This window comes from Arachnia propionica, assembly GCF_003932785.1.
In the GTDB taxonomy this organism is placed as follows: domain Bacteria; phylum Actinomycetota; class Actinomycetes; order Propionibacteriales; family Propionibacteriaceae; genus Arachnia; species Arachnia propionica_B.
Genome location: NZ_RQYT01000002.1, coordinates 113069 through 169793 on the forward strand (window position 1 = coordinate 113069; position 56725 = coordinate 169793).

Consider the following 56725-nt stretch of genomic DNA (forward strand, 5'->3'; position numbering starts at 1 on the left):
CTTCGCGGCTCCATCGACCGATGCCCAGGGCGTCGACAGCTCCGAGTACTCCGTCAGATCCGTCAACCCGGGCACCACCGTCTCCGCCAGTTGCAGCAGACCCTGCCCGATCCGGTCCTTCAAGGCCTCGTGGCCGATCCCGGCGTCGAAACGTTCCCACCGGTGAAACGCCTCCGGTGGGGCGAACGCGATGATGTGTGCGGTGTGGCTGAGGCTCTGCCCGGACTTGAGACCGGGGAAGGAGATCTGGCACCGGGTGGGCACCCCGGCGAAGAGCCGCCTCGTGTGGGTCTCGCTGTCGGCGTCGTCGAGATCGGCGTGTACCCAGATGTCCTGGTTCGTGACGCCGAGTGAACTGGGTGACTCCCGCAGGCGCAGCAGGAGCACCACCGCGGCATGCCCCGGACCGGTGTCGCCCACCCGATTCCGGAGCTCAGCGGTCGCGGCCGCGACCTCCCCGGAACGCGGGAGCAACTGACCGTAGGTGGTTGCGGCACCGGCCGCCGAGATGATGATCGGCGCCCGGTACTCCACCACCCTCGGCCGGGGGCCGCGACCGTCGATGACCTCGACCCCGACGGCCCTGCCGTCCTCGAGCAGGATGCGGGCCACCTCGCAGCCCACCCGCACGGCTCCACCGCTGGCCTCGATGACGGCCTCGATGGTGCGGGCCACCCGGGCGCTGCCACCTTCCGGGAACCACGCACCCTGGAAGAAGTGATCCACGACGAGCGAATGAACCCTGAAGGCGCTGCTGGCGGGAGGAAAACCGTAGTCCCCCCATTGATTGGCGAGGATTTCCTTCAACTGGAGGGATTGGAAGTTGCGATCCAGGTATTCCCTGACCGTCATGGCCGCCAAGCGATGACGAGGGCGCCTGAGAAGACGGATGAAGGGCTTCGCCCGCTCGGGGACGAGGAACTCGGCAAAGCTCAACCGGGCCCATCGAGCAACACGGTCGGCGTCCTTGAAATAACGGCGAATCGCCGGCTCCTCGTCGGGAAAAGCCGTGATGAGCCGGTGGAGATACTCGTCGCGATCGGTGCTGACCTCGATCTGGAAACCGGGATAGACGAGCCGCTGGAAATCCTTGGGGAGCTGCCGCCACTCGAGCTGTCCGGCCGTGACGACGTCGCTGACACCCCGCATGGAGGTGCCGGGGCCCATCTCCCCCACGTGGTTGACGCCGACGTCCCACGAGGCGCCCTCGCGACGGATCGGGCGAGTGAGGCCTCCGGGTTCCAGGCTGCGTTCCAGGACGAGGATTCTGCTCCCGTTGAACCGGGCGAGAAGAGCCGCAGTGGTCAATCCACCGATCCCGGAACCGATGACGATTCCATCAAACACGTACACTCTCCCCACGAACGGGCATGGCGAAGAATATATCGGGACCGGACATGTGGTTGTCAATTCAACTTGTCGTTGTCCTCGATCTCAGGAATGAGGGTGACGGGCTCGGATTCCTCGACCACTTCCCCTTGGATGACATCGGATTCAGGTCGTGTGCGGGCGACGGCCCGCCCGAACAGCCGTCCGAGCACCATGCGGATGAAAGGACGGGTGAAGGGCAGGAGAAGCAGCAGGCCCGCCACATCCGAGAGGAACCCCGGCGCGATGAGCAGGACGCCGCCCAGCAGCACCAGGACGGCATCGGCGGTCTGCCCCGCGGGCAGGGACCCGGTGACGAGGGAACGGGACAGGGCCTGCCAGGTCCGGCGCCCCTCCCGCTGGGAGAGCCAGACCCCGAGCATCGTGGTCGCGGCGATGAGGAGCAGGGTCCACCACCCCAACTGGGTGGCGACCATGATGAGCACCGTGATCTCGGCGAAGAGGAAGAGCAACACCGGGACGATGAGGAACAACACGGCGGTGGAGGCGCGAATCCCCTCCTGACGCTCACCCACGGCGTCGTCCCAACAGGGAGGCCAGCTGCCGCCAGCGATGCCTCAGCCCCATCCGGGTCGTGGTGAGGATCGCCTCGACCACGACGTTCCTACCCATCTTGGAATCGCCGAACTCGCGCTCGACGAAGTCGATGGGGACCTCGACGATGCGGTGTCCCGCCCGGTGGGAGTGCCAGGTCAGATCTCGCTGAATGCCGTAGCCGCGCTTGTCGATGGGGAGATGCAGGATGGAGCGCAGGGCCTCGGCCCGGAACGCGTTGAAGCCCCCCGTGATGTCCCGGTACGGCATGCCCAACATGATCCTGATGTAGAGGGAACCCCCTCGGGACAGCACCAGTCGGTGCCACGGCCAGTTGACCACCGAGCCGCCGGGGACGTAGCGCGATCCCTTCACCATGTCAGCGTGCTCGAGTGCGTCGAGCAACCGCGGCAGCTGTTCGGGCTGATGGGAACCGTCGGCGTCGTGCTCCACGAGGACGTCGTAGTCGCGCTCCAGTCCCCACCGGAAACCGGCGAGATACGCGGCGCCGAGTCCCTCCTTGCCTGCGCGGTGGAGGACGTGGACGTGGTCGTCCTGCTCCGCCAGCGCGTCGGCCAGCTTCCCGGTTCCGTCGGGTGACTGATCGTCCACCACCAGGATGTCGGCTGCGGGAACACTGTTGCGCAGCCTCGCGACGATGGCCTCGATGTTCTGGGCCTCATTGAACGTGGGAATGATGACGAGCACCCGCTCGAGGGACGCACCATCGATCATCGGTGATCCTTCCTGGTTGACGGTTTATCAAGGTTACTGGACCGGCGCGCCCCGAGGAGGGCACCCCCGATTGAGGCCAGCGCGCAGAAGGCCTGGATGGGGATGCCGATGACCGCCGCGGGAGTGATGTCGTCTCGGACCGGGAGCGTGAGGATCCGGTGGGCCGCCGTCCCCTCCACCGTCGGCTCGTGGACCCTGCCACGGGAATCGATCAGGCCCGAGTGGCCGTTGAGGGTCGTGGCCACGAACTCCCTGCCCAACTCCGCCGCCCGGACCCGGTTGATCGCCATCTGCTGGTGGGGCTCGGCGGTTCCCGTGAAGTTGTGCGTGGTGCTCTGGGACACCAACACCTCAGCGCCGTGCCAGACCAGCTCCGACATCGTCTGGTCGTAGGCCAGTTCGTAGCAGATCGCGGTCCCCACCCTCAGCTCGCCGTGACGGGGGGTGGAGACCTTCATGACCCCCGGCTCCTCGCCGGGGATGGACTGTGCGCCTGCTCGTTTGACGTCAGGGAACAGCGGTTCGATCAGGTCCCGGTAGGGAACCCATTCCCCGAACGGGGCGAGGTTGCGTTTCGCGTAGCGGTCGGTGATGCCCTCCGCAGGGGTCCACCACAGGCTCACCGTCTGCCGGGTCCGTGGCTCGGGCCCCACCATGACGGCGCCGACGAGAACCGGCACCTCGGCGAGCCGGACGCTCCACTCGACCTGCCTCCTCGTCGTCTCGTCGAGCAGCGGATCGCGGTCCGTGGAGTTCTCCGCCCACACCACGAAGTCCAGTTCCGCTCCCCTGGTACGGGCCTCAGCGAGCAGGAACACCGTCTCGCTCAGATGGTTGGGAGTGGCGCCGGTGGCGGCGATGAAGCCGGTGTCCAGATCGAGGGCCACATTGCCCTGGACCATCCCGACCGTCACCTGCTGGTCCGCAGGTGGGATCGGCCGCAGCGTGAGGAGCCCGCCGACAAGGACCACCGCCGCACCCACCAGGGCGGGACGGAGCCTGCGTGGCGAGGTGATGAGGCGCAGCAGCAGGCATCCGAGGAAGGCGACGAGCCAGGTGGTGCCGGGCGTGGCGATGATGGGGAGCCAACCGGCCAGCGGCTGGTCGATGACGGTGTGTCCCAGCCGCAGCCACGGGAACCCTTTGAAAGGAAAGGTGCCGGCCCCGAACTCAACGAGCACCCACGCCGTCGGCACCCAGAGATCGGGAGCTCGCAGCCGGAGCAGGACGTTGGTCAACGTGGCCGCCAGCCCCACCCAGCAGGCCATGACGACGACCAGGGCGTGAATGGCTGGCCCGGCCTGGGCGCTGACCCACCAGATGGCGAGGTAGTTGAGGACCAACCCCGCCAGGAACCCGTGGCCGAAGCTGGCCGCGGGGGAAAGATCCGTGACGACCCAGGTCAGGAGGGCCACCCCCGGGATGGCGAGGAACCACAGGTTCCACGGCTGGAAGCTCAGGGCGAGGCAGGCCCCGGCGAGGAGGGCGAGGGGGATCCGGCGCATCAGCGTCTCGCATGCAGCAGGTAGATGACGGAGCTGGCACGCCAGTTCGCGCCGAGACGCCGAGCGGGCAACGGGGCTCCGCCCTCCCCGAGGGGAATCCACTGCGCGACGGTGAGCCCCAGGGAGTCGAACAGCGGGGAGAGATCCTTCAGCGACGTGTAGTGGATGTTCGGTGTGTCGTACCACTCGTAGGGAAGGTTCCGGCTCACGGGCATGCGTCCCCTCAAAAGCCGGAGCCGGTTTCGCCAGTGGACGAAGTTCGGCATGGACACCACGCATCGACGGGCGATCCGGGAGATGTCCCGGAGCACCTTGGCGGGGCTGCGGAGGTTCTGCAGGGTTCCTGACAGCACGACCACGTCGTAGGAGTCGTCGTCGAACTCGTCGAGCTGGGTGTTGATGTCGAGGTCGATGACGTCGACTCCGCTGCGCAACGCCGCGAGGAACGGCCCGCCCTCGATCTCGACCCCGGTTCCGCTGCCGCCCCGCGCGGCCAGGATCCTCAGCAACTCCCCGTCGCCGCAGCCGAGGTCCAGGACCTTGGCGCCGGTGGGGATCAGGTCAGCGATGAGTCTCAGGTCGGGTCTCATCCCGGGACCTCCTCGTGGGCACGATCCAGGAAGGCGCGGACGGTGGCGTGGTAGGCCGGGATCTCCAGCAGGAACGAGTCGTGGCCCCACGGTGAGTGGATCTCGCGGAAGGAGACCGGCGTCCCTGCCCGCTGCAGGTGCCGCACGATGCGGCGGGACTGCCGGGTGCTGAAACGCCAGTCGCTGTCGAAACTCATGACCAGGACCTTGACGGGATCCGCGGCGAGAGCCGCCAGGGCGTCGGGGGTGGCGAAGGGGTCGAAGTAGTCCATCACTCGGGTCAGGTACAGGTAGCTCAACGCGTCGAATCGGGTGAGGAAGGCCTCTCCCTGGTGTTCGAGGTAACTCTCCACGGCGAAGTCGACCCCGAAGCCGGGGGCCAGCTCGCCGGCCTGCGCGGCGCGGCCGAACTTCTCGCTGAAGGCCTCCTCCGACAGGTAGGTGATGTGGGCCATCATCCTCGCCACCGACAGCCCCCGGTCGGGGGAGCTTCCCGCGGCGGTGAACCGACCGTCGTGGAACTCGGGATCCCGCATGATCGCCTGACGCCCGACGGCGGAGAAGGCGATGTTCTCAGCCGTCAGTCGCGACGAGGAGGCGATGATGATCGCGTTGCGGACCTCCTGCGGATGTGACAGGCACCACTGGAGCACCTGCATCCCGCCCAACGATCCGCCGAGGAGCACCGCCCACTGGTCGATGCCGAGGTGTCGCCCGAGGGCCCGGTGCACGGCGACGAAGTCCGCCATGGCGAGCAGGGGGAAGGTGAGCCCGTACGCTTCGCCGGTGCGGGGATCCGGGGAGGACGGTCCAGTGGTGCCGCGACACCCGCCGAGGATGTTCGCGCACACGACGTACCAGCGATCGGTGTCCACCGGCTTGCCGGGACCGATGAGGGTGTCCCACCATCCGGGGCGCCTGTCCCCCGGTCGGAGACCGGCGGCGTGCGCGTCCCCGGTCAGGGCGTGGCAGACGAAGACCGCATTGGAACGGTCACCGTTGAGACGCCCGTAGGTCTCGAAGGACACGTCGACCTCGGGCAGGATCTCACCGTTGGACAGGACCAACGGATCGTCGGGGGTGTGCAGCCGCACCGTCCCCGGGGTCGTGTTCAGGGGGTCGGAGACGCTCACAGGAGGGCCAGGGCCTGGTCCAGGTCGGCGATGAGGTCCTGCACGTGCTCGATCCCCACGGACAACCGCACCATCTCCGGGGGCACGCCAGCGGCAAGCAACTCCTCCTCGGACAGCTGGGAGTGCGTGGTGGAGGCGTTGTGGATGACGAGCGATTTCGCGTCGCCGATGTTGGCGAGATGGCTGAACAGGGACAGGGCATCGACGAGGCGGGATCCCGCGTCCCGTCCCGCCTTCAGCCCGAAGGACACGAGTCCCCCGTGGCCTCCGGTGAGGACGCGTCGGGCCACCTCGTGGGACGGGCTGGACTCGAGTCCCGGATAGTTGACCCACGCCACCTTCGGGTGGTTCTGCAGGTACCTGGCGATCTCGAGGGCGTTGGCACAGTGGCGTTCGATCCTCAGATGGAGGGTCTCCAGCCCCTGCAGCATGAGCCACGCATTGAGTGGGGCGATCGCGGCTCCCGTGTTGCGCAGCATGACGGTCCTGGCGCGCACGATGAACGCCGCCTCACCCGCCGCCTCGGTCCACACCACGTCGTGGTAGGCCGCATCCGGCCCCGTGAGTCCGGGGAAGCGTTCCGGGTGGGCGGCCCAGTCGAAGCGACCGGAGTCGACGATGACACCACCGAGTGCGGTGCCGTGACCGCCGATGTACTTCGTCGCGGAGTGCACGACGATGTCCGCACCGAGGTCGAAGGCGCGGGTCAGCATCGGGGTGGCGACGGTGTTGTCCAGGATGAAGGGAAGCCCCTGTTCGTGCGCCGCATCGGCCCAGGCGGGCACGTCGATGACGTTGAGGGCCGGGTTGCCGATGATCTCGCCGAAGACCAGCCTGGTCCGGTCATCCACCAGTGCCGCGAGGTCCTCCGGACGATCGGGGTCGACGAACCGGGCCTCAATGTCGAACTGCGCGAGCGTGTGCGAGAACAACGCGAACGTCCCCCCGTACAGGGTGGACAGCGCGACGATGTTGTCGCCCGAGCGTGCCAGCGTCAGCACGGCGTAGGTGATCGCCGACGCCCCGGACGCGGTGGCCAGTGCTCCGATCCCGCCCTCGAGCGCGGTCATGCGCTCCTCGAAGACGTTCTGGGTCGGGTTCATGATCCGGGTGTAGATGTTGCCGGGACGACGCAGGGCGAACAGGTCGGCTGCGTGTTCCGCGTCGTCGAAGACGTAGCTCGTGGTCTGGTAGATGGGAACCGCCCGGGAGTTCGTGGTCGGGTCCGCGGTCTCCTGACCGGCGTGAACGGCAAGTGTGTCCAGATGACGCTTCACGGGGTGCTCCTGAGGTCGTTCGGTTCGGTCCCGGGGTCCAGTGTCGCATCCGAGCGGCAGGCCGCCCGGGCCAGGACGTTCGAGGCGACGGAGCTGACGATCACCAGCGCCGCGACGGTGATGGCCGTCTTGATCCACAGCAGCGGATCCAACCCCTGCTCCAGCGTCCAGCCGATGGCGACCGCCAGCATGATCATCGGCGCGCCGAGCGCCGTCGCAGGACCGATGGCGTTGATCCGTGAGAGAGCATCCCTGGCGCGGAACTGGGCGACCCCCACCACCAGGAACAGGACGGAGCCGGTGACGGCGAGGATGGAGGCGAGCCACTCGAACGGGTTCATCGTTGCCCCCTCGTGATGATCCGTGCCAGGGCGATCGTGGCGAGGATGCCGAGGATCGCGGCGATGAGCGCCAGGTCGACGCTGACGGTCGAGGTCCGGGCCATGCCGAACAGGGCAAGGATCCCCACGCAGGAGAAGAAGATGAGGTCCCCCATCACGGCACGGGTGGCGGAGTCCTTGGCCGTGAGGACCCGGACGATGCCGAGGAGGACCGTCACGGCGAGGAAACCGCCCGCGATCCAGAAAGCGACGATCATGAGCGGGCCTCCACGATTCCGTTGCGACGCAGGGCACGAAGCAGGTACCACTCCAACTCGGCGAGGCCCTCCTCGATGGCGTCCCGGTCGTTGTCGAACAGGCTGTGCACGAAGATGATGACCTCCTCCTCGCCCGGTACCCCGGCCACGCCGAGGACGAGGGTGCCTGGGGTGATGGTGATGGCCGAGGTGAACAACGCCAGTTCGAGCTCCGTCGCCACCCGGCTGCGGTACTCCACGATCGCGGGACGGCTGTACCCGGTGAGGGCCAATCGCGCCACCCGCGCCGACCCGATGACGATCTGGACGGTGAGGTACCACAGCCAGCGAAGCATGCGCAGCACGATCATCGACCCAGCACCGCCTTCACGTATCCGGCGGTGTCGACGAGGTTCGATGCGGCGGTCTCGAAGACGGGCCACACCACGCCGATCCCGGCGAACAGGAGCAGCGAGACTCCCATCAGTGCCATCGCCGGCCACTGGAACCGCCGCTCCACGTGGGCGTCGTCGGCGATGGGGATGGGGGTGCCCCGCGAGGTGGTGGGATCGTCCGGCAGGTAGTCCTTCATGGGCGCCCCCCAGAACGCCTCACGCCACACCCGCTGCAACGCCATGGCGGAGACCACGGAGGCGAGGGCGATGGCGCCGAGGAGCCACCACCTCAGGGCCGGCTGAGCCGTCGCCGAACCGAGCACGAGCCCGAGTTTGCCCCACAGACCGGAGGTGGGCGGCAGACCCACGAGGGCGAGGAACCCGACGGCGACCGCGGCGGACAGCCACGGGTCCCGCCTCATGAGGCCGCTCAATCGGTCGAAGCGACCCGAGCCGTACGTGTGCTCGAAGGCCCCGCTGGCCAGTACGAGGGCTCCCATCGTCACCATGTGGTGCACCATGTAGAACAGGCCCGCGGCCAAGGAGGCCTGGGTGAGCACGACCAGACCGATGAGGATCTGGCCGACGCCGGCGACCATCTGGAAGGCGAGCGCCCCCCGGATCCGGCGCTCCCCGAAGGTGGACAGGGAGGCGACGACGATGGTGGCCACCACGACCGCCGCCAGGATGGGAAGCCACGGGGCCGGACCGTCGAAGACGGTCACGTAGACCCGGTAGGCGGCATACAGGGCCACCTTGGTGTGGATGGCCGCGAACAGTGACATCACCCCGGCCGACGTCGCGGGATAGGCCCTGGGCAGCCAGCCGTGGACCGGGACGACGCCGGCCTTGACCAGCAGTGCGAAGAGGATGATGCCCGTGGCCAGGGAGATCTGCGGGTCCGCTCCCCTGTCGGCGAGAGCGGCGAGGTTCACCGTCCCCGCAGCCCCGTAGAGCAGACCGACCCCGGTGAGGAGGATTGTCGAGGTCACGATGTTCACGATGACGAACATCCGGCCGATGCCCAGGCGCCGCCAGTACCCGGTCACGGCGATGAGGGCGTAGGACGGCAGGAGCATGACCTCCACCCACACGAACAGGTTGAACATGTCGCCCGTGAGGATGGCACCGGCCACTCCCCCGGTGAGCATGAGAATGAGCGGCACCACGAAGCGGTACCGGTCCTCACCCGTGAGGATCAGGAAGGCCGACGAGAACACCGTCATGAAGGAGGTCGCGATGAGCATGAGCGAGCTCAGGGTGTCCGAGACGAACACGATGCCCACCCCGGGAAGGTAGGAACCGACCGAGTGCGAGATGACGGGCTCGACGCGGTGGACCAGCAGCAGTGTCACCGCCCCCACCAGTGTCAGCAGGGAGCTGCCCACCAGCGCCGTGCGCTGGATGAGGGGTTGACGCAGCAGCACCGTCGCTCCCGCCAGCAGCAGCGGAAGGGCGGCGAAGAGGGGGAGAAGAACGCTCATGCCTGCCTGCTCTCCCCCGTCTCGGGATGACGGGACAACATGTCATCGCGCCCGATCACGGCCATTGCGAGCATCAGGATGGTGACCGCGAGGGTGATGACGATGGCCGTGAGGACGAAGGCCTGAGGCAGTGGGTCCGCGAAGGACCGGATGTCACTGCCGTCGGTGATCGGTTCTGCCCGCCACCCCGGCACGCCCGTGCTCAACAGGATGAAGTTCGCGGCGTGGCTGAGGAGGCTCAGTCCGAAGACCGCCCGCACCATGGAGCGCTGCAGTAGCAGGTAGACACCCCCGGTGACGAGAACGAAGATCGTGGCGATGAGGATCATGTGTGGCTCCCCTCTCCACGCACGGTCTCCATGGGTCCGGGCAGTTCACCCTCGAGGACCTCGTCCACCCGTTCTCGGGTGCCCTCGCCGCCGGCGCCGGATCCACGGGTGGTGCCCAACAGGTTGATCGAGATCATGATGAGACCGACGACGGCGAGATAGACGCCTGCGTCGAAGATCATCGACGTGGTCAGGTGGACCCCGAGGAAGGTGCCGTGGATGGGCTGCAGGAAGGAGCCGGCCGCGACGAGACCGAGAATGCCGGTGCTCACCGCGATGAGGATGCCTCCGCCGATGAGGACGAGTGGGAGTCGGGGCGGCCCGATCTGGCGGTCGCTGGTCGTCGACAGGTAGATGAGACCCACGACCGAGGACGCCACCAGCGCCGCGTTGAACCCGCCGCCCGGGTTGTTGTGCCCGCGCCAGAACAAGGCGATCGACACGACGATGAGCAACGGCACGATGATCCTGAGCACCACACGGAGCGGAATCGCGTTGGCCGTGGGGTCGAGAATGGCCCGCTGGGCGCGGGAGAGGGGATCCTGGTTGATCCACAGCTGGGAGGTGGCCAGGGCGTCGCGATCCGGTCCGGGCGGGTCGAGGAAGCGATCCCGGACGGTGGAGAGGATCGCGAGCATCGCGACACCCGCCATGCCGAGGACGGTCAGTTCGCCGAGGGTGTCGAAACCACGGAACTCGACGAGGATGACGTTGACGACGTTCTGCCCTGACGACAGGGCCTCGGTGTTGCCGAGGAAGTAGTCGGCGAGCTTGGACCGCTCCCGTCGCGCCACGAGTGCCCACACCAGCGCCGAGACTCCCGCGCCGACCAGGATCGCCGCTCCGAGGGTGATGAAGCTGCGGTGTGTCTGGCGCGGTGGGAACCGTGTGGGCAGTTTCTGCATCACCAACATGATGACGATGATGGTGAGGCTCTCCACGAGCAGCTGGGTCATGGCGACATCAGGTGCGCCGAGGGCGAGGATCTGGACGGTGGCCAGGATGCCGACCGCGGAGAGCGAGACCACCGCTGCAAGCCGCACCCGGGAGATGCAGACCCCCAGGGTGGCGGCAGCGATGAGGAGGAACACCACGAGGTCGATACGTCGGCTCAGGCCTCCCAGCTGGGGAGGCAGTCCCTGCTGGGAGGCCCACCAGGCGCCGGTGAGGCCGAGTACTCCGAGACCACCGAGGATCGGGATGATGTGCCTGGTGACGGTGTCGGTGGCGACGGTTCGGTCCGCGAGGGTGCCGACCCGCTTGACGAGGTTCTCGATGTGCCGGATGACGGTGGGGCCGTCGGGGGCCCTGCGGTTCGCCGTGATCCAGGCGGCGACCTCCTGTCGTCGCCACGTGGCCAGGCTGCCCAACCCGATCACCACGATCGTCGCGATGAGTTCTGCGTTGAATCCGTGCCAGGTGAGCACCCCGGGCACGAACACGGCAGGGATTGACACGGCCACCGGCGCGGCGGCCGCACCGACGAGCAGGAGGTCGTGGCTGTCGACGTCCCGGTCCTCGTCGGTGCCGTCGACGAACATCCCGAGGAGCGCACGGGTGCAGTACAGGAAGGTCAGTACCGAGCCGAGAGTGGCCACGACGAGCAATGGCAGTCCGGGGGTGAAGTGCGCGTGGTGGAGCGCGGCCAGCACGGCCTCCTTGGAGGCGAACCCGAGCATGGGCGGCAGCCCGGCCATGGAGGCAGCGCCCAGCACCGTGAATGCGAACGTCACGGGGAGTCGTCGATACAGCTTGGGTGGGAACCGCCTCAGGTCCCGGGTGCCGGTGGCATGGTCGACCACACCGACGAGCATGAACAGGCTGGACTTGAACAGGGCGTGGGCGATGGTGTGGAGGGTGGCTGCGGCCAACGCCTGGTCGGTTCCGACGCCGATCGTTGCGGTGATCAGGCCCAACTGGGAGACCGTCGAGTAGGCCATGAGCTTCTTGACGTCTGTCTGCTGGAGGGCGCACCAACCACCCAGGACCATGGTGACCAGACCCACGGGCACCAGGAGCCAGTTCCACACCGCCACTCCCTGGAAGGCGGGGCTGAAACGCATCATGAGGAAGATGCCGGCCTTGACGACGGCGGCGGCGTGGAGATAGGCGCTCACCGGTGTGACGGCAGCCATGGCGTCGGGCAGCCAGACGTGGAAGGGGAACTGCGCCGCCTTCGTGCACGCAGCGATACCGACGAGCAGGGCGACGATGCTGGCGAAGGCGTGGTCCTCGCCCCAGATGGGGGACGCGAGGATGGTGGTGAGATTGGTGGTGCCGAGGCGCGCCCACATCAATGCTGCGGCGACGATGAACGCCACCCCGCCGGTGAAGGTGATGAGCAGGGTCCTCATGGCGGGGCCCTCGGCGCCGTGCCCCGACCGCGCGATGAGCAGGAACGAGGCCAGTGAGGTGATCTCCCAGCAGATGAACATCACGGCGAGGTCATCGGCGCACACCAGCCCCACCATGGCGGTGGTGAAGGCCACCATGACGAGGTAGAAACTACGATGCCGTCCCTTGGGGAGGTATCTCGTGGCGTAGACGAGGACCACGGCGCCGATGAGCAGCGCCAGGAGGCTGAAGATGGCTGCTGTTCGGTCGTAGGAGAAGGCGACGCGCACCCCGAGGCCCGGCACCCAGTCGAAGCCCCACACCACGGCATGGCCGGACAGGGCACGTACCGTGTCCGGGGCCATGATCCCCGCGGCCGCGACGTAGACGACTGCGAGGAACCATCCGGTGTGACGGTCGAGGACCTTGGACACGCTGGGTGTCAGGGCAAGGGAAACCCCCAACAGGCACAGGGAGATCAAGACAGTCATAGAGCTTCAGATCCTACCCTGCCCGGCGGGTTCATCAGCTCGCCGCTGACAGCTGTTGCCATTCCTCCCACGAGTAGAGCCACACGCCGATGCCCTCGCTCGGTTCCATCATGCGGTCCGACCCGGTGAACTCGACGACATCCCCGATGTTGGTCCGTGAGTAGAGCCATCCCGCATTGTCGGTGCTGAGCCCCACGCAGCCATGGCTCACGTTCTCCTTGCCCTGGCTGCCGACCGACCAGGGGGCGGCGTGGATGAACTCCCCCGTCCACGTGACCCGCATGGCCCACTTGACGTTGAGGTCGTAGGACTCGCCACTGCCGGAGGGGATGTTGATGGTCTCCGAGCTCATCTGCATCGAGTCGCTCTTCTCCAGGATGATCTTGGTGCCGGAGCGGGTGATGAATCCACTCTTGCCGGTCGTCGAGGGGAAGGAGTTCACCGTCTCCCCGTTCTCGACGACGGTCGTGGTGTGGTTCGCGATGTCGACCTTGATCACCCGTGAGACGTCGCCGACGGAGAAGTCGGCGTCGAGGGTCTTGCGCAGCCAGGTGGAATCGGTTGCCTGGACGCCGTTCCACGAGAAGTGCAGCTTCACCTTCGTGCCGGGCTGCCAGTACTCCTTCGGGCGCCACAGCAGTTCGGTGTCGCTGAGCCAGCCCCACGACCCCTCCTGTGCGGGTTCGGTGGTGACAAAGGCGTGCTTCTCGATCTCGGCCCGGTAGGCTTCGCCGACCGGATGGTCGAACTTGACGTAGGCGGGCATCCCGACCCCAACCCCGTCGAACAGGTAGAGCACCTTGAAGCTGGCTTCCGGGCCGGGATTGACGGTCCGGATGGTGGCCTCCCGGGTCTGACCGTCGTCGAGGGTGACGGTCAGGGTGTACTCGGCGTTGAACTGGAGCGGTTCGTTGGGCGTCCAGCGATTCTCCGTGTACGCGCCGGGGACCTCTCCGGCGGCCCCCTTCAGGGTCGCGGCCACCACGGTGCCGTTCTCGACCGTGAACTCCACGGGGTCGGCCGGGATGGCGGCCTCCTGTGACGTGGAAACCACGAGGGGTCCCGCCGTCGGGGTGGGGCTCGGTTCCGGGGAGGGCGTGGGCGACAAGCTGGCCGAGGCCGTGGCGCTGGGGGTCGCGCTCACACTCTCCGAGGCGATCGGTGGCGCCGACTCCGGCGTGGTCCGGGCACACGAGGAGGCCCCGATGAGAACCAGTGCTGTGAGCATGGCAGCGACGCAGGAACGCAGGGTCATGGCACATACAGTAGGCCGACGAGGGGTCCGCCACGAGTCCCGGACCACGCGATTGGCGTCCGAGCCCCAAGTGACGCTAAGCTGCAACGGTTGCCAACTGAGGTTGGCCTCGGGCTGTGGCGCAGCTTGGTAGCGCACTTGACTGGGGGTCAAGGGGTCGCAGGTTCAAATCCTGTCAGCCCGACCGAGAGAGGTCCTGGAAACCCGTGGGTTTCCGGGACCTTCTGGTTGAGGCGTGGGTCACGTCTCTCTTTCGTTGGTCTCGACACGGAGACTTGTTCAGGCAAGCGGTCAGAGTGGCTCTGAACAGGTGCTTCGATGTTGCCTGAACGGGCCTTCCGGACCAGGGTACGCCGAACGGATGCGAGCGAAACCGAGACAGGGCAGGTGAAATCAACACGGTCACGAATCGCCGCCCTACTTTCATGGCAGCGTTGACATCGCGATCTCACCGAAGCAAAGCGGCGATTCGTGACCACCCCATCCTCCAGCCACCTTCTCCCGGCCCCTCCCATCGGCCTCCTCGCCACGCCGATTCGCCTGCCTTGGATCGGAAACGCCTGCCTTCTTTCACTTCGCCCGCCGAACAAGACAGGCGATCCGCCGTCAAGGCAGGCGAGCCGGGCCCAACACAGGCGAATCCGGGACAAGGCAGGCGAAACCACGACGGTCACGAAGTGCCGCGAACTCGTGGACCACCGCTACCTTTGTCGGGAGAACGGCGTCTACTGGGTGAACGCAGATCACATGCTGGAGAGATGCGCCAACGAGCGCCAGGAGGTCCCCCTCCTGGAGAACCAGCTCCGCATGCCCCGTCGCCCGGATCCCCTGAAGGAATGAGGCTCATTCCGGATGGTTCAGGACTCGGCGTGCTGCGACCTCGTGACCGCGTGATTGTGGGCCAGGGCAGCTTGGATCCAGAAGACCAGCCCCTCGTCGAGAACGCATTCCGGGTCCACGGCGATCCAACCAGGTCCCATGACGCGACCCCTCCCCATTTCCGCGGGGGCGGCCCCCGGCTCCGCGAGATACAGGTCATGGTCTTCTGTCGCCACCCGCACCAGCAGACTGCCATTCCTGCGGACACTGACAATGATCTTGCCCCCCACCATGATGCAGCGGCCCCCGAACATCGGAACCTCCCGCACCTGCGTCTCTTCCTCCAGCAACGCATGGACACGTTCCACGAGTGTCGCCTGGGCCGCTGTCCCCTCCGCCACGGATCAGCCCTGCCCGGCGGGCCTGTAGGACAACCGGTCGAAGATCAGGACGTTCTCGACGATCCTGCCGTCACGCACGGTGAAGCATTCGGCAGCAGGGGCATCCCGGCTCGCCTCGGTGCGGGGGTGGTGGAACAGGGCGACGCGATCCCCTGCGGCGAACTCCGCGATCTCGCCGACCTCGATCACCCTGGGCGCGAATGCCGCGATGTACTCCCGGTAGGCGGTCTTGCCCTCGATGTCGCCTCCCGGGGCGCGGCACGAGATGTCATCGGCGACGTGGGTCATCGCGGCGTCGATGTCCCCCGACGTCCATGCATGGTGGTAACTCTTCACGATGTCAAGGGCGGTCATGGTCGGCTCTCCTCTCTGTTCGGGGTCCGTGGCGGGGCAGCTGGTTTCTCGCCGAGAGGCTGCCAGTCATCTGCCCCGGGGGCGCCCCCTTCAGCAGCGATCTCGAGGCGTGGAAGGAAGTGTCCCCACCCGTGTGCATGTCCGGGCACCTCAGTGTCCGGCAGGTCGAAGTGGTGGAGATCGACTCGGGTTCCCGTCCCGACGGGGGTCAGGACGAACTCGACCCGGGAGGCTCCAGCGGGCAGGTGGTCGTTGCCGGCGAATCCCCATGAGACGACGACGCGTCGGGAAGTCTCGACAACCAGGAACTCGCCCCGGACGGGGTAGCCCGCAACATCGACGGTGAACCCTCCCCCGGGCCTGGGGTCGAGATCGGCGTACTGTCCGAGCCACGCGGTCACGCCCTCGTTCGTGGTGAGGTACTCGAACACCGTTTCGGGGGTGGCCGCGATCTCGATGGAGTCCCGGAACTCAGCCACGTTCGACCTCCTCCCGTTGTTCGATCACGGACTTGAGTGTGGCCAACCGGTCCGGCCAGAAATCAGCCAGATAGGAACGGACGGCAGCCAAACCGTCGGTGTTGAGCGCGTACAGCCGACGCGTGTGGTCCGCGGTGACGCTGGCCAGGCCCGCCCTGTGGAGGGTGCGCAGATGATGGGACGTGGTCTGTTGGGACAGGCCGACGGCCTCCGCGACGGCTCCCACCGGTTGAGGGCCCCCACGGATCACCCTGAGGATGGCCCGGCGGTTGCCGTCCGCCAGAGCACGGAAGGCCAGATCCATCTCCACTGCGGCCATGCGGCACCTCCTGTTCGGGGCCCCACGTTAACACAAACATTCATTTGTACTCAAGGCCGTTTGAAGAGCGAATGGCTCCGGGTGGGGGCCCGAGGCTCAGCCGGCGACGGTCGCGCGGAGGTACTCCTGCCACCCCTCCCGGTCGGCGAGGGGCCGGGTGATACCGAGGGACTTCTGCACCGCCCTCAACGCGGTGCGGGTCTGGTCGTCCCACTGTCCCGTGATCTCGACCTGTGCTCCGTGGACGTGCTGGAGGCTGGCCTGGACCAGTTGGACCTGCACCCGGGAATCGGATGTGAACACAGTCGGTTCGTAGCCGTTCACGGAGTTGTCGACGTGGATGTGGTTGTCGTGGGCGCCGTCGTAGAGATAGGTCAGGGTGTGGGCGAAGCGGGCGTGCAGCGAGGCGGCCAGTCGCCAGTAGTTCCGCAGCTGATCCGCGGAACCGGGGCTCCACACGTCGTGGCGGCACGACACCTCTCCGTTGTCGTGAATGATCCGCCCGATGTCGAAGGCACGTCCGAGCTGATGGTAGGAACGGCACTTGTCGGTGAAGGCGCCGTAACTCCAGACCTCCCTCACCCCGCCGAATCCGCTCGCCTCGGCCCAGCCCTCGGCCCAGGCGTCCAGCCACTCGACGAAACGGGGTTCTGCCTGCATCGACACCAGGACGCCCTCGCTCTCATAGCCGAGGGCGGCGCCGCCCACCGTGGCGAACCTGTCGAGCGGCCCCGGCGTTCGGCACCCCTGGTCATCCGCTGGGGCAGGGGCGGCGGCGCCCGTGTCGGCGTTCCACCGGGAGGTGATGATCCGCTGCGCCAGCGCGACCCCTCCCCCAACGACCGCCACCGCCCCGGCTGCGACCACGAGTCGCCGCCGGACATACACGCCCCTGTCGGCGTTTCGGTTGAAGGACTCCCCCATGGCGAGCGATGCTAGGGCTCGGTTGGGGGTGTGACAAAGTTGACACATGACAGTTGCCCTCATTGCCATCCCAGAGTTGCACGCCCTCCTCGCCACGGGTGGGACCACGGTCCTCGATGTCCGCTACTCCGGTCCCGGAAGCAGCGGAGGGCGCGAGGCGTATCTGGCGGGTCACATCCCCGGGGCCGTCTTCGTGGACATGGACGACGAACTGGCCTCCCCAGCGGTCGGACCGGGCGGACGTCACCCGCTGCCGGATGCCCAGGACTTCCAGGAGGCGATGCGACGGGCCGGAGTGAGCAATGACCGGCCGGTGGTGATCTACGACGACTGGTTCTCCATCGCAGCCGCCCGGGCCTGGTGGCTGCTGCGACTCCACGGACACCGACACGTCCGGGTGCTCGACGGGGGCTGGCGGGCATGGCAGGAGTCCTCGTCCCCGGTCGCCACCGGCGGCGAAGAGGTCTCCCCCGGCGACTTCACGCCCGCTCGCACCGACGTCGAGGCCATCGACGCCGAGGGCGCGGCCCACCTCGCCGCTGGAGGGGTTCTGCTCGACGCCCGACCCGCCAACCGGTTCCGCGGGGAGGACGAGACCATCGATCCCATCGCGGGGCACATCCCCGGGGCCCGCTCGCTGCCCGCGCTGGAACTCGTCGACTCCTCGGGTCGCCTCCTCGCGCCCGACGTTTTGCGGCACCGGTTCGAAGCGGCCGGGGCCGTCGCGAATCGGGTCGGGGTCTACTGCGGTTCGGGCATCCAGGCCGCACACGTCGCCCTGGCAGCCACCGTCGCGGGACTCCCCACCCCGGCGGTCTACGCCGGGTCCTGGAGCGACTGGATCACCGATCCGTCGCGTCCCGTGGCGACGGGTGAGTGACGAGCTCAGGAACGGTTCCTGTGCTTCTCCCGGGCCCGGATCTCGATGTGGACGGGTGAACCGACGAATCCGAAGTCCTCGCGTAGACGTCGTTCAATGAACCGGACGTAGGTCTGGTCGAACTGGCCGCTGGTGAACAGGGCGAAGGTGGGCGGACAGTTCTGCGCCTGGGTCCCGAAGAGGATGCGCGGCTGCTTCCCGCCCCGGACAGGGTGGGGATGCGCGGCGGCCAGACGGCCGAGGAAGGCGTTGAGCCTGCCCGTCGAGATCCGGGTCTCCCATCCAGCGGCCGCCGCCTCGATGGCGCGACTGAGCTTGTCCACGTTGCGCCCGGTGAGGGCCGAGATGTTCACGGTCGGGGCCCAGGAGAACGCGACCAAATCACGTTCGATCTCCCGCTCCAGGTAGCGGCGGCGCTCCTCGTCGGTGAGATCCCACTTGTTGAAGGCGATGACCAGGGCGCGGCCGGTCTCCTCCACGTTGCCGAGAATCCTGAGGTCCTGGTCCGTCAACGGCTCGGAGGCGTCGATGACGACGACACAGACCTCGGCCCGTTCGATGGCGGTCTGGGTGCGCAGGCTCGCGTAGTACTCGTGGCCGGAGGCCTCCTTGACCCGACGCCGGATGCCTGCGGTGTCGATGAGCCGGTAGACCTGTCCCCCGACCTCGACGATCTCGTCCACCGGATCGACGGTGGTGCCGGAGACGTCGGAGACGACGACGCGTTGTTGGTTGGCGAGTTTGTTGAGCAGGGAGGACTTCCCGACGTTGGGTTTCCCGACGATCGCCACCCGACGGGGGCCGCCGATCTCCTCGAACCGCTCCGGCGGGGCATCCGGCAGGGCGTCGAGGATTGCGTCGAGGAGATCCCCGGAGCCGCGGCCGTGCATGGCCGAGACCGGGTGGGGCTCACCGAGACCGAGGTTCCACATCGTGGCCGCCATCGCCTCATGACGCTGATCGTCCACCTTGTTGGCCGCCAGGATGACCGGCTTCCTCGAACGTCTGAGCACCTTGACCACGGCCTCGTCCTCGTCGAGGGTGCCGACGGTGGCGTCGACGACGAAGAGCACGGCGTCGGCCATGGAGATCGCCAACTCGGCCTGCTCCGCGATCTGCTGCGCCATGCCCTTGGCGTCGGAGACCCAGCCGCCGGTGTCGACCAGCACGAACTCACGGCCGTTCCAGTTCGCGTCGTAGGAGACACGATCCCGGGTGACCCCGGGAACGTCCTGGACCACGGCCTCACGGCGTCCGAGGATGCGGTTGACCAGGGTGGACTTGCCGACGTTGGGTCGACCCACCACGGCCACCACCGGCTTGATCGTGGACTCCTCGCCCATGGGCCCTCCTGCCTCGAGAATCAGCGCGTCATCTTACCGGACCCCGCGGCTGGCACCGTGAGCCAGCGCGCCCAATCGATTGATGCTCGAGAGATATCGAGCGATAATCGATGCATGTCTCGCTTCATCATCGTCGCCCTGCGCGTCGTGCTGCTCCTCCTCGTCCTGGCAGTGATCGCAGTCCAGAGCCTGCTGGTCCCGCTGGTGGCCTCGGAGGTCGTGGCCATGTACCCGGAGGTCTCCCACCTCCAGTGGCCCTACATCCTCATCACCGATCTGGTGCTGGCCTGCTTCCTCCCCGCGGCCCTGGCGGTCTGGGTGCTCCTGGGTTTCGTTGCCCGCCGGGACACCTTCACGCCGCAGGCTGTCGGATGGGTGGACCTCATCATCGGGTCCGCCACTGCCGCGATGCTGCTGGCTCTCGGGGGCGCACTGCATCTGGCGTGGTTGGGTATCGGCGGACCACCGGTTCTCCTCGTGACCGCGGGTTCGCTGCTGCTCGGACCCGGATTCATCCTTCTCATGCTGGTGCTGCGTGGGCTGCTGCGTGACGCCACCGCCCTGCGCTCCGAACTCTCGGAGGTGATCTGATGCCGATCCGAGTCGACCTGGACGTATTGCTCGCTCAACGGAAACTCAGCGTCGGGGAGTTCGCGGCCGCGGTCGGCATCTCTCCGGCCAACGTCGCGGTGCTCAAGAACGGTCGCGCCAGGGCCATCCGGTTCTCCACCCTCGAGGCGATCTGTCGCGTCCTCGAGTGCCAGCCGGGCGACATCCTTCGTCACGAACCTTCTGGATCCACCTGATTGGTCAGGACGTGGAAGGCCGGTTCCTCGTACGGGTGGGCACTGCGCAGCGCCTCGATCACCGTCCTGCGCAACCGGCGGGGGAAGGTGAGCTCCACCCGGTTCTCCTGCACGTGGGTGACCTCCCCCACCTCGCCGATGGCCGGGCGCGCGCCGGCGAGGGGACGGAACTGTCCGGTGCCGGTGCTGATGAAGGCACACGAGTCGTACTCCCCGATCGCCCCGGCGCCAACGGCGAACAGTGCCGCCAGGACGCGGTCGGTGTCGGCGACTGGAACGTAGAACACGAGAACGTCGAGCGGCTCAGGCACGGCGGCCCACCAACTTCAGCACCGCCTCGACGACCTCCTCGAGGCTGAGGTTCGTCGAGTCGATGGTGACGACGCCGTCGGCCGCCACCGTGAAGTTGGACACGGTGGCATCGTCCCGGTCCCGGCGCAGGATGGAGTCCGAGACCGTGGTGTGGTCGACCCCGTCGAGTTCCGCCGCACGACGTGCCACCCGCGCCTCGGGGTCGGCCGTCAGCAGGACCCGCACCTCCGCGTCGGGGGCGACGACGGTGGTGATGTCCCGGCCCTCCACCACGATCCGGCGGTGATGGGTCGCGATGATCTCCCGCATCCGTGAGATCAGATTCGCGCGCACCTCGGGCACGGTCGCCACGATGGAGACCACCGCGGACACCCGGGGTTCACGGATCGCGGACGTGACGTCGTGGCCGTTGATCTCCACCCGCGGGGCGTCGGGGTCGGTCGAGATGTGCAGCTTCGCCCGCAGCGTCAGGTCGACGATCCCAACGGTGTCGCTCGCCTCGAGACCCTGCCGCAGGAACTCGCAGGCCACGGCCCGGTACATGGCGCCGGTGTCGAGATGGGCAAGATCGAGACGGCGAGCCAGCAGCTTCGCGGTCGACGACTTCCCGACGCCGCTGGGGCCGTCCAGCGCGATGATGAGTCCCATCACAGTCCTTCCCGATCCAGCCAGGCCCGCCAGCCCCGCTCCTCCAAGTCTGCCCGGAACCGCTCCGCCTGGGGGCGCTCCACCGAGATGGAGAGGTAACCGACCTCGCGCACTGTGTCGTGGGTGAGTTCGAAGTCCTCGACGTTGAACCCGAAATCGCCGACGTCGTTGAACAACCGGGTGAGCGCCCGGGGCTCGTCGGGGATCTCGACGGTGACGACGGCCAGATCGAGGGGCTCCTGCCCGTGCTTGCCGCGCAGCGCCTGTGCCCCGTGCTGCCCGAGCCGGAGGAAGGCCTCCAAGGGCTCCCCCTGGTCCAGCACCCCGATGAGGTAGGCCAGGTCCCCGGCCACCTCCGTCAGCTCCTTGCGAATGGCTTCGGCGTTGGTGGTGATGATCTGCCGCCACAGGGCGGGATCCGACCCGGCGATGCGGGTGACGTCCCGGATCCCCTGCCCGGCCAGCTGCAGGTTCTCCCCCGGCACCCCCCTCAGGTGCGAGGCCGTGAGGATGCTCATGAGGTGGGGAACGTGGCTGACCTGGGCGACCGCCTCGTCGTGGCAGGCCGCGTCGAGTTCGACCAGTCGGGCCCCGACGGAGCGGGCCAGACCGCGGATGGTCTCGACCGCCTCGTCGGTGTTCCCCGCCTGGGCGGTGATGACCCAGGTCCGGCCCTCGAACAGGGCCGCCGTGGCGGTGAGGGGGCCGCTGAACTGGGAACCCGCCATCGGGTGGCTCGGCACGTACCGGCTCGCGTGCTCGGAGCCCTCGGCGACGGCGTCGATGATGGACGCCTTGACCGAACCGACGTCGGTGACCACCGCCTCCGGGAATCGTGCCAGGCAGTGGATGACGACATCCGCGACGCTCGCCGGCGGGGTGGCGACGACCACCACGTCGAGGGCGTCCTCTCCTCGGTAGACCTGCCCGGCGCCGAGCCCCGCCGCGACCCTGGCATGGGACGGATTGAGATCCTCGAGCAGCACCTCGTGACCGGCACGCACCAGCGCCAGCCCCAGGGAGGAGCCGACGAGACCGGCCCCGACCACCAGGATCCGCATCACGTGGTCTCCGGCATGTTGAGCGGACGCGGTCCCTGGTAGTCGGGGCCGTACGCGCCGGGGGCGGGTCGACGCTTGCGCACCGGCGCGGTCACGCCGGGGGCCAGCCGACGGGAGTGCACGAGGAAGCCGGTGTGCGCGGAGGTGCCGTGCCCCGGGCGGATGGCCAACCCCTCCGCGTGCCAGTCCCGCACCAGCGTCTCGGTGGCCTTGGGTTCGGTGAACCCGCCGTGCGCGCGGAAGGTGTCCATGACCCGACCCAGCTGGGTGGCGGTCGCGACGTAGCAGCAGATGATCCCGCCGGGGATGAGTCGCTCCCCCACCGCCTCGATGCACTCCCATGGGGCCAGCATGTCGAGCACGGCCCGGTCGATCGGTTCGTCGTCGATCACCTCGACGAGGTCACCCACCGTGAGTTCCCAGGCCGGGTGGGGTCCGTTGAGGAAGTTCTCGACGTTGGTGCGGGCCACGTCGGCGAACTGCTGTCGACGCTCGTAGCTGTGCAGCCTCCCCTCCGGGCCGATGGCGCGGAGCAGGGCCAGGGAGAGCGCGCCGGAGCCCACCCCGGCCTCGAGGACCCTGGCGCCCGGGAAGATGTCGGTCCACATGACGATCTGGGCCGCGTCCTTCGGGTAGATGACCGCGGCGTCGCGGGGCATGGAGACCATGAACTCGTTCAGCACGGGACGCAGCACGAGGTACTCCACTCCACCGACCGAACGCACCGTCACCCCCTCGGGGCCCCCGATGAGTTCATCGTGACTCACAGCGCCCTTCGTGGTGTGCCACACGGCCCCGGCCCTGAGGACGATGGATTTGCGCCGCCCCTTCGGGTCGGTGAGGGTGACGCGTTCCCCCTCGACCAGGTTGCCGGTACGGACCCCGGACAGGTTCACCATTGGCTCCTCCAGATCTCGGTGAGGTCATCCCAGGTCAGCCCGACGAGCCCACCGTGGCGAATCACACGCCGGGGGGCGGGGTCGACGGGGATGAGGGACGGGACGGCGAGGACGGCCGCCCCTGCTGCGAGTCCCGCAGCGGTGCCGGGGACGGAGTCCTCGAGGATGAGCACCTCCTCGGGCGTCACCCCGAGACGTTGCATCGCGAGGAGGTAGCCCTCCGGGTCGGGCTTGGTCCGGCTCACGTCGTCGCTGTCGATGACGAACTCGAACTGGGGCAGCGCGGTGGCCACCACCTCCATGATGCGTTTGGCGCTGGCGGTGACGAGGGCACAGCGCACACCGTGCTGGTTGAGTTCGGTCAGCAGTTCCCGAGCGCCGGGCAGCCACGGGATCTCCCCCGCCGCGAAGCGGGAACAGATCCGCACATGGAGTTCCTCGTAGATCTCCTCGGCTGACATGGCACCGTCGAGGGCCTCCGCCATGAGCCCTGCGGTTCGGACGACGGGCTGGCCACAGTGGTCGTGGTACCACTCCTCGGGCATGCGGACACCGTAGCGTTCCATGATGTCGCGTTCGTGCTCGGTCCACATGGGCTCCGAGTCGACCAGGGTGCCGTCGAAGTCCCACAGGACGGCCTTGGGGCGATCCAGCTCAGTCATCGGTTCTCAGTTCGCATTGAAGTACTTGGCCTGCGGATGGTGCACGACGAGGGCGTCGGTCGACTGTTCCGGATGGAGCTGGAGCTCCTCCGACAGTTCCACCCCGATCCTCGCGGGGTCGAGGAGCTCGACGAGGAGCCGTCGATCCTCCATGTTCGGGCATGCGGGATACCCGAAGGAGTAGCGGGAGCCGCGGTAGGCCTGGTCCCGGATCGCAGCCTCGACGCCCCCCTCCTGATCGGCGAAGCCGAGCTCGGTGCGGATCCGATGGTGCCAGTACTCGGCCAGGGCCTCCGTGAGTTGCACCGAGAGGCCGTGCAGCTCCAGGTACTCGCGGTAGTGGTTCCCCTCGAACAGGCGCTGGGCCCCGCGCGCCACCTCCGAGCCCATCGTCACCAACTGCATGGCGAAGGTGTCGGGCCCGTGCTCGGCGGCCTCCTCGGCGTTTCGGAAGAAGTCCGCGAGGCAGAGGCGCGAGTCGCGACGCTGACGGGGGAACTCGAAACGTGCCACCTCCCGCTCGGGATCGTCGGCCGAACCAAGGATGAGGGTGTTGCCCTCGGAGTGGGCGGGAAGGTAGCCGTAGACGACGGAGAAGTTCGCCAGCTGCTCGGTGGAGATCCGGTCCAGCCACATCCGCAGCCGGGGTTCCCCCTCCGTCGCGACGAGTTCATCGTAGCTGGGACCGTCCTTGCCCGGTTTGAGTCCCCACTGCCCCAGGAAGGTCGCGCGGCGGTCCAGCCATCTCGCGACCTCCAGCACCGGCACTCCCTTGACGACGCGGGTGCCCCAGAACGGCGGGGTGGGGACGTCGATGCCCCGGGCGACGTCCTCGGAGACGCGGGTGTCGATCTCGGTCGCTTCCTCGAGGTGGACCTTCGCGTAACGGCGTTTGCGTGGTTCGGGCAGCGCTGCGCCCGGTACGCCCTGCTTGACCGCCATGACGGCGTCCATGAGTGCCAGGCCCTCGAAGGCGTCGCGGGCGTAGCGGACCTCACCGTCGAACATGTCGTTGAGGTCATGTTCGACGAAGGCGCGGGTCAGGGCTGCCCCTCCCAGGAGGACGGGGTACTTCTCGGCGAGACCGAGTCGGTTCATCTCCGCCAGGTTGTCCTTCATCACCAGTGTTGACTTCACCAGGAGCCCGGACATGCCGATGGCGTCAGCCCCGTGTTCCTCCGCCGCATCGATGATGGCCTGGATCGGCTGCTTGATGCCGATGTTGATGACGGTGTAGCCGTTGTTGGACACGATGATGTCGACGAGGTTCTTGCCGATGTCGTGGACGTCGCCACGCACCGTCGCCAGCACGAGGGTTCCCTTGCCGGAACCGCCGTCCACCTTGTCCATGTGTGGTTCGAGATGCGCGACGGCGGTCTTCATGACCTCCGCGGACTGCAGCACGAACGGCAACTGCATGGCGCCCGATCCGAACAGTTCGCCGACGACCTTCATCCCGGCGAGCAGATCCTCGTTGATGATGTCGAGGGCGGGCTTCTCGACGAGCGCCGCGTCCAGGTCCGCCGCCAGGCCCTTGGCCTCGCCGTCGATGATGCGGCGCCGCAGCCGCTCCGTCAGCGGTAGCGCGGCGAGCTCCGCGGCCCGCGACGCCCTGACGGACGAGGCGGTGACGCCCTCGAAGAGTTCCAGGAAACGGGTCAGCGGATCGTAGCCGTCCGCCCTGCGGTCCCAGACGAGGTCCAGGGCCACCTGGCGCTGCTCCTCGGGGATGCGTTCCATCGGCAGGATCTTCGCGGAGTGGACGATGGCCGAATCCAGACCTGCTGCGATGCACTCGTGGAGGAACACCGAGTTCAGCACCATGCGGGCGGCCGGATTCAGCCCGAAGGAGACGTTGGAGACCCCCAGCGTGGTGCGGACCCGCGGGTAGCGGCGCTTCAGCTCCCGGATGGCCTCGATGGTCTCGATCCCGTCCCGGCGGGTCTCCTCCTGTCCGGTGGCGATGGGGAATGTGAGGCAGTCGACGAGGATGTCGCCGACGTCCATGCCCCAGACCCCGGTGAGCTCGTCGATGAGTCGGGAGGCGACACGCACTTTCCACTCGGCGGTGCGGGCCTGGCCCTCCTCGTCGATGGTCAGCGCCACGACGGCTGCGCCGTGTTCGGCCACCAGCGGCATGATCCGCCCGAAGCGTGATTCGGGCCCATCCCCGTCCTCGTAGTTGACCGAGTTGATGACGCAGCGTCCGGGCAGCTTCTCCAGGCCGGCGCGCAGCACCTCGGGCTCGGTTGAGTCGATGACCACGGGCAGGGTCACGGCCGTGGCGAGACGTCCCGCCAACTCCGTCATGTCGGCCACACCGTCGCGGCCCACGTAGTCGACGCACAGGTCCATCACGTGCGCCCCGTCCCTCGCCTGGTTCCTGGCGATCTCCACGCACTCGTCCCAGTTCCCGGCCAGCATCGCCTCACGGAACGCCTTGGATCCGTTCGCGTTGGTGCGTTCCCCGATGTTGAGGAAGGCCAGGTCCTGATGGAAGGGAACCTCGACGTACAGCGACGATGCAGAACGCTCACCCTCGGCCCGGCGCGCGGGCACCTCACGGCCACTGCACCGCTCGGCGAGCAGTCGGATGTGCTCCGGGGTGGTGCCGCAACACCCTCCGACGATGCTCAGCCCGTACTCGGCGACGAAGGTCTCGACGGCCTCGGCCATGGGCAGCGGCTGCAGCGGGTAGACGGCCCCCGAGGGCGTCAGCTCCGGCAGCCCAGCGTTCGGCATGGCGCCGATCCCACAGGAGGCGTGCCGGGACAGGTGCCGCAGGTGTTCACTCATCTCCGCCGGACCGGTCGCGCAGTTCAGGCCGATGACGTCGACGCCCAGCGCCTCCAGGCTCGCCCGTGCGGCGCCGATCTCGGATCCGAGCAGCATGGCACCGGTGGTCTCGACGGTCACGTTGACGAGGATCGGCAGGTCGACACAGGCCGCGGCCCGTGCCCGTTTCGCCGCGATCACGGCGGCCTTGGCCTGCAGGAGGTCCTGGCAGGTCTCGATCTGGACGGCGTCGATGCCACCGCGGATCATGGCGGCGACCTGCCGTTCGTACGCGTCGCGCAATTGGGCGAACCCAACGTGTCCGAGGGTCGGCAGCTTCGTACCCGGCCCCATCGACCCGAGCACGAAACGTGGCTTGTCGGTGAACTCATCCGCGACTCCCCGGGCGATCCGGGCCCCCGCCTCCGCGAGTTCCTCGAGCCGGTGGACGATGTCGTACTCCCCCAGGGCGGCCAGGTTGGTCCCGAAGGTGTTGGTCTCCACGCAGTCGGAGCCGGCCTCGAGATAGGCACGGTGCACGGCCGCGACGACGTCCGGACGCGTGACGTTGAGGACCTCGTTGCAGCCCTCGAGTCCTTGGAAGTCCCGTTCGAGGTCGAGGTCGTCGTGGCTCTGCAGCATGGTGCCCATGGCACCGTCCGCCACGAGGACACGAGAGTTCAGCAGGTCACGCAGTGTGGTCACGGGCGGTCATCCTACCCGGCTGAGCCCAGCCAGCCCTGAATCAGCTGGTGGGCCAACGACATGGGGCCGGGAAGACTGAGCTCCCCTCGTTCCAGCGCACGCCGGACCTCCTCCCGGGTGTGGAAGGCCCCCCAGTCGAGTTCCCGACGATCAAGGGCGAGGTCATGCGCGTCCGCGACGGCGGTGAAGCCGAGCATGAGGGAGCGCGGGAACGGCCAGGGCTGGGATGCGACATAGGTCACGGCGCTGACGTGGAGCCCTGTCTCCTCGAGCAGTTCCCGGTGCACGGCCTGTTCAGCCGACTCCCCCGCCTCCACGAAGCCGGCCTGCACCGAGACCCGGGCCTCAGGCCAGCTCGGCGCGTGGGTGAGCAGCAGCCGGTCGTCTTCATCGGTCACCGCAACGATGACCGCCGGGTCGGTACGGGGAAAGACCTGCGTGCCGCAGAAATGACACCGCCGGCTGGCGCCGAGTCGCTCCGGTACGGTGGCCTGGCCGCACCGGGGGCAGCTGGGGTGTTCCTCATGCCACTGGACGAGTGCCAGCCCGGCGAAGAGGAGCTGACACAGCTCTGGTGCGACATCGCGATGCCGCGGATCAACGCCACGATCAGCATCGGTGAGGACCCACCAGTGATCCTCACCCACCCGGCCGAGAAGGATCGCCCCGACTGCCAGGTCCTCGTCGGCGAGTTCGGTGACGTGTGGCTGCTCCCCCGCCATCGCGACCTTCCCCGTGGGGGTCAGATGCAGGCATCGGTTCCGGCCGCCCGCGGGTGACGGGTGGGTGGCACGTAACGGATCGAGGCGGTCGAGCAGGGACGGGTTCTGCCAGTGCGTCACCTCTGCACCCTACTCAGCAGGCCGGGCGTCGCGGTAGCCCGCACGCCAGACGAACCCGATGGTGGCGAGCACGGTACCGATGGACAGGAGGGCCCACCAAGGGAATCGGGGCAGCTCGGAGCTCTTCAACGCGGCGGCCCTGTCCTCCTCCGGGGTCGGGAGGATGCGTTCCCCCGTCACCAGGATTCGATGGGAGTTGATGCCGAGTGGGGTGCACGTCACCAGCGTCACGAGGTCACGACCCTCCTGGGCACGCAGCGCCTGGGAATCCTCGGGTGCGACCACCTGGGTCTGCTGCACCTCGTACACCAGCACCTCGCCGAAGGTCTCGAGGGTGAACCTGTCACCGACCTCGACCCGATCCAGGTCGGTGAACATGCTGGCCTCCGCCAGGCCCCGGTGGGCGGTGATGACGGCATGGCTGGAGGCCCCACCCACCGGAAGGGACGTCCCTCGGAGATGGCCGGCACCTCGCAGCAGGGTGAGATCCGCGGTGCCGTGATACACCGGCAGATCGACGTCGACATCAGGAATCCTGATCCGTGACATGATCTCGGCCGGTCCGTTGAGCAGGGACCAGTACTCGCTGCCGGTCTCATCCCCGGCTCCCGTCGGCACGTGGGTGTTGGCCTCGACGAGTGCGCCGAACTGCAGCTGTTCGTTGTATCGGCGTGCTGCACCCAACGCTTCGTCGGGAGACGGGACCTCACCTCGGTTCGCCGCTGACTCGGCCAGGAGTTGCTGGTTGTACGACTCGATGAGCCGTGACTGGGAGTACTGGTGCAGCCAGGATGCCGCGGGGGTGTAACTGAGGAGACCGGTCCCGATGAGCACACAGGCGGCAGCCGCCCACGTGACGAGGCTGGGACGCCAACCTCGCCCACCTCCCCCGGAACCGGTCCCCATCGTGGATCAACGCTTGCGTCGTGACGACAGGCGGCCGACAACGACGACGGCGAGGGCAACGACGAACATGCCGACCCCTCCGGCGATGAGTGCGACCTGGCCGACCCCACCGGTCATCGGCAGCTGCGGGATGTTCTGCTTGGTGTTCGGCACGGGCTTGTAGTTCGTGTTGCCTCCCTCGGTGGTGATGCCACCGCCGACGACCGTCTCCCCGGGCACGATGGTGATCTCCTTCGGCGCCGCATCGAGGGTGTAGCCGGAGGGAGCCGCGGTCTCGACGAGGTGGTAGACGCCGGGGCGCAGCGCCGGAACGGTCGCGGCTCCGGTCGCATCCGTGGTCAGGGTGGTCACGACGGTGGCGCAGTGCGCCTCGAGGCAAAGGTTGAACTGGGCACCCTTGAGGGCCTTGTTGTTCGAGGGGTCGAACTTGTGGAGCTTGAGCTGGCCCCATGTGGTCTGGGCCGTCCTCTCCACGGAGACGTTGCCGTTGACCTCGAAGGTGGCGGTGTTGGTGAAGACACCTCGGGTGGCCCGGGCGACGTCATCGACGTTGGTGGTGATGGTCGTGACGACCTTCGCGCCCGGGTTGGCGTTGAGTTTGGCGAGACCGGGAGGGTTGAAGGTGCAGACCACAGCGGTGGTGCAGGTGACATCGCTGCCGAGCTCGAGTTGTTCGCCGGTGGACAGCTGGACGCTCGTGCTCACGTGGGCCAGGCCCGCCGGAAGGTTGTCGGTGACGACGTAGCGGTCCACCTGCGTGTTCTGTCCCTTCAGGGGGATGTCCGTTGTCACCTTCCAGACGACGTTCTGCCCGAGGTAGCCGATCGTGGCGGGGTCGTCGGTGACGGTCTTCTCGATTCCCGCGACGGAGTTCTTCGGGTAGACGTGGACGTCGTAGTTCCACTCGTTGTTGGTGACGTAGGGCAAGGTCACCAGGAAGGGGCGGCTGCCCAGGACGACGCCGGTGTTCGGAGCGCCGGTGTTCGACTCGACCACCAGGTACAGGCCGATCTCGAGTCCTTCGAACGTGGCCAGACCGCCCCGCTCGGTGATCTTGGTCTGCCTGAGCTCGGTGCCGTATCCAGGGATGATCGTGCCGGATTCAGGGGCCTGGATGCCGGCCACCTGATCCCACCCCTGAGAGGTCGTGAGATCCAGACCCGTGACCTTGTAGAGCTCGAAGGTCACCCCGTCGATGGGGGTGCAATCGGTCTGCTGTTCAGCACCGGTGGCAGGCGCCCCCGGTGCCTGTGGCTGGACGCACTTGTGGAGGGTGAGCCGCATGCCCCCCACCGGCGGTTTGATGTTACCTGGGCCGGGCTCATCGGCCCGAGCTGGGGCGGCCCAGCTGAGCATCGCCATGGCGAGTGCTCCGGCTGCGGCGAGCAGGCGCACCCCCGTGATCCTGCGTGTCTTCATGGTTTTCCCTTCACTGTGTGAGATGACCGACGAGGGAAGCCCCTCCATCGGGAAGTCAGGAGCGCAGCGGCGATCCCGAGGAAGATCCCGCCGCCGATGAGATAGGTGTCGGCCGCGGTACCACCGGTGAGCGGCAGCACCGGGACCGGGGCCTTCATGTTGCTGAACGCGGCGTCGATCGTGTGGTTCAGGTGGGCGGCGTCGATGTCCACACTCTCCTCACGGGTACTGACCAAGTAGCCGAGTGGCGCCCGTGTCTCCCGCAGGTTCCAGGTGCCCCAGGCCAGGCCATCGACCCTGAATCCTCCTGCCGAGGGATCCTTGTCACTGCCCGCACAAGCCGACGCGTCATCCGCGACGCAGTCCTCGACCCCATGGGTCTGCCCACCGGGGCCCCGCAGTTCGAAGTGAGCTCCCGCGAGGGGCTCGCCCGTGTCAGCATCGATCTTCCGCCAGACGAGGCTTCCAGGGAGGCGCTCATTGGTGATCGGGCCGAGGTCGAGGGGGCCGACTGCAGCATCAGCGGTCAGCGTGACCTGTCGCGGCACCGTCAACGGTCGATACCCCTGTGGGGCCGTCGTCTCGACGAGCTCATGTCTGCCCCAAGCCACCGATCCCAGCTGGAAGTACCCCTCACGGTGATCGAGATCGTGGTTGAGGCAGGAGGACGGTGATGGGCCGACGCAGTCCTCGATGTCGAGAACCTGCTGGTCCCGCCCCCCGGTCAACCGCCATCTGGACCCACCAAGAACCACCCCGGTCACCGGATCTGTCTTGCTCCACGTGACCCCGGCAGGGCTGTCGACGTTGGTGTAGGTGACCACTCCTGTGTTCTCATCCCACTGCGTTGCGGACAACCGGTAGCCCACGCCCTTGCCCGGTACCGCCTGCTCGGAGAACGTGAAGCCACCTGTGGCGGGGATGATGAACGTGTTGCGGGCCCCCACCGCCGTGGCCCCCGGCACCGTGCGAGTGGTGTCATTGGTCTCGCCACCGAAATCACCCGTTGCCGTGAGATTCCAGGAATCCGCCGAGTCGGGTTCATCGTCATACTGGCTCTGGACGTTCTTCACCAGGCTCATCAATCGATGATCCTCCCGGGCGCACGGGACCTCGGCGTCCTCGTCCCACCCCGACGCACTGCGCGGCATGCAGTCCACCCCGGCCTGTGGGTCACCGGTACCGCCGTGTTGTCCCCAGGCGATGTTTCCCAGGCGGCGATCCCCATCGTGGCGCAACCTCATCTGGTAGGTGATGACCACCGCCCCGCGGGCCGGCAAGGTGCCGTGCCACGAGATGATCCGCGTCGCCGGATCGTATTGAGCCGGGTCAGTTGCCCTCCCGCCATCCACTGTCGTGGTGAGCGACCCGGCAAGGAAATCAGCGTCGTCGATGACACCGCTGAGATCATCGAAGACATGCGCCTTGTAGCTGTCCACGAACGGGTCAAAGGAGATGTTGGTCCCTTCGACTCGATACGTGACGACATCGCCGCTGAATTTCTGCCCCTCCAAGGCATCGGAGGATTTGCCGACCCGTAGTTCCGCGAGCATGAGTGCATAGGGGTGATCCTCGACCTCCCCCGTCGCCGTGAAACCGACGGGACTGGTCAATTCCTGCGCCGTGGCCGCTGCTCTCAATCGCAGATGGCTCGTCGCAGGTCCACCCGGCCTGCTGTTGCCCTCATAGGCGCTCACCGCATCCTCGGGAACCGTCCATCTCAGGTCGATCTTTCCACCCGAGCAGGAGGCGATGTCGGAGGCCTCCCCCGCGTCGAAGGTCCCGTTCGAATTCCAGTCGATCCAGCCCCGCACGAATCCCGTTCCCGCACACAGGACGTTCTCCACCACCGGCAACCCCGGGGTGACCGGCCTCGGGTTGTGCTGCTCGAACCCGTCGTCTCCACCATCAGGATTCTGCGATGGCGCCAGATCAGGGGTGATCGAACTGCCCAACATGATCGGTGGTGCCGCCATCTCAGCCATCGACGTCGTGAAGGCATTGGTGGATCCTCTGGTCAACGCCGGACCCGACCAGGTGGGCTGGTACAGGGCCGCTGCGGTGCCATAGCTGGCAGGGGCGTCACCGAAATCGAGGTTCTGCACGACACCGATGGCGACAGCACTGGTCCCCTCGCCCTGCACCGAGATGACGGCCGAGGTCACCCCGTTCTGCGGGGGGATCTTCATGAAGCCTACTGCCATGGGGCCTGAGGCACAGGCGGAGTTGCTCGGCTCCAACCGCAGCCGCTCCACGCCGCGCGCGGCCTCCAGCACGGCGATCGTGTGCTGGGTGCAGTTGCTGTCACGGTGTCTGTCGATGATGTACCAATCCGTCGCCGGCGCGGCCTCGGCCTGGACGGAACCCACCCGGGCCCCCGCGCGGTTGCTGGACTCCGCATCAGCGAAAACAAGTCCATCGAGAGGAACCGCCATTCCGCCTGAGGGCAGACCCGGCCCCTCGATACGTGAGGCACAGGAGATCTTGAATCTCACCAGAGCGCCCGGGGTGGTGTTGCTCAATCCGGACGACATGCGGTTGGCGCGTCCCGCACCTCCGATGTTGTAAAGATCATCAAGGCCATCCTGGCGGTATGAACCTGGCCGGTAGACGCGCATTTCTCGCCTGGCGCCCCCGTACCCGGTTCCTGAATCGGGCTGCGAGATCGTGCAGGTGTTGTGCACCTGGAACGCGCCAATGATTCTGGTCTCGGTTCTCGTCTCCCCCGAGGGCGAAATCGTTCGCCCGGGTGGAGCCGCCCCGGGCGTGTCGTCCATCCACTCGATCCAGTTGATGGAATTGAGGAATCGACCCACACCACCGGTTGCGGTTCTGGCCTCGGAGGGCACGGGGAACAATGCGCCGAGAGTGATGATTGCGACAGCAATCAGAACCACCCAACGCCGTGAAAGCAGCGTCCCGCTCATTCCCCCCCTTTCCCCAAGGTGCAGCCCAGAAGGCTATAACCTCATTGACACGCCCCGCAACCTGCCGAAAGTGAATCAAGTGGCCACTGGTCGTTCACCTCCGTAGACTGAAGGAATGCAGCACGAGCGGGAGCAGGGCAAGCGGCAGGCAGCGGTGATCGTGGCCTTCAGTGGGTGGAACGACGCTGGGAACGCCGCCAGCGACACGCTGCTGTACCTCATGGCCCAGCACGAGTCGACTGAGATCGACAGCCTGGATGACGAACGATACTTTGACTTCCAGGTCACTCGCCCGATCCTCCGCAGGTCGGCGGATGGTCCTTGGATCCAGTGGCCGCACATCTCCCTGCAACGGATCAGCCTCGAGACCCGAGACCTCATCCTCGTCGTCGGACCGGAACCCAATCAGCTGTGGCGTTCGTTCGCGCAGGAACTCGTGGCTCGTATCGCGCGACTCGAGCCGGATGTCGTGATCCTCCTCGGGGCCATGCTCAGCGACACTCCCCACTCGCGGCCCTTCCCCGTGGCCATGTACACGTGGAACGACGAACTGAAGACCTCCCTCGCCGTGGAGGAACTCACCTACGAGGGCCCGACCGGGATCACCGGGGTGGTGAGCCAGATGCTCATCGCTGAAGGTCTCCCCAGCGCCTCCATGTGGGTGTCGATTCCTCACTACGTCTCGAACCCCCCGAACCCCAAGGGTCAACACGCCCTCCTGCATCGGCTCGAGGACGCTCTCAGGGTGGATCTCGGGAGCAAGGGACTCCAGTCCGCCACCACCGAGTGGGTCAACGCGGTGGATGCCCTCAGCTCAGAGGACCCTGAGGTTGCCGAGTACATCGAACAACTCGAGGAGGCCAAGGACGCCACCGACGTCGAGGGGGCCACTGGCGACTCCATCGCTGCGGAGTTCGAGAAATACCTCAGGCAGCAGGACGACCCTGAGCGCCCTTAGAGGGTGCGCGGATAGGCGCATCTACTGCGGGCGCCCCGGAAGCCCCCTGGCCGCGGACCTCCTCGACCGCACGATCCAGTGCGCTCCTCCTCCGCATCACCGGGGAGCCACCGTGACGATCCTCGCCACGATCCCCATCCGCGCACCCTCCTAGTAAACGCAGGCGAGAGCGGCCTCGCGCAGGTCACGCACCATGGCATCGGGGTCCGCTGAGCTGTAGACCGCGGATCCGGCCACGAAGGTGTCCGCCCCCGCCTCAGCGCATCGCCCGATCGTCTCCAACGACACCCCGCCGTCGACCTGCAACCAGATCGGACGATCCCCGAGCAGTTCTCGGGTGCGTCGGATCTTGGGCAGCACCAGGTCCAGGAAACGTTGCCCGCCGAATCCCGGTTCCACCGTCATCAGGAGCACCATGTCGACCTCGTCCAGCATGTCGGCGCAGCTGTCGATGGGTGTGGCCGGTTTCAGCGCGATCGAGGCACGGGAACCGAGCGCCCGTAGTTCTCTCGCCAACCGAATCGGGGCCTGAGCGGCCTCCACATGGAAGGTCACTGATTCCGCCCCGATCTCGGCATAGGCCGGGGCCCAACGGTCCGGCTGCTCGATCATGAGGTGGATGTCAAGCATGTGCGGGGTGCTTCGACGAATCGCCTCGACCACCGGCAGTCCCAGCGACAGATTCGGCACGAAGTGATTGTCCATGACATCGACGTGCACCGCGTCGGCGCTGGGGATGCGGGCGATCTCCTGGCCGATGTTGGCGAAGTCAGCGTTGAGGATGCTCGGCGTGATGCGCATGCCCAGAGCCTACTCACCTCCGGCGCAGTAGGGCCAGAAACATCCCGTCCGTTCCATGGCGGTGCGGCCAGAACTGGACGAAGCGGCCCTCGGCGATCTCCGGGACCTCGGGCAGGAGTGCCGGGGCGTCGAGGACCTCCACGGGATGCCGTTCCGTCGCGGCCTCGACGATCTCCCGAGTCTCGGCGCGGTGCGGGGAACAGGTGACGTACGCCACCACCCCACCCTCGGCGCACAATGACACCGCTGCGTCGAGCAGTTCCGACTGCAGCGGAAGCAGTTCGTCGAGATCCTCGGGTCGGCGACGCCACCGTGACTCGGGACGACGCCGCAGTGCGCCCAGCCCACTGCACGGCGCATCCACCATGATCCGTGCGAACGGACCGAGCGGGGCCAGGCCCTCCGGTCGACGCCCATCGGTGCAGGTCACGGTGATGGAGCCATCGGGCAGTCCGGCCACCGCCTGCTCCACCAGCGCGGCACGATGCGGGGCGACCTCGTTGGCGACGAGGCTCGTCCCCTCCGCAGCGGCGAGTCCGGCGAGCAGCGCGGCCTTCCCGCCCGGCCCGGCGCAGAGGTCGAGCCAAGGGCCCTTCGGTGCGGTGACCCGGGTCAGCGCGAGGGCAACGAGTTGCGACCCCTCATCCTGGACCCCGGCCCGCCCCTCTCTCACGGCGGGGATTCCCGCCGGAACCCCGTCGAGGGTGGCGCCGAAGGGCGACCACCGCGTTGCTTCGGCCGGTGCCAGTTCCTCGACGGTGGCCAGGCCGGGCCTGACCACCAGGGTGGGCCGCGGGGCGAGGTTGTTCGCCTCGAGTGCCTCGGGCAGTTCCTGATCCGGGAGAAGATCCCCATAGGCCTCGGCGATCCACCGGGGATGGTGGTGCCGGATCGCGAGCGAACCCATCGCGTCCTCGTCGCTGGCGATCAGGGTGGTCCACTCCTCGAGTGTCCGGTCGCAGATCCGGCGTCCCACCGCGTTCACCAGACCGGTCACCCGTGGCCCGACTGTGCTGCGGGCCAGGTCCACGGTCGTGGCGACCGCGGCCCGGCTGGGGACCGACATGGACAGGGCCTGGTGGGACAGCAGGCGGAGCAGATCGAGCACGGCCGGTTGAAAGGTCTTGATCCGCCGCCCGGAAGCGGCTTCGATGACGCGATCGTAGGTCCCCAGCAGTCTGCACGTCCCAGCGACGAGCTCAGTGACGAAGCTCGCGTCGCGCGCGTCGAGGCCCGCAGTCGCCAGTCGTTTCGCAAGGGCAAGGTTGGCGTAGGCCCCGTCGCCCGTCACCTCGCGGAGCACGTCGAAGGCCACCCGGCGGGCAGTCACGACAACACCCCGGAGATGCCCTGCCGGGCCCAGTCGACCGCAGACATACGTCGTTTTCCTGCGGGCTGCACCTCCAGCAGCTCGAGGATTCCCTCACCGCAGCCGACCAGGACGCGCCGCTTCAACGGATGCAACTCGCCCGGAGCGAGAGTCATCCCCTCAGCTGCCACAGTGGCACGGAGAATCTTGATCCGCTGTCCCTCATGCTCCGCCCAGGCACCGGGCTCCGGGGAACACCCCAGGACGTGGTTGCGCACCTCGGTGGCGGTACGCGCGAAGTCGATCCTCGCCTCAGCCGGGGTGAGCTTCGGCGCAAGGGTGACGCCCTCCTCCGCCTGAGCCCGCGGGGTGACCCCGGCCTCGATGGCGTCAAGGGTCCGAAGCAGCTGGGCTGCCCCTGAGACCGCGAGCTCGTCGAGCAGTTCCCCCGCTGTCCTCTCGGGAAGGGGGCGTTGTTCCGTCTCGAAGACCGGACCGGCGTCCAAGGCCTTCACGATGCGGAAACACGAGGTGCCGATGAACTCGTCCCCCGCCATGATGGCGCGCTGGACCGGCGCCGCTCCCCGCCACCTGGGCAACAGGGAGAAGTGCAGATTGATCCACCCGTGCGGGGGGATGTCGAGAGCGGCCTGCGGGAGCAGCGCTCCGTAGGCGACGACGGGGCAGGCATCCGGGGCGAGGGTTCGCAGGCGTTCCAGCATCGTCTCCTCAGCGGGGCGCTCGGGCTTGAGGACCTCGACCCCCAGTTCCGCTGCTCGTACGGCCACCGGTGACGGGGTGAGTCGACGGCCGCGACCCGCGGGGGCGTCGGGCCGGGTGATGACCGCGACGAGCTCGTGACGTGATGAGGCGGCCACGGCCTCCAATGAGGGCACGGCGACCTGGGGGGTACCGGCGAAGACGAGTCTCATGGTTTCCTCACTCGACGTTCAGGGGATCGACATGGATGCTCAGCCTGCCGCCCTCCTTGCGGGCGGAGCGGATCGCTGCGGCGGATTTCAGGGACTTCACGAGATCACGCCCCTGTTCCAAGGGGCACCGTAGCAGGGCACGCGAGGTCAGCTGGGGTTCCTCACCGGTGACGGTGGGCCCCAGGATCTCGACACCCCGGAAGGGGTCGTTGTCGAGGAAGGCGGTCACCGCATCCGGGTCCCCCGCGATCTGGGCGGCCTTGACCGCTGGGGGGAGACCAGCTGCCCTGCGCTCAAGGAGTTCCCTCGCGGCGAACCCGCCCGGGTCAGCCCGCACCAGGGCCTGCAGCACCGGATCCGACGCATCGCCCACCGCCAGGACGGTGCCGCCGACGGAACCGGGGATCACCAGGGACGAGACGGTGCACCAGCGTCGCAGGGCCTCCTCCCCTGCACGAAGGTCGCTGCGGGCGAGCGTCAGCTCCGTGTCGAGCAGCAGCGCCGCCGCATAGCCGTGCATCGCGCGCGGTTCCCCCCCGGGTGTGGCGACGACGATGGCGGAGCCGTCCGGCACCCGGTCCCGGATGCGATCCGCCGAAGAATTCATCACCGGCACCCCGGGAAAGGCCCGCCCGAGTTCCTCCGCCGTGCGCTCGGACCCGGCACCGACGGCGGCCAGGGCGGTGGCGTGACAGCGGTCGCATTCCCAGCGCACGGGTGTGGCGCCACACAGGGTGCATCGGAGCTGATCCCTGCTGGGCCTGATGAGGGGTCCCGAACATCGAGGACAGCGGGCCCGGTGCCGGCATCGGGCGCACCTCAGCCCCGTCGAATGGCCGGCACGGGCGACGCTGACGAGCACCGGCCCCCTGGCAAGGGCCGCCCTCAGGACGTTGAAGGCCTCGGCCGGCAGCCTGAGCGGGGCCCCACCGACGTTGCGCGCCGAATAGGGATCGGCCACGCGCACGGCGGGGACCAGACGGCGGGCCTGCATCGGAGGCAGTTCCAGCGGATGCAACCAGTCCCGGTCCAGGAGGTGCTGGACCTCGCAGGAGCGGGCATGGGACGCGAACAGCAGCCCGCATCCCGAGTGCACCGCCCGCAGGGTCGCGACCGTGCGCGCATGGGGACGGGGGCTGCGTTCCTCCGCATGTCCGTCATGTCCGTCGTCGACCACCACGATCAACCCGGGCCTCGCGACGGGGACGAAAGCCGCTGACCGGGTCCCGATCACCACCCTGGCCTCGCCACGCAGTGCCGCGAGATAGTTCCGGTACCGCTCGGCGCGTCCCGAGTCCGCGGTGAGTTCGGCAATCGTGCCCTGCCCCAGCGCCTGCCGCAGTCGTTCGGCCCCCAGGATCACCTGCCGGTGGGTCGGGACGAGGACGATGGCGCACCGACCACCCGCGACGGTGGCCGCCACGGCCTCGACGACACCCCCCCACAGGTCCCCGTCGGTGGACTGCACGGCAGGGACCTGCCATGCTCCCCGGGGATTCGCCCCCGAGCGCAGGGCCTTGAGCAGTTCAGCGCCTCCCGGGAACCGCGGCAGCACCACCGGCTCAGTCGTCTCCCCCGGCGAGGGCCACGGCATCTGCTCATCCTGTTCCGTCGTGGCGTGTCGGGCGGGGATGGCGAGCCGCGCCACGTCCCACCACGTCCCGGCGTAGTGGTCGGCGACGAAACGAATGAGGTCGAACAGTTCCGGTGAGAGGATCCGTTCGCTGGAGACGACCCGACGCAACGAAGACAGGGCTCCGTCGGACTCCCGAGGCCCGAGCCGAACCACCCAGCCGTCGACATCCTGCCCGGCGAAGCGGACCTTGACCCGCACACCGGGTTGGGTGGCCTCCCGCAACCGGTCCGGGATCGCATAGTCGAAGGGACGATCGAGATGGGCCAACGGCACGTCCACCATGACCTTGGCCACCGTCTCCTCGGCGCCCGGATCGTCGAACAGGGCGGCCGCGTCCATGGTCAGCCCTTGACGGCCCTCGCGAGGGTCTCCGCCCGATCGGTGCTCTCCCAGGTCGCGTCCTTCTCCTCCCGGCCGAAGTGGCCGAGGGTGGCGAACTGCGCGTAGACGGGCCGCAGGAGGTCGAGATCGGCGATGATGCTGGCCGGTCGCAGGTCGAAGGTGGAGTTCACCGCATCGACGATCTGCTCCGTTGGCACCTTTCCGGTTCCGAAGGTGTCGAGGTAGAAACCAACGGGTCGGGCTTTGCCGATGGCGTAGGCCACCTGCACCTCACAGCGCTCGGCCAGCCCGGAGGCGACCACGTTCTTCGCCACCCATCGGGTGGCGTACGCGGCGGAGCGGTCAACCTTGGAGGGGTCCTTGCCGGAGAAGGCGCCACCGCCGTGCCGGGCCATGCCGCCGTAGGTGTCCACGATGATCTTCCGACCGGTGACGCCCGCATCCCCCATGGGTCCCCCGATGACGAACTTGCCACTGGGGTTGATGAAGATCTGGGACTGGTCGGGGTCGAAGCCGTGTTTACTCAGCACCGGGGCGATCACGTGGGAGGTGAGTTCCGGCGTCATCACGTCGGTCAGTGAGATTCCCTCGTCGTGCTGCGAGGACACCACGACGGTGTCGATCCCGACGGGGCGGCCCTCCTCGTAGCGCACCGTGACCTGGGTCTTGCCGTCCGGCCGCAGGTAATCGAGCTGCCCGCTCTTGCGAACCTCGGTGAGCCTGGCGGCGAGACGATGCGCCAGGTGGATCGGCAACGGCATGAGTTCCGGGGTCTCGTCGCAGGCGTAGCCGAACATGAGTCCCTGGTCGCCCGCCCCCTGGCGGCTGGCAGCGTCCTCCGCCTCGTGGCTGCGAACCTCCAAGGAGTCGTTGACGCCTCCGGCGATGTCCGGCGACTGGGCGCCGATGGCGACGGTCACGCCGCAGGACGCGCCATCGAAACCCACGCGGGAACTGTTGTAGCCGATGTCCAGGATGCGGTTGCGCACCAGGGTGGCGATGTCGGCGTAGGCCGAGGTGGACACCTCCCCTGCCACAACCACCAAGCCGGTGGTGATGAGAGTCTCCACCGCCACGCGGGCGGTCCGGTCCTCCGCCAGGAGTGCATCCAGGACGGCGTCAGAGATCGAATCGGCGATCTTGTCGGGGTGACCCTCGGTCACGGACTCCGAGGTGAAGAGTCGGGTCATCAGGAAGCCGGATCGATGTCGAGATCCGCGAAGGGATCGACGAAGGCGAAGGCCGGATCGGCCTCCGCTGCGGCACGCTCCGCCGCCTCGGCCTCCGGATCGATCTCCGTGTACTCCAGCATGCCGTCGCGCATCTCACGCAGCGCGATGGACAGGGGCTTCTCCTGCGGGGCAACGCTCACCAGCGGGCCCACGTTCTCCAGCAGGCCCTCGCCCAGCTGGGAGTAGTAGGCGTTGATCTGGCGGGCGCGCTTGGCAGCGAAGATCACCAAGCGATACTTCGAGTCCACCTTCTCCAGGAGGTCGTCGATCGGCGGGTTGGTGATGCCTTCGGGATTCGTGCTCAAGATCCACCTCGGGAGTCGAAAGGAGAATGGCTTGCGGTCACAAGCCCAACAAGCTTACCAAAGCCGCCACGGTTTCCTCGATGTCCTCGTTGACGACGATGTGGTCCGCCTCCTCGCGTGCCGCCAGCTCGAGTCTGGCCGTGCTCAGACGGCGCGCCACGGCCTCAGGGTCCTCGGTCCCCCTGCCCTCCAGCCGCCGCACCAATTCATCCCACGACGGAGGCTCCAGGAAGACCAGCCTGGCCTCAGGCATGCTCATCTTGACCTGGCGCGCCCCCTGGAGGTCGATCTCCAACACCACCGTCCGACCCGCAGCGAGAGCGGACATGACGTCGGCTCGTGAGGTGCCGTAGCAGCTGGAACCGTACATCACAACGTGTTCCAGCAACTCGCCGGCATCCACGAGCCGCTGGAACTCCTTCGCGGACACGAAGTGGTAACTCACCCCGTCGACCTCACCGGGGCGAGGCGACCTCGTGGTGACGGAAACGGGGATGTGGATCTCAGGGTGCAGCTGGGTCAGGCGCGCACACACGGTCCCCTTGCCCACCCCGCTGGGCCCTGAGATGATCCACGGATGTCGTCGAGTGGTTGGCACCCGACTGATTCTACGAGAACAACTCCTTCAGACGCTCGACCTGGTGTCGGCCGAGGCCACGGATTCTCCGGTTGGCTGCGATGTCCAAGTGTTCCATGATCTCCTGGGATCGTGTCACCCCCACTCGTGGCAGTGCACGCAGCAGGTCCACCACCTTGACACGGGACAGAGTGTCATCCCCCATCGCCTTGTCGAGTGCCTGAGGTAGGGTCAGGGAACCATCCTTGACCTGTTCCTTCAGGTGTGCGCGGGCCCGCCTGGCCTCGGTGGCGGCGGCGCGTGCCGACTGGAGCTGTTCTTCGCTGAGTTGCGGAATGGCCATCGGTGCTCCTTATGTGCGATTGCGTTTACCTTGGGCCTGCAACCAACTTACAAGCCCAACCGCCATGCCGGAGCGAAAATGAGGTGCCTGTCGTGTCAGCTTTTCAGGGCCTGAACCTGATTCAGCAGAACCGAGGCGCGTTCCCGGAGCTCCACGCGACCACCCCCGATGACCTCACGACTGGCTGTGGGCAGAACCAGCCGCACCGCATCCCCGAAACTGGCCCGCAGCCCGGAGACCGAACCCCCCTGTGCCCCGATGCCGGGGGCCAGGATGGAACCATTGAATGCCGACAGGTCACAGCCGACGTCCTCGTGCGTGGCGCCCACGACGAGGCCCACGGCGTGGTTCCAGGTCGGATTTCCGCGGGTGATCTCGTCGACGACCAGCTGCGCCGTGGCTGCCTGGAGTTCGGCTCCCTCAGGGTTCGACGTCCGGGCAAGCACGTAGAGACCACGATCCGATGCCACTGCCGCATCGATCGCCGGGGCCAAGGCCCCGACACCGAGATAGGGGCTGACGGTGATGGCATCCGCTGCGAGGGGGGATCCGTCCGTCAGGTAACCAGCCGCATAGCCGGCCATCGAGGATCCGATGTCGCCTCGCTTCACGTCGAGCAGACTCAGCGCCCCCACCTGATGAATGTCATTCAACACCCGCTCGAGGACCGCGACCCCCGCGGATCCGAAGGCCTCGAAGAAGGCGGACTGGGGTTTGAACACCGCGATCCGGTCCCCGAGCTCCTCGACGATGCCACGGGCGCAGGCCTCCAGCCCGGACAGGTCGTGCGGCAGGTCCCACGCGGCGAGAACGCGTGGCATCGGATCGATACCCACGCACAGATTGCCACGTTCCGCCGTGGACGCGGCCAGCCTCTCGTGCCAGGTCATACCCTCACCCCCGTCAGTTCGTGAATGCCCCTCACCAACGCCGGGCCGGCGTAGATGAATCCGGTGTACAGCTGGATCAGCCGTGCGCCCGCGTCGAACATGCGTCCGGCGTCGGCGGGGCTCATGATGCCCCCGACCCCGATGATCGGCAGTTCGGTGAGCCCGGCGACGCGGTCCACGAAGGCGAGGGCCCGCGCGGTGAGGGGAGCCCCGGAGAGCCCACCGGCTTCCGCCGCCAGCCGGGCATCGGCGGGTGCGAGCCCCCGTCTGCTGAGGGTGGTGTTCGTGGCGATGACACCGGCCGCACCGGATTCCTCGATCGCTGCGAGGGTGTTGACGAGGTCGTCGTCCTCGAGGTCCGGTGCCAACTTCACCAGAACCGGGACCTGCTCGGCACCGTCCACGGCCGCCGTCACCACGACCCTGAGCAGAGCCGCCACCTCATGCGCGGCCTGGAGGGATCGCAGCCCGGGAGTGTTGGGGCTCGAGACGTTCACGGCGATGTAGTCGGCGTGGGGCCGGATCGCAGTGACGGAGGCCAGGTAGTCGTCGTGGGCCTTGTCCAAGGGCACCGCCTTCGTCTTGCCGATGGACACCCCGAGCGGGATCCCGAGCCTCCCGGTGCCCCGGGTGACGCCGCGTTTGAGGAGTCTGTCGGCGAGCGCGTCAGCCCCCGCGTTGTTGAACCCCATTCGATTGACAATGGCCCGTGAGGCCACGGCGCGCATGATTCTCGGCTTCGGGTTGCCGGGCTGCGGACGCCCCGTCACGGTGCCCAGCTCCGCGAAACCGAACCCCAGACGTGCCCAGGCGGCCGCCGCCACGCCGTCCTTGTCCAAACCGGCGGCAACCCCCACCCGGTTGGGGAACCGGATGCCCGCCACCTCGACGGGATCGACCACACGGGCGCTCCGGGTGCCGGGCACGTGGCCCATCCACTCGATCATCCGTTCGTGCACCACCTCCGGGTCCCCCCCGAACAGCCGGAACAGCACCGGCCGCACGAGACGTTGGTAGGCGCCGAGCTCCGCCCGGGTCAGGAGCCCTGTCATCTCAGGGACGCCCATTCCTGGAGGGAGCGCACGGCCAGTTCGCCGCGCAGCTGGTTCTCAATTCCCTGGACCGCGGCCCCCAGGCCGGGAACGGTCGTGATGCAGGGAACGTTGGCGAGCACGGCGGCCGTCCGGATCAGGTAGCCGTCCTTCCGCGTGTTCACCCCGTCCGTCGTCCCTTGGGGAGTGTTGAAGATGAGGTCGATGCCGCCGTTCTTGATGAGTTCCACGATGCTCGGCTCCGGAGACTCACTGTCCCGCTGCGACAGTTTCATGACCTCGGTGGCCTCCACGCCGTTGCGACGGAGGACGGAGGCGGTGCCCGAGGTCGCGAGAATCCTGAAGCCGAGGTCGGCGAGGCGTTTGATGGGCCAGATGGCGTGTCGCTTGTCCCGGTTCGCGATGGAGACGAAGACCGTGCCGCTCGTCGGCAGCGGCCCCCCGCTGGCCGCCTGGCTCTTCGCGTAGGCCCGGCCGAAGCTCTGGTCCAGCCCCATCACCTCCCCCGTCGAACGCATCTCGGGTCCGAGCAGGGTGTCCACGAAGGCGCCGGTCACCGTCCGGAACCGGTTGAACGGCATGACGGCCTCCTTCACGGCCACCGGCGCCCCGGGTCGCACGGCGGTACCGTCCCCCTCCCTGTCGAGCATTCCCTCCTCACGCAGCTCCGCAATGGTGGCGCCGAGCATGATCCGGGCCGCCGCCTTGGCCAGCGGGGTGTTCGTGGCCTTGGAGACGAAGGGCACGGTCCGTGAGGCCCGGGGGTTCGCCTCGAGCACGTAGAGCACGTCCGCGTGGAGGGCGTACTGGATGTTGAGCAGCCCCTTCACCCCCACGCCCTCTGCGATGAGCGCGGTGGAGCGTCGGATCCGTTCGATGATCTCGTCGCCGAGGGTGATGGGCGGCAGGGAGCAGGCCGAGTCGCCGGAGTGGATCCCCGCCTCCTCGATGTGCTCCATCACCCCGCCGAGGTAGAGCTCGGCACCGTCGTAAAGGGCATCGACGTCGATCTCGACCGCATCGTCGAGGAAGCGGTCCACCAGCACGGGCGAGCCCTCCGAGACCTCCGTCGCCCCCGCGATGTACCGGTCGAGGGCCTCGTCGTCGTAGACGATCTCCATGCCCCGGCCGCCCAGGACGAAGCTCGGACGCACGAGCACCGGGTAGCCGATCTCCGCGGCGATCTGCCGCGCCTCCGTCGCCGACCCCGCCATGCCGTGCTTGGGGGCGGGCAGCCCCGCCTTGGCCAGCACCCGTCCGAAGGCCCCTCGCTCCTCGGCGAGGTTGATGGCCTCCGGCGACGTCCCGACGATGGGAACACCCGCGTCCTTGAGGACCTGGGCGAGCTTCAGCGGGGTCTGCCCACCGAGTTGGCAGATGACCCCCGCCACCGGGCCCGCGATGGCCTCGGCGTGGAAGATCTCCAGCACGTCCTCAGCCGTGAGCGGTTCGAAGTACAGCCGGTCGGAGGTGTCGTAGTCCGTGGACACCGTCTCCGGGTTGCAGTTGACCATGATGGCCTCGTAGCCGGCCTCCCGCAGCGCCATCGTGGCGTGCACGCAGGAGTAGTCGAACTCGATGCCCTGACCGATCCGGTTCGGCCCCGATCCGAGGATCAGCACGGCCTCCTTGGTCCGCTCCGGCACCTCGTTCTCCTCGTCGTACGTGGAGTACAGGTACGGGGTGCGGGCCTCGAACTCCGCCGCGCACGTGTCGACTGCCTTGTACACGGGGCGGATGTCGAGAGCCCACCTCAGCTGCCGGATCACTCCCTCATCGAGGCCGCGGAGTCGGCCGATCTGGGCATCGGACAGCCCGTGCCGCTTGGCCCGTCGCAGCAACGCGGGGTCGAGGCGCTCGGCCGCGGCGAGATCGCGACCGACCTCGTGGATGAGCGCGATCTGGTCGAGGAACCACGGGTCGATGCGGGTCGCGGCGTGGAGGTCCTCGACGGTGGCGCCGAGGTCGAAGGCCCGTACGAGACCGAGCAGGCGGCCGTCGTGGGGGCGACGCAGTTCCTCCAACAGGGCGTCCAGCCCGGTCCCGGGGTGCTCCCCCAGCCAGAAACCGGTGCCGTTCTCGGTCGAGCGCAACGCCTTGCCCAGGGCCTCGGTGAAGTTGCGTCCGATCGACATCACCTCGCCCACGGACTTCATGTGCGTGGTCAGCGTCGAGTCCGCGGACGGGAACTTCTCGAAGGCGAACCGCGGCACCTTCACCACGACGTAGTCCAGGGCAGGCTCGAAGGATGCGGGGGTCACCCGGGTGATGTCGTTGGGGATCTCGTCGAGGGTGTAGCCCACCGCGACCTTCGCGGCGATCTTGGCGATGGGGAACCCGGTGGCCTTGGAGGCCAGCGCGGAGGATCGGCTCACTCGAGGGTTCATCTCGATGACGATCATGCGCCCGTCCACCGGGTTGACGGCGAACTGGATGTTGCAGCCGCCGGTGTCGACGCCGACGGCGCGGATGATGGCGATTCCGACGTCCCGCATCCGCTGGTACTCACGGTCGGTGAGGGTCATGGCCGGGGCGACGGTGATGGAATCGCCGGTGTGGACCCCCATCGGATCGAAGTTCTCGATGGAACAGATGATGACGACGTTGTCGGCCTTGTCGCGCATCACCTCCAGCTCATACTCCTTCCATCCGAGGATCGACTCCTCGATGAGCACCTCGGTCACCGGGCTGGCGGCGAGTCCCGCCCCCGCGATCTGCCTCAGCTCCTCCTGGGTGTGGGCGAAACCGGAACCGACCCCACCCATCGTGAAGGAGGGGCGCACCACCACGGGGTAGCTGAGTTCCTCGGCCGCGGCCATGACTTCGTCGAGGGTGTTGCAGATGCGTGACCTGGCCACCTCCGGTGCGCCCCCGGGGATGTCGGTGAGGGATTCGACGATGGCCTTGAACTGTTCCCGGTCCTCCCCCCGCTGGATCGCCTCGAAGGAGGCGCCGATCAGCTCGCAGCCGTAACGCTCGAGCACCCCCTGCTCGTGGAGGGCGACGGCGGTGTTGAGCGCCGTCTGACCGCCGAGGGTGGCCAGCACGGCGTCGGGGCGCTCCTTGGCGATGACCCGCTCCACGAACTCCGGGGTGATCGGTTCCACGTAGGTGGCGTCCGCGAAGTCGGGGTCGGTCATGATGGTCGCGGGGTTCGAGTTGACCAGGATCACCCGGAACCCCTCGGCCCTGAGCACACGGCAGGCCTGGGTTCCCGAGTAGTCGAACTCGCAGGCCTGACCGATGACGATCGGCCCGGAACCGATGACGAGGATCGACGAGATGTCGGTTCTACGAGGCATGACACTCCTGAATCTGAGCAGCGATGAAACGGACTCCTTCACGGAACCGCACGAAACTTGCCGATGAGTTGTTCTCAATGTTGAAGTGCTCAGCGACGTCGCGGCTGAGTTCGGTCTTCTTCAGACCGGCCCGGTGCTTGGGGACCGACCTGAGGTGGTGCTCCAGACGTCGTGCCGGGTCACGGATCTGGTCAGGCACCCGAAGGCCCTGTTTCTTCGAGAGCGTGGCAAACCTCTTGCCGTAGGCTGAGCCCAGGGCAGCCGTATCCCCGAAGTACCACGCCTCGAGCATCTCCACCGCAATCCGGGGCAGCACCTGTCCGTCCCTACCAACACTGGCGCTGGCGACGCTCAGGTCGGACTCTTCGATCTTGGCGAGCAGCTGGGACCGCAACGCTTCGCAGTCGTCAGTGTCGGAGTCGACAACCAGTACGACCCTGTGGTTGTCGGGCAGCCAGTTCCGGTAACCGCACAGCCGCGCCGCCACCTTCTTCAGGAACGCCTGTTTGCTCCCCAAGTCCATGACCTGGAAAGACACACCGTCCGGCAGAAGCCTAGGCAGGATCCCCTCGAGGAAGAGTTGCATCGAGCGCCCCTCCACCAAGAACTCGACATGCCCGATCCTTGTCATGGTCTCACGCCCATCGCGGGTCGGCTGACTGGAGATAGCCTTCCGCCCAGAGCTCCGGCAATGACGCCCCAGCTTCCAACATCGCCATGACACGTGGATCGTCGGACACCCTGTGAATCATTGCATAGCCATCATCGCCACGGGAGATGGTCCGCAACTCGCGGGGGCGGATCGTCGACAGGAACTCCCGCGAATGCGTGGTCACCAGAACCTGGGAGCGAGCGGACAGCTCCCGAAAATCCTCAGCCAGGTCGGGCACCAGGCGAGGATGCAGCTGGTTCTCCGGTTCCTCGATGCCGATCACGGTCGGAGGGTTCGGGTCGTGCAGCATGGTGAGGTAAGCGAGCAGCTTCAGGGTGCCGTCACTGGTGAACCGATCCAACACCGGATCGTCGAACGGGCGGTCCTTCAACCGGAGCAGGAGCCTGCCGTCCTCCAGCAGTTTGGGGCGAATGCTCTCCAGCTGCGGCACCCTTCTGCCGAGAACTGCGAACACGTGCTCCAAGGTGTTGGGGTGCTGTTCCTGGAGATACTGAACCACATTGGCAAGGTTGTCACCAGTCTGGCTGAGGCGGGCCTCGGGACGGCTCGGCGGGGTGGTTCGGGTGTTGTCCGCGCTCAGGTAGGACAGGTACCACCCTTGGATGAAGTTCCGCAGCGCCTGCACCCTCTGATGACGCTGCATCTGCCCCAGCGCGGACACCGCCAACAGATCCGGGGAGTCCATGACCTCATCCTCGTACTCCTGGGTCTGCTCATTGAAGACCCTACCGTGACCACGTTCGAAGACGAGGATGTCGCGGGGCCGTCCCTGCGCAGGGGCAGTGGTCCATCGGAGTACCTCTCGCGCCACGACGGGCAACCCACTGTCCTCCCCCACCGCCAAGATGTAGGTGGTCTGACGCCTACGTCCGTCGATCTCCACCTTGTACTTGAGCTCAAACTCGACATGGCCGTCCCCGCCACGACTGCGAATGGCCGACATGCGGTTGCGTCGATCCCAAGCCGATCGGAGCCCCAGGGCAAAGGCCTCGTGCAGAAAGGCGAAAGCGTCGAACACGGTCGACTTCCCACTGCCGTTGGCCCCCACCAGCACCGTGAGAGGCGTCAGATCGCTCAGCGTGACATCCCGCAGCACTCGATAGTTCTTGATGCGAAGGCTGTCGATTCTCATGGTTGCGCCTCCATGAGCCTGGCGAAGCGGTCGAAGAGGTGGTTGGCGTCGTGGGGACCTGCGGCCGCCTCCGGGTGGTACTGCACCGAGAAGGCGACGAGCTGACCGTCCCGGTGCAGTTCGAGTCCCTCGACCACCTGGTCGTTGAGCCCGATGTGGGAGACCCTCGCCTCGCCGAACTCGGTCGTGGTCACCGCGTCGAGGGGGGCGTCCACCGCGAAGCCGTGGTTCTGGGCCGTGATCTCGACCTTCCGCGTGCCGCGGTCGAGCACCGGCTGATTGATGCCACGGTGCCCGAACTTCAGCTTGTAGGTGCCGAAACCGAGCGCCCGACCGAAGAGTTGGTTACCGAAGCAGATGCCGAAGTATGGCAGCCGGTGTGCCAGCACCTGGCGCAGCACGTCGACCTGGTGGTCCGCCGTCGCCGGGTCGCCGGGTCCGTTGCTGAAGAAGACACCGTCGGGATTGACCGCCAGGACGTCCTCGAAGGTGGCCGTCGCCGGCAGGACGTGGACCTCCATGCCGCGCTCCGCCATCTGGACCGGGGTCATCCGCTTGATCCCCAGATCGAGCGCCGCCACGGTGTGGCGCCGCTCCCCCACCGCGGGGACGACGTAGGGCTCGGCGGTCGAGACCTCCCGGCAGAGGTCAGCACCGGCCATGACGGGCTGTTCGAGGACTCGGGCCAGCAACCGGGCCGGGTCGGTCTCCTCGGTGGAGATCCCCACCCTCATGGCACCAAGGCTGCGGATGTGGCGGGTCAGGGCGCGGGTGTCGACATCACAGATGCCGACGACTCCCTGCTCGGCCAGCTCCTCGTCGAGACTGCGGCGGCTGCGCCAGTTCGAGGGGCGAGGCGCGGGATCCCGAACGACGTAGCCGGCGACCTGGATGCGTGCGGACTCCCCGTCCTCCTCGTTCCAGCCGGTGTTGCCGATGTGCGGAGCGGTGGCGACGACGACCTGGCCGCGGTAGCTGGGATCGGTCAGGGTCTCCTGGTAGCCGGACATCCCCGTGGAGAAGACCAGTTCACCGAAGGTCTCCCCCGGTGCTCCGAAGGATCGACCACGAAAGGAACGCCCGTCCTCGAGAACCAACAGTGCTGAGGAATACATGGACGCTCCTTCGTGGTCAGTGATGTGGCCTTGACTCCGAGGCCTTGCTCAACAGGCCGTTGAGGAAGCCAGGGGATTCGTTGGTGGAGAGTTCACCCGCCAGCTTCAGCGCCTCGGCGATGATGACGGGAGCAGGGGTGTCGGTGTGGTCGAGCTCGTAGATGGCGATCCGGGCGAGGTTGCGGTCCACCATCGGCATGCGTTCGAGGGTCCAGGCGGGGTCCAGCGACGACACGATGCGCTGATCGATCTCGTCGCGGTGCTCCGCGATGCCGTGCACGAGGATCGAGGTGAGGTCGCGGATCGTGATGCCCGCGACATCCCTCGCCTCGATGAAGGTCTCGACGATGCCCCGGCCCCTCAGCTCGGCGGAGAAGAGGATGTCGAGAGCGCCGCGTCGAGCCTTCGTCTGGGTGCCGTAACGGGCAGGCTCAGCCATTCACGCGGGAGATGTAGGAGCCGTCACGGGTGTCGACCTTCACCCTCTCCCCGGTGGTGATGAACAGCGGGACCTGGATCTCCTTGCCGGTCTCCAGGGTGGCGGGCTTGGTGCCGCCGGTGGAACGGTCGCCCTGCAGGCCCGGCTCGGTGTAGGTGATCTCCAGCTCGACGCTGGCGGGCATCTCCACGAACAGCGGGATTCCCTCGTGCAAGGCGATGGTGGCGACCTGGTTCTCCAGCAGGTAGTCCTTGGCGTCCCCCAGGACGTCCGGCGCGATGTGGATCTGGTCGAAGGTCGTGTTGTCCATGAACACGTAGTCCTCGCCGTCGAGGTACAGGTACTGCATGTCACGACGATCGATGGTCGCGGTGTCGACCTTGGTGTCCGAGTTGAAGGTCTTGTCGATGATCTTCCCGGTCAGGACGTGCTTGAGCTTGGAGCGCACGACCGTGTTGCCCTTGCCCGGCTTGTGGTGCTGGAACCACTGCACCTGCCACAGCTGACCGTCGAGGTCGAGCACCATGCCGTTCTTGAGATCATTGGTCGATACCACGCCCGTTGCCTTTCATCCGCTTGCGGGGGACGTCGAGGAATCCTACCTGAGCCCTACCCCTGCCGGGAAACCGTCGCCCAGGCCGCGGCCAGTTCCTGCTCGTCGGGGTCGGCCAGAATCACCGGGACACCTTGGTCCTTGAGGCCGACCAGCCGCAACGCCGAACCACGCGACTTCTTGTCGAGGGCCATGAGGGAACGCAACTCCCCCCAGGCCGGCTCCGGATAGGTGGTCGGTAGGCCGATGGCGGACAGCAGCCGGGCATGGTCGCGCACGATCCCGTCGTCGAGACCGGCCAGGCGCCGGGACACCTCGGCGACGAAGACCATCCCGACGGCGATGGCCTCCCCGTGCCGCCACGTGTATCCCTCCCTGGCCTCGATGGCGTGACCGAGGGTGTGACCGTAGTTGAGGGCCTCCCTCCCGACCGCCTCGCCGACGGAGGTCCGCTCCCTCAGATCACCCGAGACGACGTCCGCCTTGACCTGCACGGCTCGCGCCACCAGTTCGGCAAAGGTCGAGGAACCCACCGACAGGGCATCGTCGAGCCCGGCATCGAGAAGACCCAGGATGCGGGCATCCCGGATGAAGCCACACTTGACCACCTCGGCCAGGCCGGAACGCACCTCCGGCTCAGGCAGGCCCTGCAGCAGGTCGAGGTCGCACAGCACGCCGCGTGGTTCGTGGAAGGCGCCGACAAGGTTCTTGCCTGCCGGAAGGTTGATCCCGGTCTTGCCACCCACCGCCGCATCCACCATGCCGAGGACCGTCGTGGGAACACTGACGTAGGGCACCCCACGCAGCCAGCTCGCCGCCACGAAACCGGCCAGATCCGTCGCCGTCCCGCCCCCGACACCGACGACGACGTCGTTGCGGGTGAAGCCCGCCTCTGCGAGCGCCGTCCAGCAGGAGGCCAGGGTGTCCGGGGTCTTCGCCGCCTCGGCGTCCGGAACCGGGATGAGGCGCACCAACCGGTCATCGCAGCCCTGCCCCACCCGCTCGGCGATGCCGGTCAGGGGGCGGGGGTGGATGATCGCCACCCGGGACGAGTCGGCGAGCAGGTCGCCCAGCCGGGCCGTGGCTCCCGCCCCGATCACCACCTCGTAGGGGGTCTGGGCCCCAACTCGGATCCTCACGCCGTCCTCCTCGTCGCTGCCAGTTCCTCCGCGATGTCCTCCGGCCGACGGTCATCGGTCACGACGCGGGTCGAGGCGACGGCGGCGTAGTGGGGAGCCCGCTGCCTCAGCTGTTCGATGAGCCGCGCCCGGATGTTGCCGAGGACAGGAGCCCCGGCCGTGTTGAGCCCGAGCCGTCTGGTCGCCTGGGCCACCGAGACCTCCAGCCAGATCACGTCGTGGCCGGTCAACGCCTCCCGGATCCGCGGATTCACCACCGCCCCGCTGCCCAGGGCCACGATCCCGCCCAGTTCGAGGAGTTCCCGGCTCGCCCGTTCCTCGAGCTCTCGGAAGCACTCCTCACCCTCGTCGGCGAAGATCTCACCCAGGGACTTCCCGACGACCTCCTCGATGCGGGTGTCCACGTCGACGAAGCCGCAGCCGAGCAGCCCCGCCAGCGCCTGACCCACCGTCGACTTGCCCGCCCCCGGGGCCCCGACCAGGACGACGGTCACGGGCCGACCTCGAGGCCCCGCATCGTCAACTCCGCGAGGTAGGCATCCCGGTTGCGTCGGGTCTCGGCGACGGAGTCACCCCCGAACTTGTCGAGGGCGAGTTCCGCCAGGACCAGGGCGGTCATCGCCTCCGCGACGACACCTGCCGCGGGCACGGCGCAGACGTCGGAACGCTGATGGTGGGCCGTCGCCGGTTCGCCCGTGGTCGTGTCGAGAGTCCGCAGGGCCCGGGGCACCGTCGCGATCGGCTTCATGGCGGCACGGACCCGCAGCACCGCCCCCGTCGACATGCCTCCCTCCACGCCCCCGGCGTGCTGGGTGAGCCTCGTGATCCCCTCCGCGGTCGGCTGGATCTCGTCGTGGGCTGCGGAGCCGCGACGCCGTGCCAGGTCGAAGCCGTCCCCGAACTCCACCCCCTTGATGGCCTGGATGCCCATGAGCGCCCCGGCGAGCCGGGAGTCGAGACGTCGATCCCCCTGGATGTGGGAGCCGAGGCCGGGCGGCAGTCCCCACACGACGACCTCGACGACCCCGCCGAGTGTGTCGCCGTCGCGTCGGCAGGCCTCCACCTCCTCCGCCATGGCCTCAGCGGCATCCGGGTCAAAGCACCTCGTGGGGTCGGCGTCGATGGTGTCCCGATCCGACATGCGAGGCGGCGGGCCCGCCGGGGCAGTAACCGTGCCGAGGGAGACGACGTGGCTGAGAATCTCCACGTCGAGGGCCTGCTTGAGGAAAGCGGCCGCCACCGTCCCCAGGGCGACGCGCGCCGCCGTCTCCCTGGCCGAGGCCCGCTCCAGGATCGGGCGCGCCTCGTCGAAGTCGTACTTCTGCATCCCCACCAGGTCGGCGTGTCCGGGACGCGGCCGCGTGAGCCGTGCCCCGCGCGCCTGCTCGGCCAGGACGGCCTGGTCCACCTCCCCCGGGGCCATGACGGTCTCCCACTTCGGCCACTCGGTGTTGCCGATCATGATGGCGACCGGGGACCCGAGGGTCTCGCCGTGACGGAAACCGCCCACGAGCGTGACCTCGTCGGCCTCGAACCGCATCCGGGCGCCCCGACCGACACCCAACCTGCGACGGGCCAGTTCGGCTGAGATCTCGGGCTCGCCGACGCGGACGTGGGCAGGAATGCCCTCCATGGTGGCGATGAGTGCTTGTCCGTGGGATTCCCCAGCCGTCAGGTAACGCAGCATTGGGCCATTGTGTCAGGAGCCGACCCGCTGCTCGAGTTCCGTCTGCGCCGCGGACAGGGCCGTCTCGAGGTCCAGCGAATGACCGGTCAGCAGCTCGAACTGGTCGACGGCCTGCCCGGCCAGGAGCTCCAGGCCGGTGATGACGGTTTGCGACCCGGCGGCACAGCTGGCGAGCGGGGTCGGCCAGGGATCGTAGACCGCGTCGAAGAGCACCTCGGCGCGGCCCGCCCAGTAGGGGGCTCGCTGTGCAGTGGCCGCGACGGGGATGGTGTTCGCCAGGAGATCCACCGGGAGGATCGCCTCCTCGAGGGGCTGGGCGGTGGTGTCGATGCCGAGCGCGATCCCGAGGTCGACGATCCCGGCGGCCCGGTCGGGATCCCGGGCCAGCACCGTCACCCGGGTGACGGCCAGTCCGGCGAGAGCCACGAGCAGTGACCGCGCGGTGGCGCCGTTGCCGACGATCGCGGCCGATCCCACCGACCGGATCCCGCGTCGTCGGACCGCCCTGACGAATCCAGGGACGTCCGTGTTGTGGACCCGGGGCGTGTCCGAGAAGACGATGGTGTTGGCGGCACCCACCAGGCGTGAGACCGCATCCGGTTCACCCAGGTCGAGCAGCCGGGCCTTGTGGGGGGCGGTGACGCTCAGTCCGGCCCAGTCCCCCTCCTCCCGGCGCGAGGCGACGAACCAGTCGACGTCGCCCGGGGACACCGTGATGGCGTCATAGGTCCAGTCCAGCCCCACCGCCCGGTACCCGGCCCGATGGATGGCCGGCGAGAGCGAGTGCTCGGCCGGATCCCCGATGACGGCGCACCGCATCAGGTGCAGCGCCCGGGGTGGGACTGGCACCAGGCCTGGAACAGTGCGACGTTCTTGTCGTGCTCCGCGCCGGTCTCGGCGAAACGGGTCTCACCGGTGTCGAGATCCACCGTCGTGAAGAACAGGTAGTTGTGGTCCGCCGGACGCATCGCCGCCTCCAGGGCCGCCTTTCCGGGGTTGCTGATGGGTCCGGGCGGCAGGCCCTTGTACATGTACGTGTTGTACGGGGAGTCGACGGCTCGGTCCGCCTCCAGGGTCGTCACCCTGGTGAAATCCCCCACGGCGTAGTGGACGGTGGAGTCGAACTGCAGCGGCATGTCAGCGGCGAGTCGGTTGTAGACCACCCTGGCCACCATGGCCCGGTCCTCGTCCCGGGCCGCCTCACGTTCCACCAGGGAGGCCACGATGAGCACCTCGTAGGGGGACACCCCGAGCGCAGCAGCCGCCGCCTCCAGCTCCACGGCGCCGGCCACCTTGTTGAACTGCGCCACCTGCTGCTTCAGCACCGCGAGCGCGGAGACCGGCTCCGCGACCTCGTAGGTGTCGGGGAACAGGAAACCCTCGGCGTTCCCATTGGCCCAGGACGGCAGGCCGAGCTCCGGGGATGCAGCTGCCTCCTGGAGTTGCTCGATGCTGAGCCCCAGCTCCTCCCCGAGCTCCTTCCACTGCATCACATTGGGCTGCCCCTCCTTGATCCGGACCCTGAGCGCCACCCGGTTGTCCGGGTCCTGCATCATGTCCAGGGCCGTCTTGGCCGGGATCTCGGTGCGGAACCGGTAGCGCCCCCAGTCGAGTTTGGCCGTCGGGTTGTTTCGCGCAACCTTTCGGAAGGTGGAAACAGACTTGATCACTCCGTTGCTCACCAGGATGTTTCCGATGTCCGTGGCACTGGAGCCCTCCGGGATGAACAGCACCACCTCCTCCCGGCCCTCGCCGACGAAGTCCTCCTCGGCGCGCCAAGAAACCCACGTGTCGCGAGCCTTGTCAAAGACGAACCAGCCGCCGCCTACGAGCACGAACAGGGCGAGCAGCACCGCGAAGGCACTGCGGGCGTGATAGCCGAACTTGCGCCAGTTGAACTTGGCGTCGTTGTCGACGAATGCGGGACTCACTCCGTCTCCTCTCCAAGGGCCGTCCCGGCCGAGGCACCACTGGCCTCGAGATCCAGTGCCCGTTGCAGGATCTCGACCGCCGCCGCCTGGTCGATGACCGATCGTTGTCGGCGTTGGGAACGCCCGACGCTTCCAAGACTACGCGACGCCCCGGCCGTACTGAGTCGCTCGTCGACGAGACGGATCGGGACGCCGGGGACGCGGGCCGCGAGCAGCCCCGCCTGTTGGATGACGAACTCTGCTGCGAAGGAGCGTTCCCCCTTCAGGGTCAGTGGCAGCCCCACGTAGATGATGCCCGGCTCGTACTCGGCCACCAGCTCCGCCAGGCGGCCCAACTCCCCGCCGTTGACCGCGATCGTCTCGACCGGGTAGGCGAACCGGGTGCCGCGGTTGCTCGCGGCCACCCCGATCCTGGCCTTGCCCCAGTCGATACCGAGGCGTCCCCCATCAGCCACGAGCCGCCAAGCAGGCCTCGACCGCGGCCACGGCCTGCGGCGCCGCATCCGGGTTGGAGCCACCGCCCTGGGCGAGATCGTCCTTTCCGCCGCCCTTGCCGCCCATGGCCTCGCAGGCGACGGCGATGAGTGCACCCGCCCTGATCCCGAGTTCCCGGGCACCTGCGTTCGTGGCGACGACGGCAGCAGCCTTGGTCCCGGCGCCTCCCGCGAGGGCCACGACTCCCGGCTCCTCGCCGAGCCGCTCCCTGAGATCCAGCGCGAGGGTCCTGAGGTCCCCGCCTGCCACGCCGGGCAACGCCACCCCGACGAGCCGCACCCCGCCAACCATGCGCGCCCCGTCGACCAGCTCACCGGCGCGGGCGACCAGTTTCTCGGCCTGGAGCGCCGCGATCTGCTTCTCCGCGGCCTTC

57 protein-coding genes and 1 tRNA gene (2 of these 58 cut by a window edge) are annotated in these 56725 nt (G+C 67.7%); 5 read left to right on the plus strand and 53 right to left on the minus strand.

The window, feature by feature from the left end:
- The 14 genes in view from EII35_RS01840 to EII35_RS01905 are tightly spaced (at most 59 nt apart) and all read right to left on the minus strand, a layout consistent with a single transcriptional unit that may run on beyond the window.
- Positions 1-1347: the 5' portion of an FAD-dependent oxidoreductase gene (locus EII35_RS01840; protein WP_185744110.1), read on the minus strand. It extends 900 nt beyond the left edge of the window; 1347 of the gene's 2247 nt are visible here — the first part of the coding sequence; it begins with the start codon at positions 1345-1347; its stop codon lies off the left edge, out of view.
- Between the two features lie 59 nt (positions 1348-1406).
- Positions 1407-1904 carry an FxsA family protein gene (locus EII35_RS01845; protein ID WP_125226758.1) on the minus strand — a complete coding sequence of 166 codons (498 nt, stop codon included), beginning with the start codon at positions 1902-1904 and terminating at the stop codon, positions 1407-1409.
- The gene (locus EII35_RS01850) at positions 1897-2658 is read right to left on the minus strand and encodes a polyprenol monophosphomannose synthase (protein ID WP_125226759.1); all 762 of its coding nucleotides are present in this window, start codon (positions 2656-2658) and stop codon (positions 1897-1899) included. Before EII35_RS01850 ends, EII35_RS01845 begins: the two co-directional genes overlap by 8 nt.
- Positions 2655-4163 carry an apolipoprotein N-acyltransferase gene (gene lnt / locus EII35_RS01855; RefSeq protein ID WP_125226760.1) on the minus strand — a complete coding sequence of 503 codons (1509 nt, stop codon included), beginning with the start codon at positions 4161-4163 and terminating at the stop codon, positions 2655-2657. The genes EII35_RS01850 and lnt overlap by 4 nt, the downstream gene beginning before the upstream one ends.
- Positions 4163-4753, minus strand: coding sequence for a methionine biosynthesis protein MetW (gene metW / locus EII35_RS01860; RefSeq protein WP_125226761.1), 591 nt, complete (start codon positions 4751-4753; stop codon positions 4163-4165). Before metW ends, lnt begins: the two co-directional genes overlap by 1 nt.
- Positions 4750-5886 (minus strand): homoserine O-acetyltransferase MetX, encoded by a 1137-nt coding sequence (gene metX, locus EII35_RS01865; protein WP_125226762.1) that lies wholly within the window; start codon positions 5884-5886, stop codon positions 4750-4752. The genes metW and metX overlap by 4 nt, the downstream gene beginning before the upstream one ends.
- Entirely contained in the window at positions 5883-7163 is a 1281-nt protein-coding gene (locus EII35_RS01870; protein WP_125226763.1) for an O-acetylhomoserine aminocarboxypropyltransferase/cysteine synthase family protein, read from the minus strand. The genes metX and EII35_RS01870 overlap by 4 nt, the downstream gene beginning before the upstream one ends.
- Positions 7160-7504, minus strand: a complete 345-nt coding sequence (locus tag EII35_RS01875; RefSeq protein ID WP_125226764.1) for a cation:proton antiporter — start codon at positions 7502-7504, stop codon at positions 7160-7162. The genes EII35_RS01870 and EII35_RS01875 overlap by 4 nt, the downstream gene beginning before the upstream one ends.
- Positions 7501-7761, minus strand: a complete 261-nt coding sequence (locus EII35_RS01880) for a monovalent cation/H+ antiporter complex subunit F (RefSeq protein WP_125226765.1) — start codon at positions 7759-7761, stop codon at positions 7501-7503. The genes EII35_RS01875 and EII35_RS01880 overlap by 4 nt, the downstream gene beginning before the upstream one ends.
- Positions 7758-8111: a Na+/H+ antiporter subunit E gene (locus EII35_RS01885; RefSeq protein WP_125226766.1), complete on the minus strand. Its 354-nt coding sequence runs from the start codon at positions 8109-8111 to the stop codon at positions 7758-7760. Before EII35_RS01885 ends, EII35_RS01880 begins: the two co-directional genes overlap by 4 nt.
- Positions 8108-9619 carry a monovalent cation/H+ antiporter subunit D family protein gene (locus EII35_RS01890; RefSeq protein ID WP_125226767.1) on the minus strand — a complete coding sequence of 504 codons (1512 nt, stop codon included), beginning with the start codon at positions 9617-9619 and terminating at the stop codon, positions 8108-8110. Before EII35_RS01890 ends, EII35_RS01885 begins: the two co-directional genes overlap by 4 nt.
- The gene (locus EII35_RS01895) at positions 9616-9948 is read right to left on the minus strand and encodes a sodium:proton antiporter (RefSeq protein WP_125226768.1); all 333 of its coding nucleotides are present in this window, start codon (positions 9946-9948) and stop codon (positions 9616-9618) included. Before EII35_RS01895 ends, EII35_RS01890 begins: the two co-directional genes overlap by 4 nt.
- Positions 9945-12773, minus strand: a complete 2829-nt coding sequence (locus EII35_RS01900; protein ID WP_125226769.1) for a DUF4040 family protein — start codon at positions 12771-12773, stop codon at positions 9945-9947. The genes EII35_RS01895 and EII35_RS01900 overlap by 4 nt, the downstream gene beginning before the upstream one ends.
- Before the next feature lie 34 nt (positions 12774-12807).
- Positions 12808-14028 carry a L,D-transpeptidase gene (locus EII35_RS01905; RefSeq protein WP_125226770.1) on the minus strand — a complete coding sequence of 407 codons (1221 nt, stop codon included), beginning with the start codon at positions 14026-14028 and terminating at the stop codon, positions 12808-12810.
- Positions 14029-14138: 110 nt separating this feature from the next.
- On the opposite strand from EII35_RS01905, the gene EII35_RS01910 reads away from it, so the two are divergent.
- Positions 14139-14212: transfer RNA gene (locus EII35_RS01910), tRNA-Pro, on the plus strand.
- A 673-nt stretch (positions 14213-14885) separates the two neighbouring features.
- Here EII35_RS01910 and EII35_RS01915 read toward each other — a convergent pair.
- From EII35_RS01915 to EII35_RS01935, 5 genes are all read right to left on the minus strand, one after another.
- On the minus strand, positions 14886-15215 hold the full coding sequence (locus EII35_RS01915; RefSeq protein ID WP_260464978.1) for a TfoX/Sxy family protein: 330 nt from the start codon (positions 15213-15215) through the stop codon (positions 14886-14888).
- A 36-nt stretch (positions 15216-15251) separates the two neighbouring features.
- Positions 15252-15602, minus strand: coding sequence for a nuclear transport factor 2 family protein (locus EII35_RS01920; RefSeq protein ID WP_125226771.1), 351 nt, complete (start codon positions 15600-15602; stop codon positions 15252-15254).
- Positions 15599-16081, minus strand: coding sequence for an SRPBCC family protein (locus tag EII35_RS01925; protein WP_125226772.1), 483 nt, complete (start codon positions 16079-16081; stop codon positions 15599-15601). The genes EII35_RS01920 and EII35_RS01925 overlap by 4 nt, the downstream gene beginning before the upstream one ends.
- Positions 16074-16400 carry an ArsR/SmtB family transcription factor gene (locus EII35_RS01930; protein WP_125226773.1) on the minus strand — a complete coding sequence of 109 codons (327 nt, stop codon included), beginning with the start codon at positions 16398-16400 and terminating at the stop codon, positions 16074-16076. Before EII35_RS01930 ends, EII35_RS01925 begins: the two co-directional genes overlap by 8 nt.
- Before the next feature lie 96 nt (positions 16401-16496).
- On the minus strand, positions 16497-17324 hold the full coding sequence (locus EII35_RS01935; protein WP_125226774.1) for a hypothetical protein: 828 nt from the start codon (positions 17322-17324) through the stop codon (positions 16497-16499).
- 46 nt (positions 17325-17370) lie between these two features.
- On the opposite strand from EII35_RS01935, the gene EII35_RS01940 reads away from it, so the two are divergent.
- Entirely contained in the window at positions 17371-18204 is an 834-nt protein-coding gene (locus EII35_RS01940; protein ID WP_125226775.1) for a sulfurtransferase, read from the plus strand.
- Positions 18205-18209: 5 nt separating this feature from the next.
- On the opposite strand, the gene der is transcribed toward EII35_RS01940, so the two are convergent.
- On the minus strand, positions 18210-19547 hold the full coding sequence (der, locus tag EII35_RS01945) for a ribosome biogenesis GTPase Der (protein WP_125226776.1): 1338 nt from the start codon (positions 19545-19547) through the stop codon (positions 18210-18212).
- Between the two features lie 114 nt (positions 19548-19661).
- Here der and EII35_RS01950 point away from each other — a divergent pair, with 114 nt between their 5' ends.
- Both EII35_RS01950 and EII35_RS01955 read left to right on the plus strand, forming a co-directional pair.
- Complete coding sequence (locus tag EII35_RS01950) at positions 19662-20138, plus strand: DUF2975 domain-containing protein (RefSeq protein WP_125226777.1); 477 nt, start codon at positions 19662-19664, stop codon at positions 20136-20138.
- Positions 20138-20353 carry a helix-turn-helix domain-containing protein gene (locus tag EII35_RS01955; RefSeq protein ID WP_125226778.1) on the plus strand — a complete coding sequence of 72 codons (216 nt, stop codon included), beginning with the start codon at positions 20138-20140 and terminating at the stop codon, positions 20351-20353. The genes EII35_RS01950 and EII35_RS01955 overlap by 1 nt, the downstream gene beginning before the upstream one ends.
- Here EII35_RS01955 and EII35_RS01960 read toward each other — a convergent pair.
- The 10 genes from EII35_RS01960 to EII35_RS02000 are packed head-to-tail and all read right to left on the minus strand — an operon-like array spanning position 20329 to position 33509.
- Positions 20329-20664 (minus strand): YqfO family protein, encoded by a 336-nt coding sequence (locus tag EII35_RS01960; RefSeq protein ID WP_125226779.1) that lies wholly within the window; start codon positions 20662-20664, stop codon positions 20329-20331. The genes EII35_RS01955 and EII35_RS01960 overlap by 25 nt on opposite strands.
- Positions 20657-21313 carry a (d)CMP kinase gene (gene cmk / locus EII35_RS01965; RefSeq protein ID WP_125226780.1) on the minus strand — a complete coding sequence of 219 codons (657 nt, stop codon included), beginning with the start codon at positions 21311-21313 and terminating at the stop codon, positions 20657-20659. The genes EII35_RS01960 and cmk overlap by 8 nt, the downstream gene beginning before the upstream one ends.
- Positions 21313-22374, minus strand: a complete 1062-nt coding sequence (locus EII35_RS01970) for a prephenate dehydrogenase (RefSeq protein ID WP_125226824.1) — start codon at positions 22372-22374, stop codon at positions 21313-21315. The genes cmk and EII35_RS01970 overlap by 1 nt, the downstream gene beginning before the upstream one ends.
- A complete protein-coding gene (locus EII35_RS15750; RefSeq protein WP_185744111.1) occupies positions 22374-23273 on the minus strand; it encodes a tRNA (adenine-N1)-methyltransferase in 900 nt (299 codons plus the stop codon). The genes EII35_RS01970 and EII35_RS15750 overlap by 1 nt, the downstream gene beginning before the upstream one ends.
- Positions 23267-23935 (minus strand): HAD family hydrolase, encoded by a 669-nt coding sequence (locus EII35_RS15755; protein WP_185744112.1) that lies wholly within the window; start codon positions 23933-23935, stop codon positions 23267-23269. The genes EII35_RS15750 and EII35_RS15755 overlap by 7 nt, the downstream gene beginning before the upstream one ends.
- Positions 23936-23941: 6 nt before the next feature.
- Positions 23942-27415: a methionine synthase gene (gene metH, locus EII35_RS01980; protein WP_125226781.1), complete on the minus strand. Its 3474-nt coding sequence runs from the start codon at positions 27413-27415 to the stop codon at positions 23942-23944.
- A gap of 11 nt (positions 27416-27426) precedes the next feature.
- Positions 27427-28257: an NAD(+) diphosphatase gene (nudC, locus tag EII35_RS01985; protein ID WP_125226782.1), complete on the minus strand. Its 831-nt coding sequence runs from the start codon at positions 28255-28257 to the stop codon at positions 27427-27429.
- 9 nt (positions 28258-28266) lie between these two features.
- Positions 28267-29163 (minus strand): class C sortase, encoded by an 897-nt coding sequence (locus tag EII35_RS01990; RefSeq protein ID WP_125226783.1) that lies wholly within the window; start codon positions 29161-29163, stop codon positions 28267-28269.
- A 6-nt stretch (positions 29164-29169) separates the two neighbouring features.
- A complete protein-coding gene (locus EII35_RS01995) occupies positions 29170-30582 on the minus strand; it encodes a SpaH/EbpB family LPXTG-anchored major pilin (protein ID WP_185744113.1) in 1413 nt (470 codons plus the stop codon).
- Complete coding sequence (locus EII35_RS02000; RefSeq protein WP_260464979.1) at positions 30579-33509, minus strand: CshA/CshB family fibrillar adhesin-related protein; 2931 nt, start codon at positions 33507-33509, stop codon at positions 30579-30581. Before EII35_RS02000 ends, EII35_RS01995 begins: the two co-directional genes overlap by 4 nt.
- Positions 33510-33624: 115 nt before the next feature.
- Here EII35_RS02000 and EII35_RS02005 point away from each other — a divergent pair, with 115 nt between their 5' ends.
- Complete coding sequence (locus EII35_RS02005; RefSeq protein ID WP_125226786.1) at positions 33625-34467, plus strand: PAC2 family protein; 843 nt, start codon at positions 33625-33627, stop codon at positions 34465-34467.
- Between the two features lie 150 nt (positions 34468-34617).
- Here EII35_RS02005 and rpe read toward each other — a convergent pair whose 3' ends face one another.
- The 23 genes from rpe to alaS form a co-directional block, all read right to left on the minus strand.
- The gene (rpe, locus tag EII35_RS02010) at positions 34618-35268 is read right to left on the minus strand and encodes a ribulose-phosphate 3-epimerase (RefSeq protein ID WP_125226787.1); all 651 of its coding nucleotides are present in this window, start codon (positions 35266-35268) and stop codon (positions 34618-34620) included.
- A 13-nt stretch (positions 35269-35281) separates the two neighbouring features.
- The gene (locus EII35_RS02015) at positions 35282-36598 is read right to left on the minus strand and encodes an RsmB/NOP family class I SAM-dependent RNA methyltransferase (protein ID WP_260464980.1); all 1317 of its coding nucleotides are present in this window, start codon (positions 36596-36598) and stop codon (positions 35282-35284) included.
- A complete protein-coding gene (fmt, locus tag EII35_RS02020; RefSeq protein ID WP_125226789.1) occupies positions 36595-37509 on the minus strand; it encodes a methionyl-tRNA formyltransferase in 915 nt (304 codons plus the stop codon). Before fmt ends, EII35_RS02015 begins: the two co-directional genes overlap by 4 nt.
- Before the next feature lie 7 nt (positions 37510-37516).
- The gene (locus EII35_RS02025; RefSeq protein WP_125226790.1) at positions 37517-39484 is read right to left on the minus strand and encodes a primosomal protein N' family DNA-binding protein; all 1968 of its coding nucleotides are present in this window, start codon (positions 39482-39484) and stop codon (positions 37517-37519) included.
- A 2-nt stretch (positions 39485-39486) separates the two neighbouring features.
- Positions 39487-40677, minus strand: coding sequence for a methionine adenosyltransferase (metK, locus tag EII35_RS02030; RefSeq protein WP_185744114.1), 1191 nt, complete (start codon positions 40675-40677; stop codon positions 39487-39489).
- Entirely contained in the window at positions 40677-41027 is a 351-nt protein-coding gene (gene rpoZ, locus EII35_RS02035) for a DNA-directed RNA polymerase subunit omega (RefSeq protein ID WP_125226792.1), read from the minus strand. The genes metK and rpoZ overlap by 1 nt, the downstream gene beginning before the upstream one ends.
- Positions 41028-41061: 34 nt before the next feature.
- On the minus strand, positions 41062-41622 hold the full coding sequence (gene gmk, locus EII35_RS02040; protein ID WP_221739653.1) for a guanylate kinase: 561 nt from the start codon (positions 41620-41622) through the stop codon (positions 41062-41064).
- A 10-nt stretch (positions 41623-41632) separates the two neighbouring features.
- Entirely contained in the window at positions 41633-41944 is a 312-nt protein-coding gene (gene mihF, locus EII35_RS02045; protein WP_125226793.1) for an integration host factor, actinobacterial type, read from the minus strand.
- Positions 41945-42039: 95 nt separating this feature from the next.
- Positions 42040-42834: an orotidine-5'-phosphate decarboxylase gene (gene pyrF / locus EII35_RS02050; protein ID WP_125226794.1), complete on the minus strand. Its 795-nt coding sequence runs from the start codon at positions 42832-42834 to the stop codon at positions 42040-42042.
- Positions 42831-43886 (minus strand): quinone-dependent dihydroorotate dehydrogenase, encoded by a 1056-nt coding sequence (locus EII35_RS02055; RefSeq protein ID WP_125226795.1) that lies wholly within the window; start codon positions 43884-43886, stop codon positions 42831-42833. The genes pyrF and EII35_RS02055 overlap by 4 nt, the downstream gene beginning before the upstream one ends.
- Positions 43883-47188, minus strand: coding sequence for a carbamoyl-phosphate synthase large subunit (gene carB / locus EII35_RS02060; protein ID WP_125226796.1), 3306 nt, complete (start codon positions 47186-47188; stop codon positions 43883-43885). The genes EII35_RS02055 and carB overlap by 4 nt, the downstream gene beginning before the upstream one ends.
- Positions 47178-47819: a DUF4276 family protein gene (locus EII35_RS02065; protein ID WP_125226797.1), complete on the minus strand. Its 642-nt coding sequence runs from the start codon at positions 47817-47819 to the stop codon at positions 47178-47180. The genes carB and EII35_RS02065 overlap by 11 nt, the downstream gene beginning before the upstream one ends.
- Before the next feature lie 4 nt (positions 47820-47823).
- On the minus strand, positions 47824-48993 hold the full coding sequence (locus EII35_RS02070; RefSeq protein ID WP_125226798.1) for an AAA family ATPase: 1170 nt from the start codon (positions 48991-48993) through the stop codon (positions 47824-47826).
- Entirely contained in the window at positions 48990-50108 is a 1119-nt protein-coding gene (gene carA, locus EII35_RS02075) for a glutamine-hydrolyzing carbamoyl-phosphate synthase small subunit (RefSeq protein WP_125226799.1), read from the minus strand. Before carA ends, EII35_RS02070 begins: the two co-directional genes overlap by 4 nt.
- A gap of 16 nt (positions 50109-50124) precedes the next feature.
- Positions 50125-50547 carry a transcription antitermination factor NusB gene (gene nusB / locus EII35_RS02080; RefSeq protein WP_125226800.1) on the minus strand — a complete coding sequence of 141 codons (423 nt, stop codon included), beginning with the start codon at positions 50545-50547 and terminating at the stop codon, positions 50125-50127.
- Positions 50540-51103 carry an elongation factor P gene (gene efp / locus EII35_RS02085; RefSeq protein ID WP_125226801.1) on the minus strand — a complete coding sequence of 188 codons (564 nt, stop codon included), beginning with the start codon at positions 51101-51103 and terminating at the stop codon, positions 50540-50542. The genes nusB and efp overlap by 8 nt, the downstream gene beginning before the upstream one ends.
- A 53-nt stretch (positions 51104-51156) precedes the next feature.
- A complete protein-coding gene (gene aroB / locus EII35_RS02090) occupies positions 51157-52239 on the minus strand; it encodes a 3-dehydroquinate synthase (protein ID WP_125226802.1) in 1083 nt (360 codons plus the stop codon).
- Positions 52236-52733 (minus strand): shikimate kinase, encoded by a 498-nt coding sequence (locus EII35_RS02095; RefSeq protein ID WP_125226803.1) that lies wholly within the window; start codon positions 52731-52733, stop codon positions 52236-52238. The genes aroB and EII35_RS02095 overlap by 4 nt, the downstream gene beginning before the upstream one ends.
- A complete protein-coding gene (aroC, locus tag EII35_RS02100; protein WP_125226804.1) occupies positions 52730-53926 on the minus strand; it encodes a chorismate synthase in 1197 nt (398 codons plus the stop codon). Before aroC ends, EII35_RS02095 begins: the two co-directional genes overlap by 4 nt.
- A gap of 12 nt (positions 53927-53938) precedes the next feature.
- Positions 53939-54775, minus strand: coding sequence for a shikimate dehydrogenase family protein (locus tag EII35_RS02105; protein WP_260464981.1), 837 nt, complete (start codon positions 54773-54775; stop codon positions 53939-53941).
- Complete coding sequence (gene mltG, locus EII35_RS02110) at positions 54745-55857, minus strand: endolytic transglycosylase MltG (RefSeq protein WP_185744116.1); 1113 nt, start codon at positions 55855-55857, stop codon at positions 54745-54747. Before mltG ends, EII35_RS02105 begins: the two co-directional genes overlap by 31 nt.
- Positions 55854-56312 carry a Holliday junction resolvase RuvX gene (gene ruvX, locus EII35_RS02115; RefSeq protein ID WP_260464982.1) on the minus strand — a complete coding sequence of 153 codons (459 nt, stop codon included), beginning with the start codon at positions 56310-56312 and terminating at the stop codon, positions 55854-55856. The genes mltG and ruvX overlap by 4 nt, the downstream gene beginning before the upstream one ends.
- Positions 56305-56725 carry the 3' end of an alanine--tRNA ligase gene (gene alaS / locus EII35_RS02120; protein WP_125226807.1) on the minus strand. The gene runs 2234 nt beyond the window's last position, so the window shows 421 of its 2655 coding nt (coding positions 2235-2655); the start codon falls outside the window, past its right edge; its stop codon occupies positions 56305-56307. Before alaS ends, ruvX begins: the two co-directional genes overlap by 8 nt.

What these genes read in the sequence shown, in the direction of transcription:
- EII35_RS01850 (WP_125226759.1), bottom strand. Translation starts at nt 2,658, where the DNA reads ATGATCGATGGTGCGTCCCTCGAGCGGGTGCTCGTCATCATTCCCACG.
- lnt (WP_125226760.1), bottom strand. Translation starts at nt 4,163, where the DNA reads ATGCGCCGGATCCCCCTCGCCCTCCTCGCCGGGGCCTGCCTCGCCCTG.
- metW (WP_125226761.1), bottom strand. Translation starts at nt 4,753, where the DNA reads ATGAGACCCGACCTGAGACTCATCGCTGACCTGATCCCCACCGGCGCC.
- EII35_RS01875 (WP_125226764.1), bottom strand. Translation starts at nt 7,504, where the DNA reads ATGAACCCGTTCGAGTGGCTCGCCTCCATCCTCGCCGTCACCGGCTCC.
- EII35_RS01880 (WP_125226765.1), bottom strand. Translation starts at nt 7,761, where the DNA reads ATGATCGTCGCTTTCTGGATCGCGGGCGGTTTCCTCGCCGTGACGGTC.
- EII35_RS01885 (WP_125226766.1), bottom strand. Translation starts at nt 8,111, where the DNA reads ATGATCGTGCTGCGCATGCTTCGCTGGCTGTGGTACCTCACCGTCCAG.
- EII35_RS01890 (WP_125226767.1), bottom strand. Translation starts at nt 9,619, where the DNA reads ATGAGCGTTCTTCTCCCCCTCTTCGCCGCCCTTCCGCTGCTGCTGGCG.
- EII35_RS01895 (WP_125226768.1), bottom strand. Translation starts at nt 9,948, where the DNA reads ATGATCCTCATCGCCACGATCTTCGTTCTCGTCACCGGGGGTGTCTAC.
- EII35_RS01900 (WP_125226769.1), bottom strand. Translation starts at nt 12,773, where the DNA reads ATGACTGTCTTGATCTCCCTGTGCCTGTTGGGGGTTTCCCTTGCCCTG.
- EII35_RS01905 (WP_125226770.1), bottom strand. Translation starts at nt 14,028, where the DNA reads ATGACCCTGCGTTCCTGCGTCGCTGCCATGCTCACAGCACTGGTTCTC.
- EII35_RS01920 (WP_125226771.1), bottom strand. Translation starts at nt 15,602, where the DNA reads ATGACCGCCCTTGACATCGTGAAGAGTTACCACCATGCATGGACGTCG.
- EII35_RS01930 (WP_125226773.1), bottom strand. Translation starts at nt 16,400, where the DNA reads ATGGCCGCAGTGGAGATGGATCTGGCCTTCCGTGCTCTGGCGGACGGC.
- EII35_RS01935 (WP_125226774.1), bottom strand. Translation starts at nt 17,324, where the DNA reads ATGGGGGAGTCCTTCAACCGAAACGCCGACAGGGGCGTGTATGTCCGG.
- EII35_RS01940 (WP_125226775.1), top strand. Translation starts at nt 17,371, where the DNA reads ATGACAGTTGCCCTCATTGCCATCCCAGAGTTGCACGCCCTCCTCGCC.
- der (WP_125226776.1), bottom strand. Translation starts at nt 19,547, where the DNA reads ATGGGCGAGGAGTCCACGATCAAGCCGGTGGTGGCCGTGGTGGGTCGA.
- EII35_RS01950 (WP_125226777.1), top strand. Translation starts at nt 19,662, where the DNA reads ATGTCTCGCTTCATCATCGTCGCCCTGCGCGTCGTGCTGCTCCTCCTC.
- EII35_RS01955 (WP_125226778.1), top strand. Translation starts at nt 20,138, where the DNA reads ATGCCGATCCGAGTCGACCTGGACGTATTGCTCGCTCAACGGAAACTC.
- cmk (WP_125226780.1), bottom strand. Translation starts at nt 21,313, where the DNA reads ATGGGACTCATCATCGCGCTGGACGGCCCCAGCGGCGTCGGGAAGTCG.
- EII35_RS01970 (WP_125226824.1), bottom strand. Translation starts at nt 22,374, where the DNA reads ATGCGGATCCTGGTGGTCGGGGCCGGTCTCGTCGGCTCCTCCCTGGGG.
- EII35_RS15750 (WP_185744111.1), bottom strand. Translation starts at nt 23,273, where the DNA reads ATGGTGAACCTGTCCGGGGTCCGTACCGGCAACCTGGTCGAGGGGGAA.
- EII35_RS15755 (WP_185744112.1), bottom strand. Translation starts at nt 23,935, where the DNA reads ATGACTGAGCTGGATCGCCCCAAGGCCGTCCTGTGGGACTTCGACGGC.
- EII35_RS01990 (WP_125226783.1), bottom strand. Translation starts at nt 29,163, where the DNA reads ATGGGGACCGGTTCCGGGGGAGGTGGGCGAGGTTGGCGTCCCAGCCTC.
- EII35_RS01995 (WP_185744113.1), bottom strand. Translation starts at nt 30,582, where the DNA reads ATGAAGACACGCAGGATCACGGGGGTGCGCCTGCTCGCCGCAGCCGGA.
- EII35_RS02000 (WP_260464979.1), bottom strand. Translation starts at nt 33,509, where the DNA reads ATGAGCGGGACGCTGCTTTCACGGCGTTGGGTGGTTCTGATTGCTGTC.
- EII35_RS02005 (WP_125226786.1), top strand. Translation starts at nt 33,625, where the DNA reads ATGCAGCACGAGCGGGAGCAGGGCAAGCGGCAGGCAGCGGTGATCGTG.
- rpe (WP_125226787.1), bottom strand. Translation starts at nt 35,268, where the DNA reads ATGCGCATCACGCCGAGCATCCTCAACGCTGACTTCGCCAACATCGGC.
- fmt (WP_125226789.1), bottom strand. Translation starts at nt 37,509, where the DNA reads ATGAGACTCGTCTTCGCCGGTACCCCCCAGGTCGCCGTGCCCTCATTG.
- EII35_RS02025 (WP_125226790.1), bottom strand. Translation starts at nt 39,484, where the DNA reads ATGGACGCGGCCGCCCTGTTCGACGATCCGGGCGCCGAGGAGACGGTG.
- metK (WP_185744114.1), bottom strand. Translation starts at nt 40,677, where the DNA reads ATGACCCGACTCTTCACCTCGGAGTCCGTGACCGAGGGTCACCCCGAC.
- mihF (WP_125226793.1), bottom strand. Translation starts at nt 41,944, where the DNA reads ATGGCCATTCCGCAACTCAGCGAAGAACAGCTCCAGTCGGCACGCGCC.
- pyrF (WP_125226794.1), bottom strand. Translation starts at nt 42,834, where the DNA reads ATGACCTGGCACGAGAGGCTGGCCGCGTCCACGGCGGAACGTGGCAAT.
- EII35_RS02055 (WP_125226795.1), bottom strand. Translation starts at nt 43,886, where the DNA reads ATGACAGGGCTCCTGACCCGGGCGGAGCTCGGCGCCTACCAACGTCTC.
- carB (WP_125226796.1), bottom strand. Translation starts at nt 47,188, where the DNA reads ATGCCTCGTAGAACCGACATCTCGTCGATCCTCGTCATCGGTTCCGGG.
- EII35_RS02065 (WP_125226797.1), bottom strand. Translation starts at nt 47,819, where the DNA reads ATGACAAGGATCGGGCATGTCGAGTTCTTGGTGGAGGGGCGCTCGATG.
- EII35_RS02070 (WP_125226798.1), bottom strand. Translation starts at nt 48,993, where the DNA reads ATGAGAATCGACAGCCTTCGCATCAAGAACTATCGAGTGCTGCGGGAT.
- carA (WP_125226799.1), bottom strand. Translation starts at nt 50,108, where the DNA reads ATGTATTCCTCAGCACTGTTGGTTCTCGAGGACGGGCGTTCCTTTCGT.
- nusB (WP_125226800.1), bottom strand. Translation starts at nt 50,547, where the DNA reads ATGGCTGAGCCTGCCCGTTACGGCACCCAGACGAAGGCTCGACGCGGC.
- aroC (WP_125226804.1), bottom strand. Translation starts at nt 53,926, where the DNA reads ATGCTGCGTTACCTGACGGCTGGGGAATCCCACGGACAAGCACTCATC.